Annotated in this window: 54 protein-coding genes (2 of these 54 running past the window's edge); 34 read left to right on the forward strand and 20 right to left on the reverse strand. The window is 64.4% G+C overall.

Translation table 11 applies throughout. The annotated features are described in order from the left end of the window. The 4 genes from htpX to purH all read left to right on the forward strand — a co-directional run. Positions 1–224, forward strand: partial view of a zinc metalloprotease HtpX gene (gene htpX / locus N5A92_RS15635; protein WP_260904422.1) — the final stretch only. 742 nt of this gene lie to the left of the window's left edge; 224 of the gene's 966 nt are visible here — the last part of the coding sequence; its start codon lies off the left edge, out of view; it ends in the stop codon at positions 222–224. Further along, complete coding sequence (locus N5A92_RS15640) at positions 215–1,600, forward strand: RsmB/NOP family class I SAM-dependent RNA methyltransferase (protein WP_260904711.1); 1,386 nt, start codon at positions 215–217, stop codon at positions 1,598–1,600. The genes htpX and N5A92_RS15640 overlap by 10 nt, the downstream gene beginning before the upstream one ends. Before the next feature lie 128 nt (positions 1,601–1,728). Next, a complete protein-coding gene (locus tag N5A92_RS15645; RefSeq protein ID WP_260904713.1) occupies positions 1,729–3,396 on the forward strand; it encodes a heparinase II/III family protein in 1,668 nt (555 codons plus the stop codon). Positions 3,397–3,474: 78 nt separating this feature from the next. Then, complete coding sequence (gene purH / locus N5A92_RS15650) at positions 3,475–5,088, forward strand: bifunctional phosphoribosylaminoimidazolecarboxamide formyltransferase/IMP cyclohydrolase (RefSeq protein ID WP_260904424.1); 1,614 nt, start codon at positions 3,475–3,477, stop codon at positions 5,086–5,088. Between the two features lie 5 nt (positions 5,089–5,093). Here the strand turns inward: purH and N5A92_RS15655 are convergent, their stop codons facing one another. The 3 genes from N5A92_RS15655 to N5A92_RS15665 form a co-directional block, all read right to left on the reverse strand. Further along, on the reverse strand, positions 5,094–6,470 hold the full coding sequence (locus tag N5A92_RS15655; protein WP_425248596.1) for an MFS transporter: 1,377 nt from the start codon (positions 6,468–6,470) through the stop codon (positions 5,094–5,096). Positions 6,471–6,487: 17 nt separating this feature from the next. Beyond that, the gene (locus N5A92_RS15660) at positions 6,488–11,275 is read right to left on the reverse strand and encodes an NAD-glutamate dehydrogenase (RefSeq protein WP_260904427.1); all 4,788 of its coding nucleotides are present in this window, start codon (positions 11,273–11,275) and stop codon (positions 6,488–6,490) included. Positions 11,276–11,454: 179 nt separating this feature from the next. Next, positions 11,455–12,087 (reverse strand): L,D-transpeptidase family protein, encoded by a 633-nt coding sequence (locus N5A92_RS15665; protein ID WP_260904430.1) that lies wholly within the window; start codon positions 12,085–12,087, stop codon positions 11,455–11,457. A 68-nt stretch (positions 12,088–12,155) separates the two neighbouring features. On the opposite strand from N5A92_RS15665, the gene N5A92_RS15670 reads away from it, so the two are divergent. Both N5A92_RS15670 and N5A92_RS15675 read left to right on the forward strand, forming a co-directional pair. Further along, entirely contained in the window at positions 12,156–12,839 is a 684-nt protein-coding gene (locus N5A92_RS15670) for a response regulator transcription factor (RefSeq protein WP_260904432.1), read from the forward strand. A 55-nt stretch (positions 12,840–12,894) separates the two neighbouring features. Further along, entirely contained in the window at positions 12,895–13,350 is a 456-nt protein-coding gene (locus N5A92_RS15675; protein ID WP_260904435.1) for a cyclic nucleotide-binding domain-containing protein, read from the forward strand. A gap of 4 nt (positions 13,351–13,354) precedes the next feature. On the opposite strand, the gene N5A92_RS15680 is transcribed toward N5A92_RS15675, so the two are convergent. From N5A92_RS15680 to N5A92_RS15690, 3 genes are all read right to left on the reverse strand, one after another. After that, entirely contained in the window at positions 13,355–13,660 is a 306-nt protein-coding gene (locus N5A92_RS15680) for a hypothetical protein (protein ID WP_260904437.1), read from the reverse strand. 67 nt (positions 13,661–13,727) lie between these two features. Continuing rightward, positions 13,728–14,552, reverse strand: a complete 825-nt coding sequence (locus N5A92_RS15685) for a COG3904 family protein (protein ID WP_260904440.1) — start codon at positions 14,550–14,552, stop codon at positions 13,728–13,730. Between the two features lie 6 nt (positions 14,553–14,558). Further along, complete coding sequence (locus tag N5A92_RS15690) at positions 14,559–14,918, reverse strand: hypothetical protein (RefSeq protein ID WP_260904442.1); 360 nt, start codon at positions 14,916–14,918, stop codon at positions 14,559–14,561. 154 nt (positions 14,919–15,072) lie between these two features. On the opposite strand from N5A92_RS15690, the gene N5A92_RS15695 reads away from it, so the two are divergent. From N5A92_RS15695 to msrA, 7 genes are all read left to right on the forward strand, one after another. Next, positions 15,073–15,534, forward strand: a complete 462-nt coding sequence (locus tag N5A92_RS15695; protein WP_260904444.1) for a GNAT family N-acetyltransferase — start codon at positions 15,073–15,075, stop codon at positions 15,532–15,534. A 143-nt stretch (positions 15,535–15,677) separates the two neighbouring features. Beyond that, complete coding sequence (locus N5A92_RS15700; RefSeq protein ID WP_260904446.1) at positions 15,678–16,115, forward strand: DoxX family protein; 438 nt, start codon at positions 15,678–15,680, stop codon at positions 16,113–16,115. Positions 16,116–16,278: 163 nt separating this feature from the next. Then, positions 16,279–16,686, forward strand: coding sequence for a succinate dehydrogenase, cytochrome b556 subunit (sdhC, locus tag N5A92_RS15705; protein ID WP_260904449.1), 408 nt, complete (start codon positions 16,279–16,281; stop codon positions 16,684–16,686). Position 16,687: 1 nt separating this feature from the next. Further along, entirely contained in the window at positions 16,688–17,071 is a 384-nt protein-coding gene (gene sdhD / locus N5A92_RS15710) for a succinate dehydrogenase, hydrophobic membrane anchor protein (protein ID WP_260904454.1), read from the forward strand. Positions 17,072–17,073: 2 nt separating this feature from the next. After that, on the forward strand, positions 17,074–18,906 hold the full coding sequence (gene sdhA, locus N5A92_RS15715) for a succinate dehydrogenase flavoprotein subunit (RefSeq protein ID WP_260904456.1): 1,833 nt from the start codon (positions 17,074–17,076) through the stop codon (positions 18,904–18,906). 12 nt (positions 18,907–18,918) lie between these two features. After that, positions 18,919–19,698, forward strand: a complete 780-nt coding sequence (locus N5A92_RS15720; protein ID WP_260904458.1) for a succinate dehydrogenase iron-sulfur subunit — start codon at positions 18,919–18,921, stop codon at positions 19,696–19,698. 88 nt (positions 19,699–19,786) lie between these two features. Continuing rightward, a complete protein-coding gene (gene msrA / locus N5A92_RS15725) occupies positions 19,787–20,422 on the forward strand; it encodes a peptide-methionine (S)-S-oxide reductase MsrA (RefSeq protein ID WP_260904460.1) in 636 nt (211 codons plus the stop codon). 187 nt (positions 20,423–20,609) lie between these two features. Here msrA and N5A92_RS15730 read toward each other — a convergent pair whose 3' ends face one another. Further along, on the reverse strand, positions 20,610–21,206 hold the full coding sequence (locus N5A92_RS15730; RefSeq protein ID WP_260904462.1) for a class I SAM-dependent methyltransferase: 597 nt from the start codon (positions 21,204–21,206) through the stop codon (positions 20,610–20,612). Between the two features lie 148 nt (positions 21,207–21,354). Between N5A92_RS15730 and N5A92_RS15735 the strand changes: the two genes are divergently transcribed. Further along, positions 21,355–21,987, forward strand: a complete 633-nt coding sequence (locus tag N5A92_RS15735; RefSeq protein ID WP_260904464.1) for a TetR/AcrR family transcriptional regulator — start codon at positions 21,355–21,357, stop codon at positions 21,985–21,987. A 116-nt stretch (positions 21,988–22,103) separates the two neighbouring features. On the opposite strand, the gene rpsP is transcribed toward N5A92_RS15735, so the two are convergent. The 5 genes from rpsP to N5A92_RS15760 form a co-directional block, all read right to left on the reverse strand. Continuing rightward, positions 22,104–22,580 (reverse strand): 30S ribosomal protein S16, encoded by a 477-nt coding sequence (gene rpsP / locus N5A92_RS15740; protein WP_260904465.1) that lies wholly within the window; start codon positions 22,578–22,580, stop codon positions 22,104–22,106. 24 nt (positions 22,581–22,604) lie between these two features. After that, the gene (locus N5A92_RS15745; RefSeq protein ID WP_260904467.1) at positions 22,605–23,108 is read right to left on the reverse strand and encodes a GNAT family N-acetyltransferase; all 504 of its coding nucleotides are present in this window, start codon (positions 23,106–23,108) and stop codon (positions 22,605–22,607) included. Then, on the reverse strand, positions 23,105–23,443 hold the full coding sequence (locus N5A92_RS15750; RefSeq protein WP_260904468.1) for a chorismate mutase: 339 nt from the start codon (positions 23,441–23,443) through the stop codon (positions 23,105–23,107). The genes N5A92_RS15745 and N5A92_RS15750 overlap by 4 nt, the downstream gene beginning before the upstream one ends. Before the next feature lie 8 nt (positions 23,444–23,451). Next, positions 23,452–25,002: a signal recognition particle protein gene (gene ffh / locus N5A92_RS15755; RefSeq protein ID WP_260904474.1), complete on the reverse strand. Its 1,551-nt coding sequence runs from the start codon at positions 25,000–25,002 to the stop codon at positions 23,452–23,454. A gap of 301 nt (positions 25,003–25,303) precedes the next feature. After that, positions 25,304–25,870, reverse strand: coding sequence for a DUF1236 domain-containing protein (locus N5A92_RS15760; protein WP_260904476.1), 567 nt, complete (start codon positions 25,868–25,870; stop codon positions 25,304–25,306). 153 nt (positions 25,871–26,023) lie between these two features. Here N5A92_RS15760 and N5A92_RS15765 point away from each other — a divergent pair, with 153 nt between their 5' ends. Then, positions 26,024–26,848, forward strand: coding sequence for a lytic murein transglycosylase (locus tag N5A92_RS15765; protein WP_425248590.1), 825 nt, complete (start codon positions 26,024–26,026; stop codon positions 26,846–26,848). 699 nt (positions 26,849–27,547) lie between these two features. Here the strand turns inward: N5A92_RS15765 and acs are convergent. Then, complete coding sequence (gene acs / locus N5A92_RS15770; RefSeq protein WP_260904478.1) at positions 27,548–29,503, reverse strand: acetate--CoA ligase; 1,956 nt, start codon at positions 29,501–29,503, stop codon at positions 27,548–27,550. A gap of 270 nt (positions 29,504–29,773) precedes the next feature. Here acs and N5A92_RS15775 point away from each other — a divergent pair, with 270 nt between their 5' ends. Then, positions 29,774–30,046 carry an usg protein gene (locus tag N5A92_RS15775; protein ID WP_260904479.1) on the forward strand — a complete coding sequence of 91 codons (273 nt, stop codon included), beginning with the start codon at positions 29,774–29,776 and terminating at the stop codon, positions 30,044–30,046. A gap of 197 nt (positions 30,047–30,243) precedes the next feature. Continuing rightward, positions 30,244–30,627, forward strand: coding sequence for a hypothetical protein (locus N5A92_RS15780; RefSeq protein ID WP_260904480.1), 384 nt, complete (start codon positions 30,244–30,246; stop codon positions 30,625–30,627). A gap of 33 nt (positions 30,628–30,660) precedes the next feature. On the opposite strand, the gene N5A92_RS15785 is transcribed toward N5A92_RS15780, so the two are convergent. Next, positions 30,661–31,326, reverse strand: a complete 666-nt coding sequence (locus N5A92_RS15785; RefSeq protein ID WP_260904484.1) for a YggS family pyridoxal phosphate-dependent enzyme — start codon at positions 31,324–31,326, stop codon at positions 30,661–30,663. Positions 31,327–31,454: 128 nt separating this feature from the next. Here N5A92_RS15785 and leuS point away from each other — a divergent pair, with 128 nt between their 5' ends. From leuS to N5A92_RS15800, 3 genes are all read left to right on the forward strand, one after another. Next, positions 31,455–34,070, forward strand: coding sequence for a leucine--tRNA ligase (leuS, locus tag N5A92_RS15790; protein ID WP_260904485.1), 2,616 nt, complete (start codon positions 31,455–31,457; stop codon positions 34,068–34,070). An 11-nt stretch (positions 34,071–34,081) separates the two neighbouring features. Continuing rightward, entirely contained in the window at positions 34,082–34,624 is a 543-nt protein-coding gene (locus N5A92_RS15795) for an LPS assembly lipoprotein LptE (protein WP_260904486.1), read from the forward strand. 123 nt (positions 34,625–34,747) lie between these two features. Continuing rightward, complete coding sequence (locus N5A92_RS15800) at positions 34,748–35,680, forward strand: 1-acyl-sn-glycerol-3-phosphate acyltransferase (protein ID WP_260904487.1); 933 nt, start codon at positions 34,748–34,750, stop codon at positions 35,678–35,680. 84 nt (positions 35,681–35,764) lie between these two features. Here the strand turns inward: N5A92_RS15800 and fsa are convergent, their stop codons facing one another. Next, positions 35,765–36,418 (reverse strand): fructose-6-phosphate aldolase, encoded by a 654-nt coding sequence (gene fsa / locus N5A92_RS15805; RefSeq protein ID WP_260904488.1) that lies wholly within the window; start codon positions 36,416–36,418, stop codon positions 35,765–35,767. Between the two features lie 103 nt (positions 36,419–36,521). Here fsa and N5A92_RS15810 point away from each other — a divergent pair, with 103 nt between their 5' ends. From N5A92_RS15810 to N5A92_RS15845, 8 genes are all read left to right on the forward strand, one after another. Beyond that, the gene (locus N5A92_RS15810) at positions 36,522–38,705 is read left to right on the forward strand and encodes a primosomal protein N' (RefSeq protein ID WP_260904489.1); all 2,184 of its coding nucleotides are present in this window, start codon (positions 36,522–36,524) and stop codon (positions 38,703–38,705) included. Between the two features lie 75 nt (positions 38,706–38,780). Continuing rightward, complete coding sequence (locus tag N5A92_RS15815; protein ID WP_260904490.1) at positions 38,781–39,176, forward strand: AGROH133_08824 family phage infection protein; 396 nt, start codon at positions 38,781–38,783, stop codon at positions 39,174–39,176. A 235-nt stretch (positions 39,177–39,411) separates the two neighbouring features. Further along, entirely contained in the window at positions 39,412–39,972 is a 561-nt protein-coding gene (locus tag N5A92_RS15820) for a F0F1 ATP synthase subunit delta (protein ID WP_260904491.1), read from the forward strand. Then, positions 39,972–41,501 carry a F0F1 ATP synthase subunit alpha gene (gene atpA, locus N5A92_RS15825; protein ID WP_260904493.1) on the forward strand — a complete coding sequence of 510 codons (1,530 nt, stop codon included), beginning with the start codon at positions 39,972–39,974 and terminating at the stop codon, positions 41,499–41,501. Before N5A92_RS15820 ends, atpA begins: the two co-directional genes overlap by 1 nt. 13 nt (positions 41,502–41,514) lie before the next feature. After that, on the forward strand, positions 41,515–42,399 hold the full coding sequence (locus N5A92_RS15830; protein WP_260904494.1) for a F0F1 ATP synthase subunit gamma: 885 nt from the start codon (positions 41,515–41,517) through the stop codon (positions 42,397–42,399). A gap of 22 nt (positions 42,400–42,421) precedes the next feature. Continuing rightward, entirely contained in the window at positions 42,422–44,014 is a 1,593-nt protein-coding gene (atpD, locus tag N5A92_RS15835; RefSeq protein WP_260904496.1) for a F0F1 ATP synthase subunit beta, read from the forward strand. 72 nt (positions 44,015–44,086) lie between these two features. Next, positions 44,087–44,491, forward strand: coding sequence for a F0F1 ATP synthase subunit epsilon (locus N5A92_RS15840; RefSeq protein ID WP_260904498.1), 405 nt, complete (start codon positions 44,087–44,089; stop codon positions 44,489–44,491). A 163-nt stretch (positions 44,492–44,654) separates the two neighbouring features. After that, the gene (locus N5A92_RS15845; RefSeq protein WP_260904500.1) at positions 44,655–45,176 is read left to right on the forward strand and encodes a superoxide dismutase family protein; all 522 of its coding nucleotides are present in this window, start codon (positions 44,655–44,657) and stop codon (positions 45,174–45,176) included. Positions 45,177–45,256: 80 nt separating this feature from the next. On the opposite strand, the gene acnA is transcribed toward N5A92_RS15845, so the two are convergent. Then, complete coding sequence (acnA, locus tag N5A92_RS15850; RefSeq protein ID WP_260904503.1) at positions 45,257–47,950, reverse strand: aconitate hydratase AcnA; 2,694 nt, start codon at positions 47,948–47,950, stop codon at positions 45,257–45,259. Between the two features lie 277 nt (positions 47,951–48,227). Here acnA and ccmA point away from each other — a divergent pair, with 277 nt between their 5' ends. The 6 genes from ccmA (at position 48,228) to N5A92_RS15880 (ending at position 52,236) form a co-directional block, all read left to right on the forward strand. Continuing rightward, on the forward strand, positions 48,228–48,839 hold the full coding sequence (gene ccmA / locus N5A92_RS15855) for a heme ABC exporter ATP-binding protein CcmA (protein ID WP_260904714.1): 612 nt from the start codon (positions 48,228–48,230) through the stop codon (positions 48,837–48,839). Positions 48,840–48,873: 34 nt separating this feature from the next. After that, on the forward strand, positions 48,874–49,536 hold the full coding sequence (gene ccmB, locus N5A92_RS15860; protein WP_260904505.1) for a heme exporter protein CcmB: 663 nt from the start codon (positions 48,874–48,876) through the stop codon (positions 49,534–49,536). Between the two features lie 86 nt (positions 49,537–49,622). Continuing rightward, entirely contained in the window at positions 49,623–50,402 is a 780-nt protein-coding gene (locus tag N5A92_RS15865; RefSeq protein ID WP_260904506.1) for a heme ABC transporter permease, read from the forward strand. After that, positions 50,399–50,566 (forward strand): heme exporter protein CcmD, encoded by a 168-nt coding sequence (gene ccmD / locus N5A92_RS15870; RefSeq protein WP_260904507.1) that lies wholly within the window; start codon positions 50,399–50,401, stop codon positions 50,564–50,566. The genes N5A92_RS15865 and ccmD overlap by 4 nt, the downstream gene beginning before the upstream one ends. Beyond that, positions 50,563–51,153 (forward strand): DsbE family thiol:disulfide interchange protein, encoded by a 591-nt coding sequence (locus tag N5A92_RS15875; RefSeq protein WP_260904508.1) that lies wholly within the window; start codon positions 50,563–50,565, stop codon positions 51,151–51,153. The genes ccmD and N5A92_RS15875 overlap by 4 nt, the downstream gene beginning before the upstream one ends. Positions 51,154–51,189: 36 nt before the next feature. Further along, a complete protein-coding gene (locus N5A92_RS15880; RefSeq protein ID WP_260904509.1) occupies positions 51,190–52,236 on the forward strand; it encodes a DUF2332 domain-containing protein in 1,047 nt (348 codons plus the stop codon). A gap of 3 nt (positions 52,237–52,239) precedes the next feature. Here N5A92_RS15880 and typA read toward each other — a convergent pair whose 3' ends face one another. From typA to N5A92_RS15900, 4 genes are all read right to left on the reverse strand, one after another. After that, positions 52,240–54,066, reverse strand: coding sequence for a translational GTPase TypA (gene typA, locus N5A92_RS15885; protein WP_260904510.1), 1,827 nt, complete (start codon positions 54,064–54,066; stop codon positions 52,240–52,242). Positions 54,067–54,096: 30 nt separating this feature from the next. Beyond that, on the reverse strand, positions 54,097–54,699 hold the full coding sequence (locus N5A92_RS15890) for a hypothetical protein (RefSeq protein WP_260904511.1): 603 nt from the start codon (positions 54,697–54,699) through the stop codon (positions 54,097–54,099). Further along, positions 54,686–55,597 (reverse strand): MBL fold metallo-hydrolase, encoded by a 912-nt coding sequence (locus N5A92_RS15895; protein WP_260904522.1) that lies wholly within the window; start codon positions 55,595–55,597, stop codon positions 54,686–54,688. Before N5A92_RS15895 ends, N5A92_RS15890 begins: the two co-directional genes overlap by 14 nt. A gap of 164 nt (positions 55,598–55,761) precedes the next feature. Then, positions 55,762–56,754 carry the final stretch of a M3 family metallopeptidase gene (locus N5A92_RS15900; RefSeq protein ID WP_260904524.1) on the reverse strand. It continues 1,065 nt past the right edge of the window, so the window shows 993 of its 2,058 coding nt (coding positions 1,066–2,058); the start codon falls outside the window, past its right edge — the gene reads right to left on this strand; it ends in the stop codon at positions 55,762–55,764.

Raw genomic sequence — 56,754 nt, forward strand, 5'->3', positions numbered from 1 at the left:
TCATCAACCCGCTATCCGGGCAGAACATGGACAACCTGTTCTCCACCCACCCCGCCACGGAAAACCGCATCGCTGCCCTGCAGGCGATGGAACGGAAAGCGGGTGTGGGACTTGGGGGTGGAATGCCGCCTGAGGGGCCGAGCGCCGGCGGACCGTGGGGCGGCGGCTCCGCGGCTGGTCCCTGGAGCCGCAACGGCGGTGGGCGCAAAGGCCCCTGGTCGTGACGCATGCGAAGGGGCGCTTTTCGCGCAAGCCACCGCAAAGGAAGCGTCCGGCGGCACAGGGACACGAAGATAAGCCTGGCCTCCAGGTCCGCCGCACTGCCGCCAAATTGCTGGGTGCGGTGATCGATGCCCGCACGCCGCTCGACGCACTGACCGACGGCGAGCACGGCCATCCGCACTTCCTTGCACTCGAGTCGCGCGATCGCTCCCTGGTCCGCGCCATTCTAGCAAGTGCGCTGCGCCATCGCTGCACCATAAAGAAACTGGTGAGCGAGCGGCTGCAACGCCCCTTGCCGGCGGGCGCCCACGCTCTGTCGCACATCCTGCACGTCGGAGCAGCGCAAATCCTGTTCCTCGACGTGCCGGACAGCGCCGCCGTTGACCTTGCCGTCACCCATGCCGGCGCCGATCCACGCACGGCACGCTTTTCGGGACTGGTGAACGGGATCTTGCGTAACATCGCCCGTCATAAGGAGGAAGCGCTGCCGAGGGCGCTGGTCGAGACCAGCGATGCACCCGCATGGTTTGGTGAGCGGCTGGCGGCCGCCTATGGTACCGAGCAGGCGGACGCGATCATCAAGGCGCATCGGCTGGAGCCGCCGGTGGATTTCACTGTCAAATCCGACCCCGACCTTTGGGCCGAGCGGCTGGGCGGGCGGGTGCTGCCCAACAGTTCGATACGCGTTGAGCGGTTGGCAGCGCCGGTGCCGGAACTGCCGGGATATGGGAAAGGCGAGTGGTGGGTGCAGGACGCCGCCGCCAGTCTGCCGGCTCGGCTCCTTGGCAATGTCGCGGGAAATACTGTTGCCGACCTCTGCGCCGCCCCCGGTGGCAAGACCGCTCAACTCGCCCTTACCGGTGCCCGTGTGACGGCGGTCGACCAGTCCGCAAATCGCCTGAAACGGCTGAGGGACAATCTGCAGCGGCTCGGCCTTGAGGCAGACATCGTCGAAGCCGATATTCTGGCGTGGCAGCCGGAACGGCTTTTCGATGCAGTGCTGCTTGACGCGCCCTGCTCCTCCACCGGCACGGTGCGCCGCCACCCTGACGTCGTCTGGACCAAGACGCCCGAGGACATCGCCAAGCTGGCGGATTTGCAGAAACGACTTCTTGAGCGCGCACTTACCTTCGTACGGCCGGGCGGTACCGTCGTCTTCTCCAACTGCTCCCTCGATCCCGCCGAAGGCGAGGCGCTTGTGGCGGGCCTTCTTGAGCAAAGAGACGATGTAATGCTCGACCGGATCGGGCCCGAAGAATTGCCGGGCGCCAAGCATTTCATCACGCCGGAGGGCTGGCTGCGCACGACGCCTGCCGGGAGGGATCGCCTCGACAACGTCGATGGTTTTTTCGCCGCGCGCCTACGGCGTTTGAGGTAGCAACATTTCTCCTTCGCACAAACTGTTGAATCACTTAGACTCTTAGTATGGGCGGGAGGCGCTTCGAGGAATAGGTGCGTTCGTTGACGATAGCTGGCGGCTATAGCCCGCTACTGTGGAACCTGGCGATGCGTGAGGGCTGGCGGCGGCTTCGCCGGCGGTTGCGCACGGGGCCGGCCTATCGTTGGCGTTATACCGGGCGCACACCCGAACGTGTGTTGATCGCACCGCCGGACCTACGGCTGGCAGACCCGGAGATTGCGCGCGAAATCTACCACGGGCGCTTTCTGCTTTCCGGCCAACTGGTGGAAACGGGCGGCCAGTCGCCCTTTCATCTGCAGGTCCGCAACCAGGCTTGGCTGGAGAGCCTGCACGACTTCCGCTGGCTACGTCATCTTAATGCCGCCCAATCCGAGCTTGCTGCCGCCAACGCGCGGGCGCTGGTTGCCGACTGGATCGGGCTCCATGGCCGGCGCATCACCGGTTTCGCCTGGAGCCCCGCGGTCACAGCGCGGCGCATCATTGCCTGGCTGCAGCATTCGGCTGTCGTACTGCAAGGGGCGGATCTGACCTTCTATCGCCAGTTCCTGAAGGTGCTCGCTATCCAGGTGCGCTATCTGCGCTCCATGGCGCCGGAGATGCCGGACGGCGAGGAAAAGCTGCGCGCTCGCGTGGCACTCGCCTTCGCAGCCCTGTCGCTGCCCACGCCGGTTTCCGCTTTGCGCTCCGCCACGCGCAATCTGGGCATCGAGCTCGATCGCCAGATCCTGCCGGACGGTGGCCACATCTCGCGCAATCCGCGTGCCGTCATGGAGCTTCTGGCCGACCTCCTGCCGCTGCGCCAGACATACGCGAACCAGGCCGAATCGCCCCCCGACGCGTTGGTCGGTGCGGTGGAGCGCATGCTCCCGGCCCTGCGCTTCTTCCGCCATCGGGACGGCAGCCTCGCCCGCTTCAATGGCATGGGCGTGACCATCCACGACCGCGTGGCAGCTATCCTGCGCCATGACGACACAGGCGGTGCGCCACTCTCCCAGGCGCCCTATTCGGGGTATGAGCGGTTGGCGATGGGGATGACGACGGTGCTCGCCGACACCGCGGCACCGCCACCGCCGGAGCTTTCCAACCACGCCCATGCAGGCTGCCTTTCCTTTGAGATGTCATCGGGGCGGCATCAATTCATCGTCAATTGCGGCGTTGACAGCTTCGGTGCCGAGGCCTTCCGACCGCTAGCCCGCGCCACCGCAGCGCACTCCACCGTGACGCTGGACGACACCTCCCAGGCGCGCTTCGCGCTGTCGAGCGGTTGGGACGAGTGGATCGGCACGCCCCTCATCGGCGGTCCGCGCAAGGTGGAGCGCCGGCGCATGGACACGCCCGATACACAGGCATTCGCCGCCAGCCACGACGGCTATGTGCAGCGCTTCGGTCTCTTGCACGAGCGCGAGCTCGCGCTCTCGCAGGATGGTGCCCTTCTCCAGGGGCTCGATCGGTTCCAGGCGGGCAACAGCCATTCGGCCGGCCGGCCCTGCGCCGTCGCCGTGCGTTTCCACATCCACCCGGACATCGAGCTCTACCGCGACGACCAGGGGTTGCTTATCCTTGCCGGTGAAGGCACCGATACGTGGGTATTCTCGTGTAGTGGCGTGGAGCCCGTGGTGGAGGAGTCGATTTTCTTCGCCGCCATCGCCGGCCCCTGTCGCAGCCGGCAGATCGTGCTGCATTTCTCCGCACCGGAACTACCCGAAGTGCGCTGGCAGTTCCTGCGCACCCACAGCATTGCAGAGCGGATTTGACGCCGCGGCCTTGCGGCAGCTTGATTTGAGCGCGCCCTGTGCTAGGCCAACGGCCTGCTCACGGAAGAAAGCACGACGATGACCGTTTCCGCCAAAAACATTCCCGCGCCCGACCTCGTACCCATCCGCCGGGCCCTGATCTCCGTTTCCGACAAAACGGGTATCGCCGCCTTCGCCCGCGCGCTTGCGGACAGGAATGTCGAGCTTGTCTCGACGGGCGGCACGGCGGCGACCTTGGCCAAGGAAGGTCTTTCGGTGCGCGACGTCTCCGAGTTGACGGGCTTTCCGGAGATCATGGACGGGCGGGTAAAGACGCTGCATCCGTCCGTCCACGGCGGCCTTCTCGGCATTCGCGACGATGCGGAGCACAAGGCGGCGATGGACGAGCACGCGATCCAGCCGATCGACCTCGTCATCATCAATCTCTACCCCTTCGAGGAAGTGCGTTTCGGCGGTGGAGATTACGCGGCCACGGTCGAGAACATCGACATCGGCGGCCCGGCGATGCTGCGCGCGGCGGCGAAGAACCACGCCTATGTCGCCGTCGTCACCGACCCGGCTGATTATGAAAAGGTGCTGGCGGCGCTCGGTGAGAATGACGGCGCGCTGCCCTACCGCCTACGCCAGGAGCTTGCGGCCAAGGCCTATGCCCGCACCGCCGCCTATGATGCGGCAATTTCGCAATGGTTTGCCGAAACGCTTTCCGTCCCCACGCCCGAGTGGCGTGCCTTCGGTGGGCGCCTCAAGCAGGTGATGCGCTATGGCGAGAATCCCCACCAGGAGGCGGGCTTCTACGTTACCGGAGAGCAGCGGCCGGGTGTGGCCACGGCGCACCAGGTGCAGGGCAAGCAGCTGTCCTACAACAACATCAATGACACCGACGCCGCTTTCGAACTGGTCTCGGAGTTCGACCCGGAAAAGAGCGCCGCCGTCGCGATCATCAAGCACGCCAACCCCTGCGGCGTGGCCGAAGGGACATCTCTAGCCGAGGCTTATCGGAAAGCGCTCGCTTGCGACCCCGTCTCCGCCTTCGGTGGTATCGTGGCGCTGAACCGGATGCTGGACGCCGAAGCAGCGGAGGAGATTGCCAAAATCTTCACCGAAGTCATCATCGCGCCGGATGCGAGCGAGGAGGCGCGGGCGCTGATTGCTGCGAAAAAGAACCTGCGCCTGCTCCTGACCGGCGGCGTTGCTGACTCCCGCCAGCCGGGGCTTACGGCCAAGACGGTGGCCGGCGGCCTGCTCGTGCAAACCCGCGACAACGGCACCGTCGACGACCTCGAACTGAGGGTGGTGACGAAGCGTGCGCCCAGCGAGAAGGAGATGGCGGACTTGAGGTTTGCTTTCCGCATCGCAAAGCACGTGAAGTCGAATGCCATCGTCTATGCAAAGGATCTCGCCACGGTGGGCATCGGCGCCGGCCAGATGAGCCGCGTCGATTCAGCCCGCATCGCCGCGCGCAAAGCCGAGGATGCCGCCGAGGCCGCTGGTGGTGCGCCGTTGACCAAAGGGTCGGTGGTGGCTTCGGACGCTTTCTTCCCCTTCGCCGACGGACTTTTGTCGGCGGTGGAGGCGGGCGCGACCGCCGTCATCCAACCTGGCGGCTCCATGCGCGACGAGGAAGTGATCGCGGCTGCCGATGAGCACGGGATTGCCATGGTTTTCACCGGGATGCGGCATTTCCGGCATTGAGAAGGTTAGGCAGCCACTACCTTTTGATTGCTTCTCACGAAGGGCAGGAGCACCAGTCCCAGAATGAAAAGCACCAGGATCGGCGTCACCCCCAGCCGCTGCGCGTCTTCCGGGGAAAAGGCGCCGCTGGAGAAATAGGCCGTCGCCGCGGCCACCGATAGCGGGCCGATGAAGGTGGTCGCCTTGCCGGAAAGCGCATAAAGCCCGAATGCCTCTGCCACCTGCGCCCGCGGCGCCTGATCGACCAGGAGCGTGCGCGAGGCGGCCTGGATGGCGCCGCCGGCAGCGCCGATAAAGGCGCCAGCGATGAAGAAGAGAGTGACGGGAAGCTGCGAATCGGCCGTGTCGAGCGGCACGAACAGGACTTCGCCCCTGGTGGTGGAGATCACCAGCAGACAGCAGAGGCTCAAGGTCAGGATCGAGATGCTGACCACGAGCTTCGGCCCGTAGGTTTGATCCATTCGCCCGCCTACCCAGGCCCCAAGAGCACCGGTGAGGTTCGCCAGGATGCCGAACAGGCCAATCTGCACGATGGATAGGCCAAGCACGCCGGCGGCATAGATCCCCCCGAAAGCGTAAAGCGCATTGAGGGCGTCGCGATAGAGCATCGACGAGGCGAGGAAGCTGAAATAGCTGCGCTCCGAAGGCAGGCGGCGGAGTGTCGTGCCGAGCTGCTGCAACCCCTTCCGCACGGAACCTGCCATGCTGCGGCGCGGCTGGTCGGGCGTGAACAGGAACATCGGCAACACGAAGACGATATACCACAGCGCCGTGAAGGGCCCCGCCGCCCGGTCGCCTTCCCGTGTTTCCGCGTCGAGGCCGAAGACGGGCTCGAAGCCCAGCAGCGTGCGGCCGCTGTCGGGCGAGGCGGCCATGAAGCCGAGCACCAGCACCAGCGAGGCGAGCCCGCCAAGATAGCCCAATCCCCATGCCGAGCCGGAAAGCCGCCCGAGCTCGGCGCGCGGCACGAGGGCGGGCATCATCGCGTTGTTGAAGACCGCGGCGAACTCCATGCCGAAGACGGCGAGCGCCACCAGCACGAGGATTGGCCACAGGGTTTCCATTCCAGGCACGGCGAACCATAGGCCCGTGCAGGCCGCTACGCCGATGACGGAAAAGCAGAAAACCCAGGGTTTGCGCGGTCCCGATGCGTCGGCAATGGCGCCGAGCACCGGCGAGGAAAAGGCGATCATCAGCCCGCCTATGCCGGTCGCCAACCCCCACAGTTCCTGACCGCGCGCCGCGTCGGGCGCTACCGCCGCGGCGAAATAAGGTGCGAAAACGAAGGTGACGACAAGCGTATGGAAGGGCTGTTGCGCCCAGTCGAAGAACATCCAGCCCCAGATGCCGCCGCGGCTGGCCCGTGTGACCACCCCCTCCATGGCCGCCCCGGTCCCGCTCAAGCGGCCAAATCCGCCAGAAGACCCGCGGCGACAGTAAGCCGCGAAACGGTGATCTCGCCGGCATCCGTCAGCGCCTGCAGGCTCTCGCGCACGCGCCCCACCCGTTCACCGCCGTCGGTTGCCCACTGTGCGGCCGAATCGTCGGCATCGCGGTGGGTGCGGAGTGCGGCGATCGTGATGCTGCGCCGCGCAGCATCGATCGTGTCGATAGCACGGGCGAGCGCCAGCCCGTCGTAGTAGTCGGTCGGCGTAATGGAATGCGCCGCCGCCTCGATGCGACCGATGCGGAAAGCTTCAGTGACGGTGAAGAAGGCGCTCGCCGCCTTGGCAAGCTCCGCGTCCGCCGTGTCCGCTGCAAGTGCGATATCCGGCACCAGTTCGGATACGTCGAGGAAGGCGAGCCGTTCGGCCAGCGATGAGGGCACCCCTTCCGCCTTGAGCCGCTCCGTCTCAGAGGCGACCCTCTCGCTGAGAAAGGTTGGCAGCACGCGTCCCAGCTTCGGCTCCAGCGTCTTGCGCGCAGCGGAAAGCCGCTCAATGCGGCTGCCGACCTCCGCCCCCACTCCGCCGTTCTTCAACTGCCAGGCCGTGGCGGCAACGATCAGCCGCCACACCCGCTGGTAAAGTTGAAGCTGGACCTGACCGTCTATCTTTGTGTCCAGCGCATCTATGGCCGCGTGCAGCGCGCGCAGGCCGAAGCCGTCGCGCACCACAGCATAGGCCGCGACGATCTCGTGTGCCGGCCGGCCGGTCATGTCCTGCAGGCGTGTGATGAAGGTCGGCCCGCCGCGGTCGATAACGTCATTGGCAAGCTCGGTGGCGATGATCTCTCGGCGCAGCCGGTGACCGCGTATCTCGGTGGCGTATTTCTGCCGCATCCTGTCGGGGAAATAGGCGAACAGATCGGTTTCGAAATGCTGCTCGTCCGGAACGCCGCTCGCTACAAGCTCGTCGAACAGCACGATCTTGGCATAGGCAAGCAGCACTCCGATCTCCGCCCTCGTCAGCGGTTCACCGCGGCTCTCGCGCTCAGAAATCGCCTGCGGGCCGGGCAGGAACTCCACCCCACGATCGAGATGCCCCTCGTTCTCGAACACCGTCATCATGCGCGCCTGGTGCGGCAGGTCGGAGAGGCCACGCTGCTCGACCAGCGAGATCGCCAGCGTCTGCCGGTAGTTGTTCTCCAGCACCAGGCCGGCCACTTCCTCCGTCATCGCCGAAAGCAGATTGTTGCGGGCCGGCCGCGTCAGCGAGCCGGAGCGCATGGCGCCGGCCAGCGCGATCTTGATGTTGACCTCAAGATCGGAGGAGTTGACACCGCCGGAATTGTCGATGGCATCCGAATTGCAGCGCCCGCCGGCAAGGTTGAATTCAATCCGCCCGCGCTGAGTGACGCCCAGATTGGCGCCCTCGCCGATGACCTTGGCGCCCACTTCCCGCGCCGTGATGCGGATAAGGTCGTTGGCACGGTCGCCGGCGTCGGCGTTGGATTCGCCTGATGCGCGTATATAGGTGCCGATGCCACCGAACCACAGAAGGTCGACCGGCGCTTTCAGGATGGCGCGCATGATCTCCGCCGGTGAACCGGTCGTGCCCTCCAGTCCGATGGCGTCCGCCGCCTCGCGGCTGAGCTCGATCTGCTTCTGCGCACGCGAGACGATGATGCCGCCTTTGGAAAGCTTGGACTTGTCGTAATCCTGCCAGCTCGACCGTCCCATTTCGAACAGCCGCTTGCGCTCGGCAAAGGAAGCCGCCGTGTCGGGATCGGGATCGATGAAGATGTCGCGATGATCGAAAGCGGCAATGAGCCGGGTGGCGGGCGACAGAAGCATGCCGTTGCCGAACACATCGCCGGACATGTCGCCGACACCGACCACCGTGAACGGCTCCGCCTGGATATCGCAGTTCATCTCGCGGAAGTGTCGTTTCACCGCCTCCCAGGCGCCGCGCGCGGTAATCCCCATCTTCTTGTGGTCGTAACCGGCCGAGCCGCCCGAGGCGAATGCATCGTCAAGCCAGAAGTCATGCGCCTGACTGATCTCATTGGCCGTGTCGGAGAAGGTGGCCGTGCCCTTGTCCGCGGCGACCACGAAATAGGGGTCGTCGCGGTCGTGGCGCACCACGGCCTCGGGCGGCACCACTTGGTCGCCCTCCAGGTTGTCTGTGATCGAAAGCAGGCTTGAGACAAAGTTGATATAAGCCTGCCGCCCGGCCTCGAAAATCTCGTGGCGGCTGCCGCCGGCCGGCAACCGCCGCGGATAGAAGCCGCCCTTGGCACCCACCGGCACGATGACGCCGTTTTTCACCTGCTGTGCCTTGACTAGGCCCAGCACCTCAGTGCGGTAGTCCTGCGCCCGGTCGGACCAGCGCAGGCCGCCGCGCGCCACCGGACCGAAGCGCAAATGCACGCCCTCGACCTCCGGCCCATAGACGAAGATCTCGCGCCAGGGGCGCGGCTGCGGCAGTCCCTCGACCGCGTGCGAATCGAACTTGAGCGCCAGCGAGCGCTTGCCCGGCAGCGAACGCTCGGCGAAGAAATTGGTACGCAGGGTCGATTTGACGAGATTGAGCATGCGGCGGATGATGGTGTCGTCGTCGAGGCTCGGTACGCCATCGAGCGCACTCTCGATCTCCGCTATTATCTCCCTCTCTCGCGCTTCTGCGGCATCGTCCGTCCCGCGCCGCGGGCTGAAACGTGCGACGAACAGGCGGAAGAGCTTGTCGGCGATCTGCGGATAGCGGTTCAGCGTGCCGGCGATGAAGCCCTGGCTCTGCGGGATGTTCGCCTGGTGAAGGTAGCGGCTGTAAGCACGCAGCACGGCGATCTCGGAAGCCCTCAACCGCGCTGTGTGGGCCAGCGCGTTGAAATTGTCGTTGTCGTATTCCTGGTGCCAGACGGCCAGGAACAGTTCCTCGAAGAGGGCACCGCTGTCGGTCAGGTCGATGGCGCCGTCGAAGGCGCTCTCCAGCTCCATGTCATGCAGGAAGACGAGGTCTTCTCCCACTCCGCCGATCTCGAAAGTGCGTTCGCTGATGACCCGGAAACCCATGTTCTCAAGGAGCGGTACCCGCCGGCTGAGCGCTACAGGCATGCCGAAGTGGTAGATCTTCAGCGCCGCCTGGTTCGGCTTCTGGTCGCTATGGCGGTGGAAGTCGATGGCGATGGGATGGACGGAGGAGAGGCCCACGATACGCCCGGCGTCGCCAAGGGCGGTCGCCGGCTCAAAGCTGTTTCGGTAGCTCTCTGGAAAGCGGGCGGCTGTCGCTGCAATAGCATCGTCGACACCGGTATCCTCCACTGCCTCGCGCAGCGTGTCATCCCAGGTGCGCACGATATCGCGGACGCCGGCTTCCAGCTTCTCCGCCTCTATCCGCGGCGTCCTGCCGCCCGAGCGTCCGATGATGAAGTGAACGCGTGCCAGCGAGCCTTCCGGGAATGCCGGATAGAAGGCTGACACCCGCCCGTCGAAGGACGTCTTCAGATGTTCGCCGATTTCCCTGCGGACACGGGAATCGTAGCGGTCGCGCGGCACGAAGACGATGACAGAGACGAAGCGGTCGAACTGGTCGATGCGGTAGAGCACGCGTACACGCGGCCGGTCGCCGAGGCCTAGAATAGCCTCTGCATGCTTGCGCAGGCGCGGCACGCCGATCTGGAAAAGCTCGTCGCGCGGGTAAGATTCAAGGACATTGATGAGTGCCTTGCCGGAATGGTCCGTCGGCGCGAAGCCGGAGCGGGCGATCACGGCCTCGGCCTTGGAGCGCAGATAGGGGATCTTCATCACCGAGCGCGTATAGGCGGTCGAGGTGAAGAGGCCGACAATCCGCAACTCGCCCGTCAGCTCGCCGTCATCGTTGAACGTCTTCACCCCAACATAATCGAGATAGGCACGGCGATGCACCATCGACTTGGCATTCGCCTTGGTGACGATCAGCGGCTCCGGCCCGTGTAGGAAGGCGCGGATTTCCGGGGTGGTGGAGACGGCCTCCGAGCCGCGCCTGAGCACCAGCACGTCGGGATCAGCCAGGATGCCAAGGCCCTTCTTGTGGGCGCGCTCCAGCGTGCCGTTCTTCTCGCCGCCCGTGTAGCGGAACTCCCGCATGCCGAGAAAGGTGAAATTGTCGTCACGCAGCCACTCGAGAAAGGCGATCGCCTCGGTCACCGCCTCGGGGTCGAGCGGCACCGGCGCGTAACGCAGCTGCGTGATCTCCTGGTCGAGGCGGGCCAGCATCGGCTTCCAGTCGCCGACGGCGACACGCACCTGCGCGAGAATGTGGGCAAGTCGCGCCTTCAGCGCTGTGCACTGGTCGGATGACAGCCTGGGCAGGTGGACGTGGATTACGCTAACCTGGTCCGCGTTGCGCGCTGCCTTGGCCACTGCATCACCGAGAATCTCGCTGATTCCGTCTTCGCCGTAACGCACCAGAAGCACCGGGTGCAACAGAAGCGACGGCTCCCCCGCCGACTCCGTGATCTCGCCGAGCACCGAATCGAACAGAAAGGGCATGTTGTCATTGATGAGGGTGACCGTAGTGACATTGCGGCCCGCGCGCTCGATCCCTGGCGATGCCTCGACCTCGACCACGCTTTTGCCCGGTCGGTGCTTCTTCAGCGCCGTCAGCACGAGTTCGACGGAACGATCGAGCGCGGCACGGTCGTAGCTTTCCAGGTCTTCCGCGGGGGCACGGGAGATCAGGAGTTCGCGCAAACGCTCCGCATCGGGTGCCTTCACGTCGGCCAAACTGGGTTTCGAGGATTTCACGAGCTTTGCCTTGGCCGTCATGCAGTTCTCCCACTCCCACGGTAGTTACCGCTATTATATGCCCCATGATGCCGGGCTGACGATCCCATGATTGCGGCGGACGGTAAAGGGCCGCTCTTCCCGCGCGCAATGTAGTACCGATGTGGCGTAATATTGATGACGCGCCCGCCGCGGCACCTAGCGTGTGAGCGGCGGGACACCTAGCGCAGCACCACGATCCGCGCCCGCCGCGACAGCCGCGGCAGGAGCATAGCCATTGTGCCCGGCGCAACGGCGATGCAGCCCTCTGTCGGCTTCATGCCCGGCCGGGCCATGTGAAGGAAGATGGCGCTGCCGCGCCCGCGGCGGCGCGGCCGGATATTCCAGTCCAGCACGACGCACACGTCGTAGAGCCTGTCGCCGCGCAGCATCTCCTCGTGGGAAGCCTTGTAAGGCAGACGCACCGGGCGGTTGTAGTTCGGATCACCTGGCGCATCGCACCAGCCGATACCGGCACGGATCGATGTGGTCTTCAGCGGCGTGCCGGCGATGGCGGGAAGCCGGCGGTCGGGCCGGTGGAAGACACCCAGTGGACGCAGCACGGCCAACGGCGTTGCGCCGTCCCCCTCGCGCTTCAAAGCGCTGACGCCGCCGCGCCCGAGCGCACATAGAAAGACACGGCCGTCGATGGAAAGGAGCCCCTGCGCGGAGTTCCCCGGCCGCGCACGCACGGTAATGACCGGGGCTTTTCGGCGCCCCTTGCGCAACGCGCTGTCCCGGCCGCATTTCTGCAGTATAATTGCCTTATCGAACAAATAGCCGTTATGGTCTTTCGTGTCGGCCTTGTTACGCATAAACGGGACGTTCGGCGAAAAACGGGGCGGGGTCAACGGCATCGGCTTACGAATCAACGGATTGACATATGACGCCACGAACCATCCTGATTGTTGACGACGACGAGGATCTGCGGGCCACGCTCGTCGAGCAGCTGGCGCTTTACGAGGAGTTCGATCTCCTGCAGGAAGCGACAGCCGCCAACGGTATCCGCGCCGCGCGCCACTCGATGGTCGACCTCACCATCATGGATGTCGGTCTGCCGGATATGGACGGCCGCGAGGCAGTCAAGCTGCTCCGCAAGGGCGGCTATCGCGCACCGATCATCATGCTGACGGCGCAGGATACCGATTCCGATACGATCCTCGGGCTGGAAGCCGGCGCCAACGATTATGTCACGAAGCCCTTCCGCTTTGCTGTGCTTTTGGCGCGCATCCGCGCGCAGATGCGCCAGCATGAGCAGAGCGAGGATGCCAAGTTCACCGTCGGACCCTACACCTTCAAGCCGGGCCAGAAGCTCTTGCTCGACGATCGGGGTGGCAAGATTCGCCTGACGGAGAAGGAAGCGGCTATTATAAAATATCTGTACCGCGCCGAGCAGAAGGTAGTGACGCGGGACATTCTTCTGGAGGAAGTCTGGGGCTATAATTCAGGCGTTACCACACATACGCTGGAGACCCATGTCTACCGGCTGCGGCAAAAGATCGAACGCGATCCTTCCAAAGCTGAAATTCTTGTGACAGAAAGCGGCGGATACAAACTCGTTCCTTGAGGTTCGGTGTTGGGGGCGCCAGTAGCAGCCGGGAACGAGCGGGGACGACGACCGCATGGCGCTGGACGATGATATTCGCGTTCTGTCCGGCGTGGGACTCTTCGAGGGCTTCACGCACGAACAGCTGCGCCTCATGGCTTTCGGCGCCGAGACCATCTCGCTCGGCGCCGGCCATAAACTCTATGCAGAAGGTGCACCCGCCGACTGCGCCTTCGTGGTCGCCACGGGAACAGTGGCGCTTTACCATCAGCAGGGCGACCGGCGCGAGATCATCTCCGTCCACGGCCCTGGCGCTATGCTTGGGGAGCTGGCACTGATCGCCGAGAGTGAACGCCTGACAGGCGCGGTCGCGCAGACGGATGTGAAAGTGATTCGCCTGAGTCGTTCGATGTTCCGCCGCATCCTGGAAGAATTTCCGGAAACCGCGGTCAAGCTGCACCGCCGCATCGCGGCCGAACTGCAAGCCATGCTGACGCGCATCGGCACCGTTGCCTCACGGCTGGCCAAGTAGGGGATTACGGACGGCGCACCAATTCGTGGAACTCATCGCGCTGGCCGGGCACATCCCGGCTCACCACGAGCGCCAGCCGCCGCTCCTCGAAGATGCGGAACCATTCGTCCCACTCGATAGGCTGCACGCCGCCAAGGCGGTCGGCGCCTTCGTCGGTATCCTGGTAGGCGTGCTGCCCAAAGGCGAAGGAAAGGACCGGCTCGCTCTCCGGCATACCCGGCGTCGGGTCGTTCAAGGCCGGCTGGCCGGCGCGCGCGGCGGCCCAATCGCGGATATGGTTGTGGTCGGTCAGCAGTTTCGTGTCGGCCATGGGAATGTTCCTCGAAGGTCCCTTACCAACGCTTGCGGTAAAGCGCGGTTCCGCGCGCTGCCCCTATCTACCCCTGCACCAAGCTCTCTGGCGAGGCGACGAGCCGGTAGCGCCGCATATCCTCGACGCTCAGATAGTAGAGCTCGCCGGGTGGCGTATCGAGCGCATGGAGCCAGAGGGCCGGATCGATTCCCATCTTGTTCAAGTGGCGGGATATACGCGCCGTCGTCATCTGCGCATCGGCCATGGCCCGCGCCGGATCGCTGATCGCATCACCGGCGATATAGAACTGATGCAAGCCGAGGAGGGCGCGCCGCCCGACCGTGCGCGTTACCCCGCCGGCCATTACCAGCGGACAGGAGGAAGCGCAGATGGCGCCGTCCTCCACTACCGTGGCGATGCCGCGCTCGCGCAACATGCGCGCCATGACGATGGCATCGTCGAGCGCGCCGCCGGGTGAATTGAGGCTGATGCGCCGAACATCCGCGCCGTGCATCTTAAGCTCCGCTTCAAGCCTTCCTGCCGCGCCCGGCTCTATGCTGCCGATCGCTCTCAGCGTGCCGTCGGCGGCGAGCACAAAGGACATCGGCTGGCGCAAGATCTCCCTGTCGATGACGCCAGACTGGCGCGGGCCGACGGACGGCAGGCCGCCCGGACCTTTATCCACCGCCCGCGGTGGAACCGGCGAAAGACGTTCCGGCGACGAGCCGTTGTGCAGTCCGAAGCCCCCGTTCCTGTCGACAACCTCGCGCAGGCCAATGCCGAAAAAGAGGGCGATGCCTAGAACGAGAATGACGAGGAGCCAGCTTATCGGCGCCTGCTCATCAATACGCCCTCGCGCCGGCGCATCGTACCGCGCAGCGTCCATGGCTCGGGCGAGAGGACCGCTCATGCTTGTCTAGCGACAGGAAACTGTCGGCACCGGCACGACATTGTCCGGCAGGCCGTACATGTAACTGCGCCCGTGCAGAAGGGTCCCATAGCGGCAGCTTTTGCGCTTACGCAGGTATAGTGCGCCGCGATCCTCTTCGAGATAGACCACCTTGGACTCTCCATGGCGGCCGTAGGCTAGGTCCTCGGCCAGATAGCCCTTGCCAACGACGATGCGCTTGTAGCCGGCCGGACTGCGGACGATGAGGTTCCCGAAACTGTCGGCATAGACTTTCTCGCCACCGGCGAAGGCGGGCATGGCCGCCGCCAGCAGGACCGCAAGCGCGGCCAGGCTTTTGCCGGACGCCAGGCGTCTGTGTGAAGACATGGGGCAACGCTCCTTTGTTGTCGCGGCCTCCTTACCTGTAAGATTAACGCTTAATTAACTGTTGTCACGCCGGCTGGTGCCCAAATCCCCGGTCGTTGACAGATGTGGTTAATTTCGTCGAATGATTGTGGATCGGGAGAAGGGTCTGAATGGCATGAGCGAGGATCAAAGGATCGACATCGCACCGCTGCGGCTGAAAGATGCGCATGCGCTGGCACCGCTTCTTGCCGCCTACACCCAGTCGCTGAAGCGCGGCGCACCGCGCCGGCCGGACGAGTTCTACGCCGAAACGCTGTTGCAGGACCGCGTGGCGGAGATCGTCGGGGCGCGCATGGACGGGGCACTGGTGGCTTTCGCCGTCTTCTACGACCTGCCCGACCCCATCTCCGGCATGCGCTACGGGCTCTTGGAGCACGTCTATGTGCATCACGAACATCGCGGAAAGGGCATCGCCAAGGCGCTGATCGACGTGGTGGGCGACCAGGCGGAAGAGCGTGGATGGGCAAGGCTGGTGCTGAACGCGCCGCGCGAACCATCCGAAGGCCGCAGGCTCTACGGCCAGGTCGCCGCGCCTGCCGACTGGACCAGCCACGTGATTCGCTTCGACGAAAAGTGAGCGGGTGCGGGAGGCACTTTGCACGATTTCATCGACCGCGCGCTAAGCATACCGATGGCGGGACGTGGGCTGCACGGTGTCGGAATGAGCGCCTCTCATACGTCCTGTGCTCGCCCCATGATATGTGAGGAGGAGGGAATCACATGAGCAAGACCATTGCAATTCTCATCGCAAGGCTGATTTTCGCGGGCGCCTTTGCCATGGCGGCGGGCTTCAAGTTCGCCGGGATGGAGGAGACAGCGGCCCAAATAGCGTCGATAGGCTTCCCCGTTCCGCTGCTGCTTGCATGGATCGCCGCCTTTTTTGAGGTTGCCCTTGTTGCCGCCTTTCTGACCGGTGCGTTCTTCTCCGAAGCCGCGCTCATTGCGGCCGCCTACGTGCTGTTCCTGGGCTTTGCCTTCTACGGCCCGTCGCAATGGAGCGATGATCCGATGAAATTCGGCTTCTTTGTCAATCACTTTATCTTCGTCGCTGGCCTCCTGTTCGCGGCGGTGCATGGGCCCGGCGACAGGCTGGCTCTCCGGAGGGGCCTCATCTGGCAGCCCCAGCTGCCCGGAGAAAGTCGACATGCTTCAAACTAAGGCGCGGCCAGAAGCTTCAATCGATTCAAGCACCCTCCGGCATCTCTGCGGCTTTGACGCACTGCGAAAAGCGCATTAGAAAGCCTCGTGCCGGAGGCTTGGGGCGGCCTGGCAGTTGCTGCCTGATGCGCCATGGTTCCTTCGGCGACGAAACGGGGAAGCCATGAGCAAATCCACAGCCACCCGGGCGAGGCCGGTCTCGCCGCACCTGCAAATCTACCGCTTCACGCCCACCATGCTGATGTCGATCCTGCACCGAATCACTGGTGCAGCGCTCTATTTCGGCACAGTGCTCTTCGCCGTCTGGCTGGTGGCTGCGGCCGGCTCCAGGGAACTGTTCGACTTCGTCAACGGCCTGTTCGGCTCCTTCCTCGGCCGGCTCGTGCTCTTCGGCTACACTTGGACGCTGCTGCACCACATGCTGGGCGGCATTCGCCATCTTATCTGGGACACCGGTCACGGGCTGGGCAAGCAGACGTCGACGCGCATTGCGACCGCCAATCTGATCGGCTCGGTCGTGCTGACGCTCCTCGTCTGGATCGTCGGTTACGCCGTCAGGGGAGGGTTCTGAGATGGCCGATATGCGCACCCCTTTGAACCGCGTACGCGGCCTCGGCTCGGCCAAGGAAGGCACGGATCATTTCTGGCGCCAACGGCTGACCGCGATCGCCAACCTGCCGCTCGTCCTGTTCTTCATCGGCTTCGTCATTGCCTATAGCGGCGCACCGTACGAGGAAGTGCGCGCCGCACTCGCCCACCCGACGGTGGCGATCATCATCGCCTTCGCGCTGCTTTCGGTGCTCTATCATATGCGGCTCGGCATGCAGGTCATCATCGAGGATTACGTACACGGCGAAGGTTCGAAGATCATCCTTATCGTGCTCAACACCTTCTTCCCCCTCGTCGTTGGCGCTACGGCGCTCTACGCCCTCTTCAAAATCGCTTTCGGAGCCTGAATATGGCTGACGCAACTGAGAAGAAGGCCGGCGCGGCCTACGAGTTTGTCGACCACGCCTTCGATGTGGTGGTGGTGGGTGCCGGCGGCGCCGGCTTGCGCGCCACCCTGGGCATGGCCGAACAGGGCCTGAAGACAGCCTGCGTCACCAAGGTCTTCCCCACGCGCTCGCACACGGTAGCCGCCCAGGGCGGCATCGCCGCCTCGCTCAAGAACATGGGGCCGGACCACTGGCAGTGGCACCTCTACGACACGGTCAAGGGCTCCGACTGGCTGGGCGACGTCGACGCCATGGAATATCTCGCCCGCGAGGCTCCGGCCGCCGTCTACGAGCTTGAGCACTACGGCGTCCCCTTCTCGCGCACCGAAGAAGGCAAGATCTACCAGCGCCCCTTCGGCGGCCACATGCAGAATTTCGGCGAGGGCCCGCCCGTTCAGCGCACCTGTGCCGCCGCCGACCGCACCGGCCATGCCATCCTTCACACCCTCTACGGTCAGTCGGTGAAGAACCACGCCCAGTTCTTCGTCGAATATTTCGCCCTCGACCTCATCATGACGGATGGCGCCTGCACCGGCGTTGTCGCCTGGAACCTTGAGGACGGCACCATCCACCGCTTTGCCGCCAAGATGGTGGTACTAGCGACTGGCGGCTACGGCCGTACCTACTTCTCCTGCACCTCCGCGCACACCTGCACGGGCGACGGCAACGCCATGATCGCCCGCGCCGGTCTGCCGCTGCAGGACATGGAATTCGTGCAGTTCCATCCGACGGGCATCTACGGCGCCGGCTGCCTCATCACCGAAGGCGTGCGCGGCGAGGGCGGCTATCTCGTCAATTCCGAGGGCGAGCGCTTCATGGAGCGCTATGCCCCGTCCGCCAAGGACCTTGCCTCGCGCGACGTCGTCTCACGCTGCATGACGGTGGAAATCCGCGAGGGCCGCGGCGTGGGCAAGGAGAAGGACCACATCTTCCTGCACCTCGACCACCTCGATCCCGCGGTGATCCACGAGCGCCTGCCCGGCATCGCCGAATCGGCACGTATTTTCGCAGGCGTCGACGTCACCCGTGAGCCCATCCCCGTGCTGCCGACCGTGCATTACAACATGGGAGGCATCCCGACGAACTATTGGGGCGAGGTGCTGAACCCGACCAAGGACGATCCGGACGCCGTCGCCCCCGGCCTGATGGCCGTCGGCGAGGCGGCCTGCGCCTCCGTGCACGGCGCCAACCGGCTCGGCTCCAACTCCCTCATCGACCTTGTCGTCTTCGGTCGCGCAGCGGCCATCCGCGCCGGCAAGGTGGTCGATCGTGATTCGAAAGTCCCGTCGGTCAACGAAGTCGCCTGCGAAAAGATCATGGACCGCTTCGACAGGCTGCGCCATGCCAGCGGCGGCACGCCGACGGCCGCCGTGCGCGAGAAAATGCAGCGCGCCATGCAGGAAGACGCCGCCGTCTTCCGCACACAAGAAACGCTAGAGCAGGGATGTAAGCGCATCTCTGCTGTGTGGGAGGAGCTTTCGGATATCAAGGTCCACGACCGCTCGATGATCTGGAATTCGGACCTGATGGAAACGCTTGAGCTCGAAAACCTGATGGCGAATGCCGTCACTACGGTCTATTCGGCTGAGGCGCGCAAGGAAAGCCGCGGCGCCCACGCCCGCGAGGACTTTTCCGGGCGCGACGACGAGAACTGGCGCAAGCACACGCTTTCCTGGGTGGACGAGGCCGGCAAGGTCAGCCTCGACTACCGCCCGGTCCACACCGAGCCGATGCTGGGCCACAATGAGGGCGGCATCGACCCGGCAAAGATCGCGCCGAAGGCGCGGGTTTACTGACCCGAGGATATCATGGTCCAACTCACCCTTCCCAAGAACTCCAAAGTCCAGCAGGGCAAGGTCTGGACGAAGCCCGGAGGCGCCACCAATCTGCGCGAGTATCGGGTCTACCGCTGGTCGCCGGACGACACGGAGAACCCTCGCGTCGACACCTATTTCGTCGATATGGACGATTGCGGCCCAATGGTCCTCGACGCCCTCATCTGGATCAAGAACAAGATCGATCCAACACTCACCTTCCGCCGCTCCTGCCGCGAAGGCATCTGCGGGTCGTGCGCGATGAATATCGATGGCGCCAACACGCTCGCCTGCACGAAGGGCATGGACGAGATCGGCGACGCCGTGAAGGTATACCCGCTGCCGCACATGCCGGTGGTGAAGGACCTCGTGCCGGATCTTTCCGTGCCCTACGCGCAGCTTTCCTCCATCGAGCCTTGGCTGCAGACGGTCACGCCCGAGCCCGCCAAGGAGTGGCAGCAGAGCCACGAGGATAGGGCGAAGCTCGACGGCCTCTACGAGTGCATCCTGTGCTTCTGCTGCCAGACGTCGTGCCCCAGCTACTGGTGGAACGGCGAGCGCTACCTGGGCCCGGCGGTGCTGCTGCAGGCCTATCGCTGGCTCATCGATTCACGCGACGAGGCCACAGGCGAGCGACTCGACAACCTGGAAGACCCCTTCCGGCTCTACCGTTGCCACACCATCATGAACTGCACGCAGGCGTGCCCAAAGGGGCTGAATCCGGCCAAGGCAATCGCCGAGATCAAGCAGATGATGGTGGAGCGGCGGGTCTGAACCGCCGCTCACGCAAGCGTGTAGCGGATTGAATTTGCAATCGATGCCCTGCGGAGTAGGTCTTGCCGTGAAAAGGGAGAGACCTGCCATGATCCGCCTCGCCGCTGCAGCCGCGCTTTTCTTTGCGGTATCCTTTGCCAATTCCGCCACGGCGGAAACGAAGACCGCCATCTTCGCCGGCGGCTGCTTCTGGTGCGTCGAAGCGGACTTCGACAAGGTTCAGGGGGTGCTTTCCACCGTCTCCGGCTATACGGGCGGCGAGACGGAAAATCCCAGCTACCGCAATTACGAATCAGGTGGCCATCTTGAAGCGGTGGAGATCAAGTATGACGACAGCCAGGTGAGCTACGAGCATCTCCTGGACGTGTTCTTCCACTCCGTCGATCCCACCGACGCTGGCGGCCAATTCTGCGACCGCGGTCACGGCTATACCACGGCAATCTATGCGCTCGACGATGCGCAGAAAAAGGCGGCGGAGGAAGCCAAACAGGCGGCGGAAGCCGAGCTGGGCCAGCCCGTCGTGACGCCGATCGAGCCCGCATCGGCTTTCTGGCCGGCCGAGGACTATCACCAAAACTACTACCGAAGCGACGAGCGCATCCTCACGCGCTTCGGCTTCATCACCAAGGCGGATGCCTACAACAGCTACCGCGAAGGCTGTGGACGCGACCGGCGCCTGAATGAGGTTTGGGGGGAGACAGCGCTGCGCGGCATCGCGAAATAGCGCACGGGCAAGGGCACGTAATGTCCGGGGGGTATCGTATGCGAACCTTCCTTGCCGCCACGCCAGCGCCGCCGCCCAGTCCACCTCAGCAGCAGACTGGGCAAGGCGCACGTTGAAGGAAGACCATCGCGGCGGCCTTGCCAATCGCCAGTGTTGCAGAAGAAGTGCCGTAGCAAGCGGCGCGACTTCAGGGCTTCTCCTGATAGGTCCAGACGACGGCGGGCGGTAGATTGCGCCAGATACGGCGCGATGGCTGTGCCGTCACTTCCGGCTCGCGCGGTACAGGCGATATAGGACCGTAGGTGAATTGCACCAGCCGCCCGTGCGGTGGCAAAAGGCGCATGGCATCGAGCGCGAGCTTGCGGCGTAGGGCCTTCGGAAAGACGAAGAGCGGCAGGCTGGATACGACGGCGCAGAATTCCGTGCCCGCGTCGGCCAGGCGGCTAACGGCGGCAAAGGCATCCCCCTCCAGCACCGTCGCGGCGGGATAACGCTGTCGCAGAAGGCCGGCAAAGGCGGCATCGGCCTCCACGAGGATCAGGTCCTCCTCGTGCACACCCGCAGTGAGCAGCGCCTTTGTGACGACACCGGTACCGGGACCGAGCTCAAGCACGCGTGAACCCGGACGAATGGCGGCCGCAAAGGCCATCGTGCGGGCGAGAGCGGCGGAGCTTGGCGCCACGGCGCCAGTGCGCAACGGCGCCCGAAGCCATGTGGCGAGGAAGCGCAACGTATCGCCATGGCACCGGCGGCGGCGGGGCGGATCGTAGAGGACAAGCGACATGTTTTCTCCCGTCTGAAGGATGGCCTGCAAGTGCGGGCGGCGATAGGCGGTTGAGCGGCAGGCCGGCGATGCGATGCCGCCGGCTTGCCAGGCGCTCTTGTGAGGCGTATTATCCGAGCAATTGCTCGTATTTGGAAACTCGCATTTCATGGGCAGCGTCGAACCGACCATCGAACCGAGGAAAAAGCCGCGCCAGGCACGCTCTACGGCGACGGTGGATGCCATTCTGGAGGCCTCTGCTCGCATTCTGACGGCGGAAGGGCTGGCCGGATTCAACACCAATGCGGTGGCGCTGCGGGCAGGTATAAGCGTCGGCTCCTTGTACCAGTATTTCCCGAGCAAGGAGGCGATCCTGACAGAGATGCTGCGGCGCAAGCGCAAGAAGCTTCTGGCCGGCATGATCGCAGCGCTTGAGGGAATGGAGCGCCAGGACGAGGAGGTGATCATCAAGCGGCTGGTGAAGGCGGCCATGGGCAACCAGGCGCGGGCGCCCAAACTTGCGCAAGCGCTCGACTACGCCAATTCGGCTCTGCCGCTGCACGAAGAAATGATGCGGACCAACCGCGCCGTTGTCGAGGCGGTGGCCCGGTTCTTGGCGCTGCGGGCGGTGCCCGACTCGAAGCAGGCGGCGCAGGATGTGGTCGGGCTGGCACGCGGCATGATGCTGCAGGCGTTCCGCGAGGACGCGGCGGACGAGGAAGCGCTGGCGCGCCGCATCTGCCTGGCGATTCGCGGCTACCTGACCGAGCTGCGAGGCGAGACGGCGGCGGAGCGGACATGAAAATGGCGGGCCGAAGCCCGCCATTGCAGCACGTATAAACCGGCGGGCGATCCCGCGCTCGGGAGGTTCGTCGTGTAAACGGACTGTCGGTTTTCGTCCGCTACGCGAACCGTTCCTCAGCCTTCGGTCTTCTCGCTCTCGGCAGCCTCTTCGGCAGGCGCTTCCGTGGTGGCCTCGGCGGGGGCTTCGGCAGCGGCAGGCTCTTCAGCCGGGGCCTCGGCGGCAGCGGCTTCGGCTTCCGCGGCGGCGGCCTTCGCCTCTTCCTCGGCCTGCTTCGCGGCGGCTAGACGCTCCTGCGCCTTCTTGCCGGGTTCGGCCTTATTCGGGTTATTGCGCTCGGGACGCTTGGCGAGTCCGGCCTGATCGAGGAAGCGGAGCACGCGGTCGGTCGGCAGGGCGCCGTTGTCGAGCCAATGCTTGATGCGCTCCTCGTTAAGCTTCACGCGCTCGGCGTCTTTGGGCAGCGTCGGGTTCCAGGAGCCGAGCTGCTCGATGAAGCGGCCGTCGCGCGGGGCGCGCACGTCGGCCACAACGACGTGGTAGTAGGGGCGTTTCTTGGAGCCCGCGCGGGCCAGTCGGATTTTCAGTGCCATTGTTCTTCCTTTCGATGATGGCGATCAGGCCGGCACGGCGTGCCGGAAACGCAAGCGCGGCTCGCCGCGCAGGGTGGTGGGTGGCAGGGGCGTCGCCCCCAGCCTTTTGACTACCGCCTGGGACGGCAGGTTCTCGGGATGGACGAAGCTCATGAGCGGCGGCAGGCCGAGGTCACGTGCTGCCCAGAGCTGGATGCGGTTGGCGGCCTCCGTGGCGTAGCCCTTGCCCTCGAAGCCGGCATAGAGGCTCCAGGCCAGTTCCGGCTCCTCGACATAGGGCGGCTGCCACAGCCCGACATAGCCGACGACGGCGCCGTCCTCCTTGCGGTCGACCGCGAAGAAGCCGAAGCCGTTGAGCGCCCATTCGCCGACATGGGCGGCGAAGACCGTCCAGGCCTGCCACTCGTTCTTCGGCCCGCCTATATAGCGCGTGCGCTCCTCGTCCGCGTAGAACGCCGCGAAGGCGGGGAAATCGGCCTTCCGCCAGCCGCGCAGAACCAGGCGCTCGCTCTCAAGCACGGGGGTCATACCTGCGCCTCGCCCTTTTCAGGTGCGCCGTTGCCGTGCTCCTCGGCGATCGCCTCGTGATGGCGGATCACCTCGCGGATGATGAAGTTCAGGAACTTTTCCGCGAAATCCGGGTCGAGCTGCGCCTCATCCGCCAGCCGGCGCAGCCGGGCGATCTGCGCCTGCTCGCGCGCCGGGTCGGCTGGCGGCAGGCCGTGGGTCGCCTTGAGGACGCCGACCGCCTTGGTGCAGCGGAAACGCTCGGCAAGCATGTGGAGGAGGGCGGCGTCGATGTTGTCGATCGACGCGCGCAGCTCCAGAAGCTGCGCCTTGGCGAAATCTTTGTCCGCGCTCATCCCCGCCCCTATTTCTTCTTCGGCAGGCCGGGCAGACCGCCGCCCGGCAAGCCCGGTAAGCCGCCACCGCCACCCGGCAGGCCGGGGAGGCCCTTGGGCAGGCCGCCTTGCGGCAGACCGGCACCGCCCACTTGCTTTTGCAGCGCTTCGAGCTCCTTGGGGTCCATCTTCGACAGATCGGGCATGCCGCCCATGCCGCCGAGACCCATCTTCTGCGCCATGCCGCCCATCATCCCCCGCATCATGCCGCCCTTCTTGCCCTTGCCGCCCATGGCCTTCATCATGTCAGCCATCTGGCGGTGCATCTTCAGCAGCTTGTTGATCTGCACGGCATCAGTGCCGGAGCCGGCGGCGATACGCTTCTTGCGGCTGTGCTTGAGGAGGTCGGGGTTCGATCGCTCCTTCGGCGTCATCGACTGAATGATGGCGATCTGGCGGCCGAACATCTTATCGTCGAGACCGGCTGCGGAGAGTTGGTCCTTCATCTTCCCCATACCGGGCATCATGCCCATGATGCCGCCCATGCCGCCCATTTTCTGCATCTGCGCAAGCTGATCGGCGAGGTCGTTCAGGTCGAACTTGCCGGCCTGCATCTTCTTTGCCATCGCCGCGGCTTTTTCCTGGTCGATGGTCTCGGCAGCCTTTTCGACCAGACTGACGATGTCGCCCATGCCGAGGATGCGGTCGGCGATGCGCTTGGGATGGAACTCCTCCAGCGCGTCCATCTTCTCGCCGACGCCGATGAGTTTGATGGGCTTGCCGGTGACGGCGCGCATGGAAAGGGCGGCGCCGCCGCGGCCATCGCCATCCATCCGGGTCAAGACGAGGCCGGTGATGCCGACGCGCTCGTCGAAGCTTTTCGCCAGATTCACCGCGTCCTGGCCGGTGAGCGAATCGGCGACCAGCAGGATCTCGTGCGGGTTCGACGTGCGCTTGATATCGGCCATCTCGGCCATCAGCGGCTCGTCGATATGGGTGCGGCCGGCGGTGTCGAGAATAACGAGGTCGTGGCCGCCGAGCTTCGCCGCCTGCACAGCGCGCTTTGCGATGTCGACGGGGCCCTGGTTGGCGACGATCGGAAGGGTGGCCACCGAGACCTGCTCGCCGATCTGGCGTAGCTGCTCCTGGGCAGCGGGGCGGCGGGTGTCGAGCGAGGCCATCAGGACCTTCTTGCCCTGGCGCTCGGAAAGCCGCTTGGCGACCTTGCCGGTGGTGGTGGTCTTGCCTGAACCCTGCAGGCCCACCATCATGACGACCACGGGGGCCGGCGCGTTGAGGTCGATGGTCTCGCCCTCCGCGCCGAGCATCTCGACAAGTTCGTCATGGACGATCTTGACGACCATCTGGCCGGGCTTGACGGATTTCAGCACTTCCGCGCCGACGGCCTTCTCGCGCACGCGGTCGGTGAAGGAACGCACCACGTCGAGCGCCACGTCAGCCTCGATCAGCGCCCGGCGCACTTCGCGCAGCGCGGCCGAGACGTCCGCCTCCGACAGGGCGCCGCGCCCAGTCAGGCCGTTCAGGATTGCGCCAAGGCGTTCCTGCAGGTTCTCAAACATACGCGTTCCTCTTGTCTCGCATCATAGATACGAGAGGTAATGCATCCGCGCCCTCGGTTAAACCTCGCGCAAAGCCGAAAAGCACCCGGGGGCGCATCGCGCTGCCGGGTGTTGACCTCCGGGGTCGGTCTCCTTCGCTTGAAGGCGCCCCGGTCGGCTGCTCGGAGTTTGCACTCGTCGCGGAAAGTGCGCGCGGTAGACCTGAAAAACGGCCGAGAGTCAAGTTCCGGCGCAACGGCCGGAGAACTGCTCTGCTCGCGAAAGCGGCGCCGCGCGAAGCCGCGGCGCCGGTTCGGGTCGGTTACGGCATCACATAGACGACGCGGCGGCTCTGCGGCTCAACGAGAACCGGCCGGCCGTTCACGTAGACATAGCGGTAGTCGTAGTCCGGTATATCATAGACTTCGACCGTTTCGGGCAGGCCTATGCCGACACTCACCTCGCCTTCGAGATAGATCGGCTCGACGCGATTCCGCTCGACATAGGTGATGACCTCGCGCGGCGGAGGGGCGACCTCGGTGATGACCTCGCGCGGCGGGGGGACAACCTCCACCTCGACAGCACCCGTTGTCTCATAGGTGGTGCGCGGCATCACCTCCATTGCCTGTTCGGTCGCCAGATAGCCCGAATAGGCCCAGCCTTCGACGCCGGCATGGTTGACGGAGCACCAGCTACCACCCTCGTCGCAGCCGTTGATTATGACCTGTTCCGATGAGCGGATGACGTCAACCACCGGGTATCCCGTTCCCGGGCCGGTGCGAAGGTTGAGGTCTGCCGTAGCAGTCGCCTCGACCTGGGCAGCCGCGACGCTCGTGAGCGCAAACAGCCCCGCTGCCGCTACCGTGCCTTTCAAGATGAGTGACTTCATTTCCAGTCTCCTCACTAATCTACTGACCGATATGAACTGGCGCCGGCGCGTTTTGGTTCCCGGCGCGCGGCGACGACGCCGTGGCCCGGGCAGCATCAAAGGTGACAACATCATGAATCGCTGGCACAATTCGACGATTCTTATTTTTACGAGGTGCATAGGATGATTCGGGGGAGCAGGGGGAACTGGCTCGCCGCAGCCCTGGTTGCGGCTTTTTTCGTCAGCGGGCCCGCTTTCGGCAGCACATGCGGCAACGGTGCGAACGGGTTCGAGGTCTGGAAAGCGCAGTTCATGCAGGAAGCATCGGCGCGCGGCGTCGGTCCGCGGGCGCTCGACGCGCTTGCGCAGACGCGCTATGCCTCGAAGACGATCGCCGCCGATCGCGGGCAGAAAAGCTTCAAGCTATCGCTCGACAGCTTCATGCAGAAGCGCGGTGCCAACGCCATCATCTCACGCGGCAGGAGCATGAAGCAGAAGTACGGTGGTCTGCTTTCTATGATCGAGAGCCGGTATGGCGTCCCACCGGGACCTCTTCTCGCCATCTGGGGCATGGAGACGGGCTTCGGTGGGTTTCTCGGCAACCAGAACATTCTTTCGGCCGTCGCCACGCTTGCTTATGATTGCCGCCGCTCCGAGTTCTTCACCGGTCATCTCTATGCGGCACTGGCGCTGGTGGAGCGCGGCGTGCTGAGCCCCTCGGACGTGGGCGCCGCCCATGGCGAAATCGGGCAGACGCAGTTCCTGCCCGGCAACGCACTGACGTACGGCGTCGACGGCGACGGCAATGGCCGCGTCGACATGATCGGCTCGGTGGCCGACGCGCTTGCCTCCACGGCGAACTTCCTGCGTGCCCACGGCTGGCAGCCGGGCGCTGGGTATCAGCCCGGCGAGATCAATTTCCGCGCCCTGCAAGGCTGGAACGCGGCCAGCGTCTACCAGCAGGCCATAGCCATCATCGGCAAGGAGATCGACGGCTGAGCCGGCGGAATTCCGGGCGGATTCCTGACTTGCTCTAAAAGAAAAGGGCCGCCCCATCGGGACGGCCCTCCGTGTCTTCGTTCCCGGCGCGGCCAGCGACACGACACCGTGGCGCCTTTTGCCGCGCGTCATGCGCTTTAGCCGAGAGGCTGCTCCCGGAAAAGGCAATCCGCCGAGGCCACGCTGGAACTGAATTCACTCGACATTGGATCACCTCCTTTCGTTTCGTTGCACATGGCCCCAATGTGGACGGTGCGGCAGCATCGCGCAAGGGGAGCGTCAGCTTTCCTTGCTCCGGCATGGAATGGTTTGCGTGGGATGCAGTCGTGTACTCATATGTCGATGGGGTGGAGGTATCTTGCGATCTGTGGGCTTGCCGGCCTGTTGGCGATGCAATCGACATCGGGCAGGGGGCAGAGCCCGCGCCGCACCAGAATTTCTCTCCGGCGACTGTTCAGATGGTCCAGGGGAGGCGGAGCTGCAAGAGTGTCAGTTCCTGCCGCGAGGCAGTCATCATGTGGTGCAACGGCTACAGCCGCGCGGACGGAGACAGTGACGGCATCCCTTGCGAGAATGTGTGCCCGAGCAAGAGGGTCGTCGATCAGATACGCGAGGAAATCGGCTGCTGAGGAGTGACGCCGCCCGCGGTGATCCAACAGCGGGCGGCGTTCCATCGATGCCGGTTTTCGGGCTGATGCCTCAGTCCCTCTTGTTCTGCCGGTTCTCCACCAGGTCTTCCACGACTGCCGGATCGGCGAGCGTCGAGGTGTCGCCGAGTGCGCGATAGTCGTCCTCGGCGATCTTGCGCAGGATGCGGCGCATGATCTTGCCGGATCGCGTCTTGGGCAGGCTCGGGGCGAACTGGATCTTGTCAGGTGTGGCGATGGGGCCGATCTCGCTGCGCACGTGGGCGACGAGGTCCTTCTTCAGCGCGTCGGAGCCCTTCTCGCCTGCCATCAGCGTGACGTAGCAGTAGATGCCCTGGCCCTTGATGTCGTGCGGATAGCCGACGACGGCGGCTTCGGAGACCTTGTCGTGGGAGACCAGGGCCGATTCCACCTCGGCCGTGCCCATGCGGTGGCCGGAGACGTTGAGGACGTCGTCGACGCGGCCGGTGATCCAGTAGTAGCCGTCCTTGTCGCGGCGGCAGCCGTCGCCGGTGAAGTACTTGCCCTTGTAGGTGGAGAAATAGGTCTGCACGAAGCGGTCGTGGTCGCCATAGACGGTGCGCATCTGACCGGGCCAGGAATCGAGGATGCACAGATTTCCGCTGGCCGACCCCTCGAGCTCCTTCCCATCGCCGTCGACGAGCTGCGGCTGAACGCCAAAGAAGGGTTTCGTGGCCGACCCCGCCTTGAGATCGACGGCGCCGGGAAGCGGTGTGATGAGGATGCCGCCGGTCTCGGTCTGCCACCAGGTGTCGACGATTGGCACCTTCTTGTCGCCGACCACATTGTAGTACCACTCCCAGGCTTCCGGGTTGATCGGCTCACCCACCGTACCGAGCAGCTTGAGCGACTTGCGCGACGTCTTCGTCACATGGTCGTCGCCGGCGCCCATCAGGGCCCGGATGGCGGTGGGGGCGGTGTAGAAGATGTTGACCTGATGCTTGTCGATGACCTCCCAGAAGCGCGAGGCGTCGGGATAGTTCGGTACTCCCTCGAACATCAACGTGACGGCGCCGTTGGCGAGCGGGCCGTAGACGATGTAGCTGTGGCCGGTGACCCAGCCGACATCTGCTGTGCACCAGTAGATATCGCCATCGTGATAGTCGAACACGTACTGGTGCGTCATCGAGGTATAGACGAGATAGCCGCCGGTGGTGTGAAGCACGCCCTTCGGCTTGCCTGTGGAGCCGGAGGTATACAGAATGAAGAGCGGATCCTCCGCTTTCATCTTCTCCGGCTTGCAGTCCGGCTTCGCGCCACTCACCTCCTCGTGGTACCAGAGGTCGCGGCCGTCCGCCCAGTCGATCTTGCTGCCGGTGCGGCGCACCACCAGGACGTTGCGCACCTTGGCGCCGGCTTTCTCGGCGATCTGGATAGCCTTGTCGGTGTTTTCCTTCAGCGGGATCTTCTTGCCGCCGCGAATGCCCTCGTCCGCCGTGATCACGAAATCCGATTTGCAGTCCTCGATACGGCCGGCGAGCGAGTCGGGCGAGAAGCCGCCGAAGACGACCGAATGAATGGCGCCGATGCGCGCGCAAGCGAGCATCGCGTAGGCGGCCTCGGGGATCATCGGCATGTAGATGGTCACCCTGTCGCCCTTCTTCACGCCGTTCGACTTCAGGACGTTGGCGAGCCGGCAGACGTGCTCGTAGAGCTCGTTATAGGTGATCTTCTTGTCGTCGTAGGGGTTGTCACCCTCCCAGATGATGGCGGTCTGGTCGCCGCGCTTCTTCAGGTGGCGGTCGATGCAGTTATAGGAGGCGTTGGTGACCCCGTCCTCGAACCATTTGATCGAGACCTTGCCTTTGAACGAGGTGTTCTTGACCTTGGTGTAGGGCTTGAACCAATCGATTCGCTTGCCGTGCTTGCCCCAGAACTTGTCCGGATTCTTGATGCTGTCCTTGTGCCACTTTTCGTAAGTGTCGCTGTCGATCAGCGCGCGCTTTTTCCAGGCCGGCTTGACGCGATGAACATGCACTTCGGACATTTTTCCTCCTCCGGATGAAACTTTGCCGGAACGGCGCTCCGGCCCCACGGGGCGGCAGCCCCTTGACCCGCATGCATTACTACCATTCGGCGGCTGCTCACAACATTAGACGATGGCAGCCCATGCCGAAGGCTGGCAGCAGCCTAACAGATGCGCTGCTAACATTTTGTATTTACAGGAACTTCATCGGTCGTGAAGCATTTTTACTCTGGACGGTCAACGCTCGAGGAGACAGAATCGTCGGGCGCGACACGATTGGAAAGGGCAGTCATGCGCAAGACCACAGAAACCGAACTGATCCTTGAGGGCTATGGCATCACCACGGCGCAATTCCTCTACCATCTTCCCGACCATCCACATCTGCTGCAGACTTTTGTCTGGCAGCACTACGACATTGCGCCGAAATTCCCGGCGCTCCTCCGCTTCATCGATTTTTGGCAGAAAACGCTCGACGGGCCGTTGCACTCGGTTACCTATACGCACCGCCGGCTCATCTCCCCCAGCGAATGGCGTAACGTGACCGGCGAACTGGTGCTGCAGTAGCAGGCGAGACAGTTCTATTCCCGCCGCCACGGATGAATGGATGAAGGTGTAGAGCTCCCCAAACCATCTTCCGTGCTGACGCGCGCACTGCTATATTTTTGCGCGTCATGAAAGCGTCGCCATATGGCGGCGCACGTGACGGGGTCCCGGTAGTGCCGGGCCGGTGTCGAGGCGCCGGAGCGGCGCCAAGGGGGACAATGAACGGACTTGCACGCATCTGCTGGATCACAGCGCCTATCTATGCGCTGTTGGGCATGGCTTTCGGTATCTGGATGTCGGCCAGCGGCGACCATACTCTGTCGCCGGTCCACGGTCATATGAATCTGCTCGGGTGGGTATCCATCGCTCTTTACGGAACGTTCTACACAGTTATGCCGGCGGCGGCGGAAAGCCGGCTGGCACAGATCCAGGTGCTGCTGGCACAAGCAGGCGTAATCCTGATCGTGCCGGGTATCGCGATGGCGATCCAGGGCGCCGGCGAAGGTCTTGCCAAGGCAGGCTCGGTAATCGTGCTTCTCTCGATGCTGCTCTTCGTCTGGGTCGTGGCGAGCCGCATAGGGCGCACCGCCTCGGCGGTTTGACATGCGGCGCCGGCGCGGCTTGCCGCGCCGGCCTTATCCCCTGCTGCCGAAGATGGCCGAGCCGACGCGCACGGCCGTGGCACCGAAGGCGATGGCCGTCTCGAAATCTGCCGACATGCCCATGGAGCGTTTCTCCACGCCGGCCTCGCTTGCGAGCTTTTCAAGAAGCGCGAAGTGGGGGCCGGGGTTCTCGTCGATGGGCGGGATGCACATCAGGCCCTCGATCTCCAGGCCGTGCGCTTCGCGGCAGCGGGCGACGAAGCTCGCCGTCTCGCGCGGGTCTATGCCGGTCTTCTGCTCTTCCAGCCCGGTGTTGACCTGGACGTAGAGGCGCGGGCGCCGGCCCTGCTTTTCCATCTCGGCGGCAAGCGCAGCAGCGATCTTTTCGCGGTCCACGGTCTCGATCACGTCGAACAGGGCGACAGCCTCCTTGGCCTTGTTGGATTGCAGGGGACCGATGAGGTGCAGTTCGATCTCGGGGAATGCTTCCTTGAGCGCCGGCCATTTGCCTACAGCCTCCTGCACGCGATTCTCGCCGAAGACGCGCTGGCCGGCCTCGATCACCGGGCCAATCCGTTCGGCGGGGAAGGTTTTGGATACCGCGACAAGCTCCACGTCTTCGGGTGGGCGGGAGGCGGCGCGGGCGGCCTCGGCTATTTTTTCGCGGACGGTGCGGAGGTTCTGAGCGGCGTCGGTCATGGTGGATCCGGGAAGGTCTTCGGGTTTCGTCTCGGGCAGGAATGACTAGCCGGAGTTGACGGTTGTCGCAAACCGTGGTGAAGGTCCGCCGGAAAAATTCTCGTTTCTACTTACGTGAAATATCTGGCATGGCAACCGAACGTTACAATCCGCGCGCATCCGAACCCCGCTGGCAGAAGGCGTGGGAGGAGGCGCGCCTGTTCGAAACTCCGAACGACGACGGACGGCCGACCTACTACGTGCTCGAGATGTTTCCCTACCCATCGGGGCGCATCCATATCGGACACACGCGCAACTACACGATGGGCGACGTGGTGGCGCGCTACAAGCGGGCAAAGGGTTTCAACGTGCTGCATCCGATGGGCTGGGATGCTTTCGGCATGCCGGCGGAGAACGCGGCCATGCAGAACAAGGTCCACCCCAAGGAATGGACCTACCAGAACATCGCTGCCATGCGCGCGGGGCTCAAGATGATGGGCCTGTCGCTCGACTGGAGCCGCGAGTTCGCCACTTGCGACGTGGATTACTACCACCGCCAGCAGATGCTGTTCCTCGACTTCCACGAGAAGGGGCTGGTGACGCGGAAGACATCCAAGGTGAACTGGGACCCGGTGGACCAGACGGTGCTCGCCAACGAGCAGGTGATCGACGGGCGCGGCTGGCGCTCCGGCGCCGAGGTGGAGAGCCGGGAGCTGGCGCAGTGGTTCTTCAAGATCACCGATTATTCGGAAGACCTGCTCAAGGCGCTCGACGGGCTCGACGAGTGGCCTGAAAAGGTGCGACTCATGCAGCGCAACTGGATTGGCCGGTCCGAGGGGCTGTCGATCCGCTGGGCGCTGGTCGAGGAGACGGCGCCCGAGAGCGTGCGGGAACTGGAGACCTATACGACGCGGCCGGATACCATTTTCGGTGCCTCCTTCATGGCGATCGCCGCCGACCACCCGCTGGCCAAGAAGGCGGCCGAGGGCAATCCTGAGCTGGCGGCCTTCATCGAGGAGTGCCGGCGCATCGGCACCTCGGCCGCCGCCCTGGAGACGGCGGAGAAGAAAGGTTTCGATACGGACATCAAGGTGCGCCATCCCTTCGACCCGGAATGGACGCTGTCTGTCTATGTGGCCAATTTCGTGCTGATGGAGTACGGCACGGGCGCCATCTTCGGCTGTCCGTCGGGCGATCAGCGCGACCTTGACTTCGCCAACAAGTACGGCCTGCCGGTGATCCCGGTGGTGATGCCGGAAGGCGCGGACGCGGCGACGTTCCAGATTACGGAAGAGTCCTATTCCGACGATGGCGTGATGCTCAACTCGCGCTTCCTCGACGGCATGACGAACGATGCCGCTTTCAAGGAGGTGGCGAAGCGGCTGGAGAAGGAGACGCTGGACGGGCGGCCGGTGGCAGAGCGTAAGGTGAATTTCCGCCTGCGCGACTGGGGTGTGTCGCGGCAGCGCTATTGGGGCTGCCCGATCCCGATGATCCACTGCGAGGCATGCGGCGTGGTGCCGGTGCCGAAGGAGGATCTGCCGGTCCAGCTGCCGGACGATATCGATTTCGACCGGCCGGGAAATCCGCTCGACCGGCATCCCTCCTGGCGGCACGTGAAGTGTCCGGAATGCGGGGCCGATGCGCGGCGCGAGACGGACACGATGGACACCTTCGTCGATTCGTCCTGGTATTTCGCACGGTTCACGTCTCCCCACGCAGACGCGCCGACCGATCGCGAGGCGGCCAATCGTTGGCTGCCGGTCGACCAGTATATCGGCGGCATTGAGCACGCGATCCTGCACCTGCTCTATTCGCGCTTCTTCGTCCGCGCCATGCGGGCGGCCGGCCACCTCGACCTGGACGAGCCTTTCAAGGGCCTGTTCACGCAGGGGATGGTGGTGCACGAGACCTATCGCGCGGCGGACGGGCGCTGGCTGGCGCCAGTCGAGGTGCGGCTCGAAGGGACAGGCGAGGAACGCAGGGCCATCGAGATCGCCACTGGTGAGGAGGTGACGATCGGCTCGCTGGAAAAGATGTCGAAGTCAAAGAAGAACACGGTGAGCCCGGAAGAGATCACCGAGTCCTTCGGCGCCGATACGGCGCGCTGGTTCATGCTGTCCGATTCGCCGCCCGACCGCGATGTGGAATGGACGGATGAAGGGGCGGCCGGTGCGCACCGCTTCGTCCAGCGCGTCTGGCGGCTGGTGGCCGAAGCCGCGCCCGCCGTTACGGATGCGTCGCCGCGTGCGGCGAAATCGGGAGAGGCTGTCGCCATCTCCAAGCCGGCGCACAAGGCGCTGAAGGTGGTGGGCGAAGATATCGAGCGGCTGGCTTTCAACCGCGCCATCGCCCGCGTCCACGAACTGGTCAACGAGCTGCAGGCGCCGTTCTCCGGCTTGGATAAGGCCGACGGCAGTGCCCGCGCGGCGGCTCGTGAGGCAGTAGAGATCCTCATCCACCTGGTCGCGCCTTTCATGCCGCATCTGGCAGAGGAGTGCTGGGCGAGGATCGGCGGACACAGTCTCGTCGCCGCCGGGGCCTGGCCCGACTATGACGCCGATCTGATTGTGGACAACGACATCGTGCTGCCGGTGCAGATCAACGGCAAGAAGCGCGGGGATTTGACAATCGCCCGCGACGCGGATCAAGCTGCCGTCGAAAAAGCGGTCCTCGGGCTCGATTTCGTGCAGAAGGCGCTCAACGGCGCGCCGCCGCGCAAGGTGATCGTGGTTCCGCAGCGAATCGTCAACGTCGTCGCCTGAGGGGTACGCCCGTGAATGCCACTATCCGTGCTCTGGCCCTGACCGGATCCTTCCTCCTGCTGATGATCGCCGCCGGCTGCACGGTGCGGCCGATGCTGGCCGAGAACACGCCAGGCGCGGCAGGGCAGGAGACGGCGGCAGAACTCAACTCCGTTTCCGTGGCGCCCGTCTCCACGCGCTTTGCGCAACAGGTGCGCAATCACCTCGTTTTTCTGCTCCATGGCGGCGCTAGCGAGCCGGCGAACCCCGAATACAGGCTCAATCTCACTGTGGCGCGCAGCGTCAGCTCGTCCGTGCAGATCCAGCGCGGTAGCGAGAACGAGCCGACCGCCGGCACCGTTACCCTGACGGGCCGATATAGCCTCACCGATAGCGCGACCGGCAAGGAGATGGGCAATGGAACGCAGCGTGTAAGCGCCTTCTTCGACCGTCCTCCCCAGGAGTTCGCCGTGCTGCGCGCCCAGCGCGACGCGGAGGACCGGGCGGCGCGTGAGTTGGCGGAATTTATCCACCTTGCCGTCGCCCAGGATCTAGCAAGGCTGGACGCGCGCTAGGTCGGCTGTGCTATGATGCCATCATGGCTTTTGAAACAACATCTTGTCCGCTTATAATCGGTAGCGCCGTCATTGCGTCGTCATAGTTTTCGGTGAAACAGCCGCTAACGGAGTGCTTCGCTTATGGATTTTCATACGACGCTTATGTCGGTCGCCGGAGTGCTGGGAAATCGTGTGCTCAAGCGTGATACGCTCGCCGCAAAAGAGCCTCCGCACATCGTCGACCAGCTCATCGCGGAGCGCACCACCCATCTTTCACGGCATCCGCTGTGGCCGGTGGCGCGGCCGCTGCTCTACCGCTATTTCCATTACCGGCAGGCGCTGGCGATGGCCGATGAGATCGCGGAGCTTTCCGGCTGGGATGCGTTCACCTTTATCAGTGCCCTGCTCTCGCTGAACGTCTCCGCCCATGGCACGGAGAACATTCCGGCGACGGGTGGCTTCATCCTGGCACCGACGCACCCTACGGGTATTGCCGACGGCATTGCTGTCTTCGACCTGATGAAAGAGCGGCGGCCGGATCTGGCCATCTTCGCCAATCGGGATGCTTTGCGCGTCAATCCGCGCTTCCGCGATCTCATTATCCCGGTGGAGTGGCGCCCTGGCGAGAAGTCGCATGCCAAGAGCCGCGATACGCTGGAGACGACGGCGAAGGCCTTTGCCGAGAACAAGGCCGTCGTGCTGTTTCCAGCCGGCCGTATCGCCTATTGGAACGAAGACAAGCTGACCGAGCGGCCCTGGCAGCCGTCGGTGGTGGCGCTGGCGCGGCGCTACGAGGTGCCGGTCATCCCGGTCAACATCACGGCACGCAATTCGGGCCTGTTCTATCTCCTGTCCAAATACTCGGCGGAGTTGCGCGACATGACGCTGTTCCACGAACTCCTGAACAAGAAGGGCCGCGATTTTCACATGACCATCGGCAGGCCGATCGCACCGGATCTGCTGGATGGCGAGCCGGCCGACGTCGCCGCGGCGCTCCAGGCGCATGCGCTTGCACGGCTGGCGGAAGACCCGGCGGTGGAGTTCGCGGGGGACCGTCAGCCGAGCGCAGCCTGATCCTGTTGCGGGTCAGAGAAGTCGCGGAATGGGTCCGGGACAAGCCTTCGGCTTGCCCCTGACGACGATCTGCGAGAGATGCCTTTACCCGATCTTCTGCCCGGTCTTGGCCCAGTCGGCCAGGAAGGCTTCCAGGCCCTTGTCCGTCAGCGGGTGCTTGACCAGTGCCTTCAGCACCGACGGCGGGACCGTCGCCACGTCGGCGCCGATGAGGGCTGCCTGCTTGACGTGGTTCATGGTGCGGATGGAGGCGGCGAGGATCTCCGTGTCGAAATCGTAATTGTCGTAGATGGTGCGGATCTCGGAGATCAGCTCCATGCCGTCGATGCCTGTATCGTCCAGACGGCCGATGAAGGGCGAGATGAAGGTTGCGCCGGCTTTGGCGGCGAGCAGCGCCTGGTTGGCCGAGAAGCACAGCGTGACGTTGACCTTGCGGCCGCTGCCGGTCAGCGCCTTGCAGGCCTTCAGCCCGTCCATCGTCAGCGGCACCTTGATGCAGATGTTGTCGGCGATCTCCGACAGGATGTCGGCCTCGCGCATCATCTCCTTGAATTCCACCGCCGTCACCTCGGCGGAGACAGGGCCGTCAACGATGTCGCAGATCTCTTTGGTGACCTCGAGAATGGGGCGGCCAGATTTCATAATCAGTGAAGGGTTCGTGGTTACCCCGTCGAGAAGTCCGGTTTCGCTGAGCTCGCGGATTTCGTTGACGTCGGCTGTGTCGACGAAGAACTTCATGTCTGTCTCCTTAGCTTGCTTGGCCGGGCCGCGACGGCAGGCCGCCGCATCTCATCTATGCTCGGCCTTGCTCTAATCCAAGAATCCGGCAAGGTCACGCCTGATGAAACGAGATTCGTACCAAACGCGCGTGATTCCCGTCATGGTGCCCATGCCGGCGGAGCGGCCCTACTCCTACGCCGTGCCCGACGGCGCCAGGGTGGAGCCGGGGGCGATCCTGCGCGTGCCGCTGGGTCCGCGCGAGGTGGCGGGCGTTGCATGGGACGGCGACGGCGAGCCCATCGAGGCGAAGAAGCTGCGGGCGATTTCCGAGGTTTTCGATTGTCCGGCGGTGCCAGCGGATATGCGCCGCTTCATCGAGTGGGTAGCCGACTACACGCTGTCGCCGCCGGGTATGGTGGCGCGCATGGTGCTGCGCGCGCCGGGGGCATTCGATCCGGAGCCGCCGATCGAGGGGCTGCGCCTGACGGCAAACCGGCCCGACCGCGCGACGGCGGCGCGCGAACGCGTGCTCGCCTGCGCCGCTGACGGCCAGGCATGGACGCGCTCGGGCCTGGCGCATGCGGCCGGCGCGTCAATGAGCGTGGTCGACGGGCTTACCGCACAGGGCGTTTTCGAGAAGGTGGAGATCCCGCCGCGGCCGGTGGTGGCCGCGCCGGATCCAGGGTTCGGACGCGCGGCGCTGACGGCGGACCAGAGCGCGGCCGCGAGCCGGGTGCGCGAGAAGGCGGCGGCCGGGCAATTCAGTGTGACGCTGATAGACGGCGTGACCGGCTCCGGTAAAACGGAAGTTTATTTCGAGGCCGTGGCGGCAGCACTGGAGAAGAGCAGGCAGGTGCTGATCCTTTTGCCCGAAATCGCGCTGACGCAGGCCTTTCTCGAGCGCTTTCACGACCGCTTCGGCGCCAAGCCGGCGGAATGGCATTCCGACATCGCCCCGAGGAAGCGGGAGCGGGTGTGGCGACAGGTGGCCGAGGGGCAGGTGCGGGTGGTGGCGGGCGCGCGCTCGGCGCTCTTCCTGCCGTTCCGGGAGCTCGGGCTGATCGTCGTCGACGAGGAACACGACCCGGCCTACAAGCAGGAGGACCGGGTCTTCTATAACGCCCGCGACATGAGCGTGGTGCGCGGGCACCTGGGCAATTTTCCGGTGGTGCTGGCTTCGGCCACGCCATCTCTGGAGAGCCGGGTGAACGCCGACCAAGGGCGCTATGAGCGTATCCTTCTGCCGGCGCGCTTCGCAGATGCGGCGCTGCCGGAGCTGCGTGCCGTGGACATGCGCAAGGCACCGCCGGCGCGCGGCGGGTTCTTGTCGCCGGTGCTCATCGAGGCGATGGCGCGGACCGTCGAGCGCAAGGAGCAGGCCCTGCTCTTTCTTAACCGCCGCGGCTATGCCCCGCTTACGTTGTGCCGCGTGTGCGGGCACCGCTTCCAGTGTCCCAACTGTTCGAGCTGGCTGGTGGAGCATCGATTCCGCCGCCAGCTCGTCTGCCACCATTGCGGCTATCATGAACAGCAGCCGGAGGCCTGTCCTGAATGCGGGGCGCTCGACCATCTGGCGGCCTGCGGGCCGGGCGTGGAGCGCATTGCCGAGGAGGTGGACCGGCACTTTCCCGAGGCACGCACGATCGTGCTGTCGTCGGACCTGATGGGTGGCGTGAAGCGGCTCCGGCTGGAGCTGGAGGCGATCGCCGAGGGCGAGGCGGACATCGTCGTGGGCACGCAGCTGGTCGCCAAGGGGCACAATTTTCCGTTGATGACGCTGGTCGGCGTGGTGGATGCCGATCTGGGGCTTGCCAATGGGGACCCGCGGGCGGCCGAGCGCACATTCCAGCTCCTGAGCCAGGTAACGGGCCGGGCCGGGCGTTTCGGCAAGAAGAGCACAGGCCTTCTGCAGACCTACCAGCCGGAGCATCCGGTGATGCAGGCGCTGGTCTCCGGCGACGCCGAGACCTTCTACGAACGCGAGATCGCCGAGCGCGAACGCTCCGGCCTGCCGCCCTTCGGTCGGCTGGCAGCGCTGATCGTCAGTGCCGCCACGCGCGCAGAGGCCGAGAGCCACGCCCGCGCCCTGCGTGGGTCAGCACCCGCGACGGGCGAGATCGAGGTTCTAGGCCCGGCAGAGGCGCCGCTGGCGCTGGTCGCCGGGCGGCACCGCTTCCGGCTTCTGGTGCAGGGGACGCGGCGCGCCGACCTGCAGGCCTATCTGCGCCGGCTCATCGCGGCGGCTCCGCGACCGCGCGGCTCGGTGCGTGTGCAGGTGGATATCGATCCGCAGAGTTTTCTATAACCGCAGCTTCGGGCATGTTGGCCGCGGCGCGTGAACCGGCTATGGCGTCAACGGCGCAGATGGAGGGCACATCCGATGGATTTCGCATTTCCCTGGCCCTACAGCCAGGGCGAATGGCTGGCTTGGGGGGCTGCTGTTTTCACTGCTCTTTTCGGCCTTGTCGCTATGTTCGCTCCGCGGCTCAGCCTGCGGGTGCTGAGACTGCGCGCCGTCGAACATCACCCCGAGGCGCTGTCGGAATCGCGTTCGCTGCTGGGTGGCTTTTATGTCGGCATCGGCCTATCCGCGATCTTGTTCGCGCAGCCGCTGATCTACATGACGCTGGGGATCGCCTGGGCTCTCGCCGCTTTCGGGCGGATCGTCTCCATGATGTCGGACCGGGGCGGCACGCTTTTCAACTGGATCGTGCTTCTTGTCATGCTGGCGCTGGCAGCGCTGCCGATGGCTTTCGCGCTCGGTTTCGTTCGCTGATCAGGCCTTCCTGTGGGCGCCCGTGCACATGCGACAAAGGTGCTGCCACTCCTTGGGCGCGCGCGTGTTGCGAGTCCCGTAAGCCTGTGCTAGACGGCAAGCGGCTTTCGACCGGGGGACGGCGGCGCCCGTTCCCTCGGGTTGAGAAACTATCAACAAGGTCAGAGATTTAGCCCGAGTCTCGCACTCCAGCGTCAAATCTTGTGACCCCCAAGCTGCGGGAAGAGGCCATTTGGTGGCACAGTCTGGCTCGATGATCTCTGGGGTGGCGGGACGCTATGCGCTTTCGCTGTTCGAACTGGCGCAGGAATCGAAAGCGATCCCGCAGGTCGAAGAAGACCTCGGCCGTTTCGAGGTATTGCTCGAGGGAAGTGAAGACCTTCAGCGGCTGATTAAAAGCCCCGCCTTTTCCGCCGACGAACAGTTCAAGGCCCTCGACGCCGTTCTCACCAGGACGAAGATCGGCGGGCTAGTCGGGAATTTCCTGCGTGTCGTGGCCAAGAACCGGCGGCTGTTCGCCGTGCCGCAGATGATCCGCGGCTTCCGCAAGATTGCGGCCGAGGCGCGCGGCGAAGTGGCTGCCGAGGTGGCCTCGGCGCATGCGCTGAGCGCGGCGCAGGAGCGGGAGCTGAAGGCTGCGCTCAAGCAGGTGGCCGGCAAGGAAGTTACCGTAAAGGTTACAGTCGATCCCTCGCTGCTCGGCGGCCTCGTCGTGAAGCTCGGCTCGCGCCAGATCGATACATCGCTCAAAACGAAACTCAATTCGCTTAAGCTTGCACTGAAAGAGGTCGGCTGATGGATATCCGCGCGGCGGAAATTTCCGCAATTCTCAAGGACCAGATCAAGAATTTCGGCAAGGAGGCCGAGGTTTCCGAGGTCGGCCAGGTGCTCTCCGTCGGTGACGGCATCGCCCGCGTCTACGGTCTGGACAACTGCCAGGCCGGTGAGATGGTGGAGTTCCCCGGCGGCATCCGCGGCATGGCGCTGAACCTCGAGGTCGACAATGTCGGCGTCGTTATCTTCGGCTCCGATCGCGATATCAAAGAAGGCGACACGGTGAAGCGCACCGGCGCCATCGTGGACGTGCCGGTGGGCCCGGGCCTTCTCGGCCGCGTGGTCGACCCGCTCGGCAACCCGATCGACGGCAAGGGCCCGATCAAAGCCGCCGAACGCCGCCGCGTCGACGTGAAGGCGCCCGGCATCATCCCGCGCAAGTCCGTGCACGAGCCGATGTCGACGGGCCTGAAGGCAATCGACGCGCTGATCCCGGTCGGCCGCGGCCAGCGCGAGCTCATCATCGGTGACCGCCAGACCGGCAAGACCGCCATCATCCTCGACACCTTCCTCAACCAGAAGCCGCTCAACGAGGGCGACGACGAGAGCCAGAAGCTCTACTGCGTCTATGTCGCCGTCGGCCAGAAGCGCTCCACCGTCGCGCAGTTCGTGAAGGTGCTCGAAGAGCGCGGTGCGCTGGAATACTCCATCATCGTTGCCGCCACGGCTTCCGACCCGGCGCCGATGCAGTTCCTGGCGCCGTTCGCCGGCTGCGCCATGGGTGAATATTTCCGCGACAACGGCAAGCATGCCGTGATCGGCTATGACGACCTGTCGAAGCAGGCCGTCGCCTACCGCCAGATGTCGCTGCTTCTGCGCCGCCCGCCGGGCCGCGAGGCTTATCCGGGCGACGTGTTCTATCTGCACTCGCGGCTTCTCGAGCGCGCGGCGAAGATGAATGAGGACAACGGTGCGGGCTCGCTGACCGCGCTTCCGATCATCGAGACGCAGGCCAACGACGTGTCGGCCTATATCCCGACCAACGTGATCTCGATCACCGACGGCCAGATCTTCCTGGAGACGAACCTGTTCTTCCAGGGCATTCGCCCGGCCGTGAACGTCGGCCTGTCGGTGTCCCGCGTGGGTTCGGCCGCCCAGATCAAGGCGATGAAGCAGGTGGCGGGTTCCATCAAAGGCGAGTTGGCGCAGTACCGCGAGATGGCGGCCTTCGCCCAGTTCGGCTCCGACCTCGACGCGGCCACGCAGCGCATGCTCAACCGCGGCGCGCGCCTGACGGAGCTCTTGAAGCAGCCGCAGTTCTCGCCGCTCAAGACCGAAGAGCAGGTGGTGGTGATCTTCTCCGGCGTGCAGGGCTATCTCGATAAGCTGGCGCTCGGCGACGTGACGCGCTTCGAGCAGGCCCTGCTTGCGCATATGCGTTCCGAGGGCAAGGACATCCTCGACGCGATCCGCACGGAGAAGGCGCTTTCGGACGAGCTGCGCGACAAGCTCAAGGCCGAGATCGACACCTTCGCCAAGAACTTCGCCTGAGGCTCAAGCGCCAATGCCCTCCCTTAAGGACCTTCGCAACCGGATCGCCTCCGTCAAGGCGACGCAGAAGATCACCAAGGCGATGCAGATGGTCGCCGCGGCAAAGCTGCGTCGTGCCCAGGAGGCGGCCGAGGCCGCACGCCCCTATGCCGAGCGCATGGGCACAGTGCTGGCCAACGTGACGAGTACCGTCTCGGGCACGGATGCACCGCCGCTGATGGCCGGCACCGGCAAGGACGACACGCATCTGCTGGTGGTGGCGACCGCAGAGCGCGGCCTTTGCGGCGGGTTCAACAGCCAGATCGCCAAGCTGGCGCGCGAGCATGCACGCGAGCTGATCGCCAACGGCAAGCAGGTGAAGATCCTCACCGTCGGCAAGAAGGGCTTCGATATCCTGCGCCGTGACTTCAGCGATCTCATCATAGACCGCGTGGAGCTTCGCGAGGTCAAGCAGATCGGCTTCGCGAACGCGGATGCCATCGCCAAGAAGGTGATCGGGCTGTTCGACGAGGGCCAGTTCGACGTCTGCACGCTGTTTTATTCCGAGTTCAAGTCAGTCATCAGCCAGGTGCCGACGGCGCAGCAGATTATCCCCGCCGCCGTTTCGGAGGCCGAGGAAGAGGCGGAGGACGTTGCCGGCGGCGCGGCCTACGACTATGAGCCGGAAGCGGCGGCGATCCTGGCCGACCTCATCCCGCGCAACATTGCCGTGCAGGTGTTCCGGGCGCTGCTCGAGAATGCAGCCGGCGAGATGGGCGCCAAGATGACGGCGATGGACAATGCGACGCGCAACGCGGGCGAGATGATCGACAAGCTGTCGATTACCTACAACCGCCAGCGCCAGGCGCAGATCACCAAGGAACTGATCGAAATCATTTCGGGCGCCGAAGCGCTCTAGCGGATCGAAGAGGTAGAACCCAATGGCGAAAGCAGCGACCCCGAAGCGGGCATCGGCAGGTACGGCCATGACCACAGACGAGGCCAAGCCGGCGGCTAAGACCGCCAGGAAGGCCCCCGCCAAGACTGCCACGGCGAAGGCAAAGGCACCGGCGAAGACCGCCGCGACAAAGACGCCTGCCGCTCGCGCCAAGGCTTCCGGCCCGGCCGGCATCGTCCGCCAGGTTATCGGCGCCGTGGTCGACGTGCAGTTCGAGGGTCACCTGCCGGCGATCCTGAACGCGCTGGAGACCGACAACCATGGTAACCGCCTGGTGCTGGAAGTGGCCCAGCACCTGGGCGAGAGCACCGTGCGGTGCATCGCCATGGACGGCACGGAAGGGCTCGTGCGCGGCCAGAAGGTGTTCGATACCGGCGATGCGATCTCGGTTCCCGTCGGGCCGCAGATGCTCGGCCGCATCATCAACGTGATCGGCGAGCCGACCGACGAGGCCGGCCCAATCGAGGCGACGGAGATGCGCGGCATCCACCGGCCGGCGCCGACCTATGTCGAGCAGTCGACGGAAGCAGAGATCTTGGTCACCGGCATCAAGGTGCTTGACCTTCTGGCGCCGTACGCCAAGGGCGGCAAGATCGGCCTGTTCGGTGGCGCGGGCGTCGGCAAGACGGTGCTCATCCAGGAGCTGATCAACAACGTCGCGAAGGCTCACGGCGGCTACTCGGTGTTTGCCGGCGTCGGCGAGCGCACGCGCGAGGGCAATGACCTCTATCACGAGTTCATCGATTCGGGCGTCAACAAGGCCGGCGGCGGCGAAGGCTCCAAGGCCGCGCTCGTCTACGGTCAGATGAACGAGCCGCCCGGTGCCCGCGCTCGCGTCGGCCTGACGGGCCTGACGGTGGCGGAGTACTTCCGCGACCAGGGCCAGGATGTGCTTTTCTTCGTCGACAACATCTTCCGCTTCACCCAGGCGGGCTCCGAGGTGTCGGCGCTTCTCGGCCGCATTCCCTCGGCCGTGGGCTATCAGCCGACGCTGGCGACCGACATGGGCACCCTGCAGGAGCGCATCACGACGACGACCACCGGCTCGATCACCTCGGTGCAGGCGATCTACGTGCCCGCCGACGACCTGACCGACCCGGCGCCCGCCACCTCCTTCGCCCACCTGGACGCCACGACGGTGCTTAACCGCGCGATTTCCGAGAAGGGCATCTACCCGGCGGTGGATCCGCTCGACTCCACGTCGCGCATGCTCGACCCGATGATCGTCGGCGAGGAGCATTACGAGGTGGCCCGTGACGTGCAGCAGACGCTGCAGCGTTACAAGTCGCTCCAGGACATTATCGCTATCCTGGGCATGGACGAGCTTTCCGAAGAGGACAAGCTGACGGTGGCCCGCGCCCGTAAGATCGAGCGCTTCCTGTCGCAGCCCTTCTTCGTGGCCGAGGTCTTCACCGGCACGCCGGGCAAGCTCGTGGACCTCGCCGACACCATCAAGGGCTTCAAGGGCCTAGTCGCCGGCGAGTACGACCATCTGCCGGAGGCGGCGTTCTACATGGTCGGCACGATCGAGGACGCGATCGAGAAGGCCGAGCGGCTGGCTGCCGAGGCGGCCTAATCCTCAGGCTGAACATTGAATAACGGCCGTAGGCGGAACTCGCCTCGGCCGAATCCCATTCGGTAGGACGTCATGGCCCAAGCTTTCAAGTTCGAACTGGTCTCGCCCGAGCGGCTGCTTGTTTCCGAGGAGGTCGACCATGTCGTCATTCCCGGTACGGAAGGCGAGATGACCGTAATGGCCAACCACGCCCCGATCATGACCAACATCAAGCCGGGCGTGATCACCGTTGCGCGCGAGGGCAAGGAAGATCGCTACGTCGTCTTCGGCGGCTTTGCGGACATTCTGCCCGAAGGCTGCACACTGCTGGCGGAGTCGGCGGTGCATGTCGACGACATCGACCGCGAGGATCTCGCGCGCCGCATCCAGGAAGCGCGAGAGGACCTCGAGGACGCCAAGGACGACGAGGCGCGGACCAAGGCAGAGGAGTTCCTCGACCAGCTCACCACGCTGGAAGGTGCCATATTGCCGGCGTGAGGCCGATTGCAAGGGAATTGAAGAGGCCGGCCCCTGCGCCGGCCCTTTTCTTTTTCGGCTGTTTCTCCCGACGACGAAACAAAATGCCCTAGATGCCGGTTGTGCAGAGAGCTGCACTGCACCTGGATCTAGAGGGCAGCGACATCAAGCAAGGAGAGACGATATGCGAGTGACGGCCACGGCCATACTGGCAGCGCTACTGCCGCTTTCTCATGCTGTTGCACAGGAGGGTGGGGCGAGCCTTTCAGCCAACATGATCAATGCGGATGAACAAGAGGTCGGCACGGTGACATTCAACGAAACAGCCTCGGGAATGGTGCACATCGTTGTGGAGATGACGGACCTGCCTCCTGGCCCGCATGGCTTCCACGTCCATGAAACAGGCGCGTGCGATGCCGGGGGTGGCTTCGAATCAGCGGGCGGCCACTACGCCGGCGATATGGAGCACGGCGTCCTCAGCGAAGGAGGTCCGCATCCGGGTGACCTGCCCAATGTGCATGCCGGACAGGACGGCGTCTTGAGGGTGGAGTTCTTCACCGACCGGGTGTCGGTAAGCGAAGACGGCGAAAATCCGCTACAGGATGATGACGGTTCGGCAGTCGTGGTGCACGCTAATCCTGACGATTATAGCAGCCAGCCTTCCGGCGAGGCGGGGGAACGGATTGCTTGTGGGGTGATCGAGTAGTCTCAGCACCCCTCTGAGGTAGTCGACGCCAAAAAAGCCGCCGGTGTCCCGGCGGCTTTTTGGCTCAATATGACCGGTGATCAGGCGGCGAGATCACGCAGCACGTAGTGCAGGATACCGCCGTTCTTGAAGTACTCCAGCTCGTCCACCGTATCGATGCGGCACAGCACCGGGATGTCTTTCACCGTGCCGTCGGCATAGGTGATCTTGGCGGTGAGCGTGACGCGGGGCTTGATGTTGTCCAGGCCCTCGATGGTGACGGTCTCGTCGCCCTTCAGCCCCAGTTCCTGCCAACTCGTCTCCTCAGCGAAGACGAACGGGATGACGCCCATGCCGACGAGGTTCGAGCGGTGGATGCGCTCAAAGGACTGGGCGATGACGGCGCGCACGCCGAGCAGGTTGGTGCCCTTGGCCGCCCAGTCGCGCGAGGAGCCGTTGCCGTATTCCACGCCGGCGAAGATGACAAGCGGCACGCCTTCCTGCTTGTAGCGCATGGCCGCGTCGTAGATCGACATCTCCTCCTTGGAGGGGTAGTGGATCGTGTAGCCGCCTTCGGTGCCGTTCTCGCCCAGCATGTGGTTGCGGATGCGGATGTTGGCGAAGGTGCCGCGCATCATCACCTCATGATTGCCGCGGCGCGTGCCGTACTGGTTGAAGTCGGCAACACCGACGCCGTGGTCCATCAGGTACTTGCCGGCGGGCGACTGCGCCTTGATGGCGCCGGCGGGCGAGATGTGGTCCGTGGTGATCTTGTCGCCGAACAACCCCAGGACACGCGCGCCCTTGATGTCGCCGCCCGGCTTCGGCAGCGGCGCCATGCCTTCGAAATAGGGCGGGTTTTGGACGTAGGTCGACTCCGAGTCCCACGCATAGGTCTGGCCCGACGGCGCCTTCACCTCGCGCCACAGCTCATCGCCCTTGAAGACGTCGGCGTATTTGGAGGCGAAGAGCTCGCGGGTGACGTGCTTGGTGATGAAGTCGTTCACCTCCTGGCTGGTGGGCCAGACGTCCTTCAGATAGACCGGCTCGCCGTCCTTGTCCTCGCCGATGGGCTCCGTGGTCAGATCCTTGGTCACCGAGCCGGCAAGCGCGTAGGCGACGACCAGCGGCGGCGAGGCGAGGTAGTTCGCCTGCACATCGGGCGAGACGCGGCCCTCGAAGTTGCGGTTGCCGGAGAGCACCGAAGCGACAATCAGGCCCTTGTCGTTGATCACCTTGGAGATGGGCTCCAGAAGCGGCCCGGAGTTGCCGATGCAGGTGGTGCAGCCGAAGCCAACGAGGTTGAAACCGAGGTGGTCCAGTTCCTTCTGCAGGCCGGACTTCTCCAGATATTCAGCCACTACCTGGCTGCCCGGCGCCAGCGAGGTCTTCACCCACGGCTTCTGCTTGAGGCCCAGCCGGTTGGCGTTGCGCGCCAGGAGGCCGGCGGCGATCAGCACGCTCGGGTTCGAGGTGTTGGTGCACGAGGTGATGGCGGCGATCGCCACGTCACCGTGGCCGATTTCGTAGTCGGCACCTTCGACGGGATAGCGCTTCGTGGTGTCGACGGACTTCTTGTATTCCTTCGCCAGCGCCTCCTCGAAGCCGGAGGCGATGCTGCCCAGCGGGATGCGACCCTCGGGACGCTTCGGACCTGCCATGGAGGGGACGACGTCGCCGAGGTCGAGGTGCAGCGTATCGGTGAAGACGGGCTCCGGGGCGTCCGCGTCGCGCCACATGCCCTGCGCCTTGGAATAAGCTTCCACGAGGGCGATGCGGTCCTCATCTCGGCCGGAGGTTCTGAGATATTTGAGCGTCTCCTCGTCGGCAGGGAAAAAGCCGCAGGTGGCGCCATACTCCGGCGACATGTTGCCGATAGTGGCGCGGTCGGCCAGCGTCATGTTGTTGAGGCCGGGGCCGAAGAACTCGACGAATTTACCGACGACACCCTTCTGGCGCAGCATCTGCGTGACGGTGAGCACCAGATCAGTGGCCGTCACGCCCTCGGCGAGCTTTCCGGTGAGCTTGAAGCCGATGACCTCGGGAAGCAGCATTGAGACCGGTTGGCCGAGCATGGCCGCTTCCGCCTCAATGCCGCCGACGCCCCAGCCGAGCACGCCGAGACCATTGATCATGGTGGTGTGCGAATCGGTGCCCACACAGGTGTCGGGATAGGCGACCGTCTCGCCGTCCTCTTCCTTCGTCCACACCACCTGGCCGAGATATTCCAGGTTCACCTGATGGCAGATGCCGGTGCCGGGCGGCACGACGCGGAAATTCTTGAAGGCCTGCTGGCCCCATTTCAGGAAGCGATAGCGCTCGCCGTTGCGCTTGTATTCCAGTTCCACATTGCGCTTGAAAGCCTTTGGCGAGCCGAATTCGTCGACGATGACCGAATGGTCGATGACGAGGTCGACCGGCACCAGCGGGTTGATCTTCTCCGGATCGCCGCCGAGGGCGGCCATGGCGTCGCGCATGGCGGCAAGGTCGACCACCGCCGGGACGCCCGTGAAGTCCTGCATCAGGACACGGGCCGGGGAATAAGCGATCTCGACGCCGGCCGTTCCCTTGTCCTCGAGCCAGCCTGCCACGGCCTGGATGCTCTCCTTGGTGACCGAGCGTCCGTCCTCACGGCGCAACAGGTTCTCCAGAAGCACTTTCATTGAGAAGGGAAGCCGGGAGACGCCGGAAAGGCCATTCTTCTCCGCCTCCTTGAGGTCGAAATAAATATATTCCTTATCGCCAACCTTGAGGCTGCGGCGGCATTTGTAACTGTCGAGAGAAGAATTTGACACGAGCGATCCTATCCTAGTCTGTTCATCCGAAACGGGAACGGACTCCTGAGGCGACAGGCGCGTAGGTGCGGGTGCGATCATTTCCGCCGTCCGCTCCCCTGCGTCCCGGCCGGTAAAGGCGGCGCGCGCGCGGGTATCGGCACAAAGTGACACGCCGACCGCTGGCGTGGTTGTCCGGGATATAGAGAATTTCGTAGAAGAGTTCCATACCGAGTTTCGTGAAACTTCCTCATTGTCGATTTTCTAGGGAAACCTATTGCCGGACGGACAGAAAACCATGCGGCTTGCCGCCGAGGCGCTGAGCGGCGAGCGCGGCGGGGAAGTCATTTTCTCTGGCACCTCGTTTGCGGTTGCCTGCGGTGAGGCGCTGCTGGTGACAGGACCAAACGGAGCCGGCAAAACAACCCTGCTGCGCATCCTTGCGGGGCTTCTGCGGCCGGCGGCGGGACGGCTGGCGCTCGACGGGGGTGGGGAGGAGTGGCCGGATGTCGGGCCAGCCTGCCACTATCTTGGACACTTCAACGCGATGAAGACCGCGCTGACAGTGGAGGAAAACCTGGTTTTCTGGCAGCGTTTCCTCGGGCAGGCGCGGATGACGGTATCGGAGGCGCTGGAGGCGGTGGGGCTGGAGGATATCGAGCATCTGCCGTTCGGCTATCTCTCCACGGGGCAGCGGCGGCGGGCCGCGATCGCGCGGCTGCTGATCTCGTATCGGCCGGTGTGGCTGCTGGACGAGCCGACGGCGGGTCTCGACCGGGCGTCGGAGGGGCGGTTCGGCCAGTTGATGCGGGGGCATCTCCGGGAGGGAGGCATGATCGTGGCGGCGACGCACCTGCCGCTGGGGCTCGAAGGGGCGGGGGAGTTGAGGATGGGGGAAGAGGCGACATGAGGGAGCTCGACGCCCCTCTTGGAAGCGGCGCCTGATGTTCGCGCTTTATCTCCGCGAAGTCAGGCTCGGCGTGCGCGCCGGCGGCGGTGCGCTCACGGGGGTGCTCTTCTTCCTTGCCGTCGTCGCCGTCATTCCCTTCGGCGTCGGGCCCGACCTCGATCTGCTCGCCCGCATCGGCCCCGCTGTACTGTGGATCGGTGCGTTGCTGGCGAGCCTTCTGGGGTTGGAGCGGCTGTTTCAGGCCGACCGGGAGGATGGCTCGCTCGACATGCTCCTGATCGCCGACGGGCGGCACATGCTGGCGCTGAGCGTGTTCGTCAAATGCCTGGCGCACTGGACGGCGAACGTGCTGCCGCTGGTGGCGGTGGCGCCGCTGCTTGGCCTTTTCATGAACGTGCCGCCCGTGGGCCTCGCCGCGGCGACGCTGACGCTTCTTATCGGCACGCCGGCCATCACCTTTATCGGCGCCGTAGGGGCCGCGCTGGTGGTGGCGCTGCCGCGCGGCGGGCTGCTCGTTTCGGTGCTGATCCTGCCGCTTTCGATCCCGGTCCTCATCTTCGGCGTGGCGGCAAGCCGGGGGGCGGTGGCCGAGCCCGATCCGTTTCTGCCGCCCTTCCTCATCCTGACCGCGTTGACCCTGTTCTTCGCCGTCATCGGTCCCGCGGCGGCGGCTCTCGCGCTGCGCAACGCCGATTGAGGGGCACGAAAAAGTGAGCCGCTCCGATCCGCTGCGGCAATGTGGATGAATTGCTAGGAGAGGGTGGGCGGTCTATTTACGGGAGGATGAGTGAAACGGCCAATCTGACGGCGCGGCTGACCGCGCTTGCCAACCCGACGCGCTTTCTGGCGCTTGCGGGCAACCTTGTGCCTTGGATTGGGGGAGCGTCGGCGCTGGTGCTCGCCGTCGGCCTCGGCATGGCCTTTGCCGCACCCGAGGACTACCAGCAGGGCATCACGGTGCGCATCATGTATATCCACGTGCCCTTCGCGTGGCTCGCTATGTTCTGCTACGCCGTAATGGCGGCCTCGGCGCTCGGCACGCTGGTGTGGCGGCATCCGCTGGCCGACGTCTCGCTCAAGGCGGCCGCGCCTATCGGCGCCGTCTTCACGGCGCTGGCGCTCGTCACCGGCTCCATCTGGGGCAAGCCCATGTGGGGCACTTGGTGGGTGTGGGACGCGCGGCTGACGTCGGTGCTCGTGCTCTTCCTCATGTATCTCGGCGTCATCGCGCTGACACGGGCGCTGGACGACCAGAGCCGGGCGGCGCGCGCCGCGGCAATCCTCACGCTGGTCGGCTTCATCAACATCCCGATCATCAAGTTCTCCGTCGACTGGTGGAACACGCTGCACCAGCCGGCCTCCGTGTTCCGGCTCGACGGGCCGACGATCCACCCGAGCTTCTTGTGGCCGCTCCTGATCTCGGCGGCGGGCTTCACGCTTCTGTTCCTGACACTGCATCTCATGGCGATGCGCGCCGAAATCTGGCGGCGCAGGGTGAGCGCCATGCGGCGCATGTCGGCGCGGGCGGCGGAAGGAAAGCTCGCGGAGGGGCAGGCGTCATGACACATCTTGCCTATGTCGTGGCGGCTTACGCCATCTCGGCCCTTGCGATCGGTGGGCTGGCGGTGTGGATCCTGCTCGATCAGAGGGCGCAGAAGCAGGCGCTCAAAGAACTGGAAGAGCGCGGCGTTCGCCGGCGCTCGGCCAGGACGGAGGCAGCCCGATGACGACGGACCAGGAACGGGCGCAGAAGCCACGCCGGCTCATCCTTTTCTTGCTTCTCCTGCCGCTTGTGGTTTTTCTGGCGCTGTCAGCGGTATTCCTGATGCAACTCTTCTCCGGTCGCGACACGTCCGTCGTGCCTTCCGCGCTCATCGGCCAGCCGGCACCGCGGACGGAGCTGCCGCCACTCGAGGGCATGGACCTGCCGGGCCTTTCACCGGGCGATTTCCAAGGCAATGTCACGCTGGTGAACGTGTGGGGCTCCTGGTGTCTACCGTGCCGCGACGAACATCCGTTCCTGATGCAACTGGGCGAGGACGAGCGCATTCGGCTTGTCGGCCTCAACTACAAGGACAGGCCGGAGAACGCCCGCCGCTTCCTCGGCGAGCTCGGCAATCCATTCGATGCCATCGGCGTCGACCAGAGCGGCCGGGCGGCGATCGAGTGGGGTGTCTACGGCGTGCCGGAAACATTCCTTGTCGGCCCCGACGGGACGATACGCTACAAGCATGTGGGCCCGTTCACGCCGCGCAGCCTCAAGAACGATCTGATGCCCGAGGTCGAGAAGGCGCTGGCCGAGATGGCGGGGTGACGGCCGCGCAGAAGCTTTAGTGGGGCGGGAGGGATCGTGGCGCTCAGCGGAAAGATCGAGGAGCACTTCCTGTTCCAGGCGGACGGCAGCGAAACGCTTGGCTCCCCCTTTACCGCGCGGCTGTGCCGTCTGCTGCCGGGCCTTCTGGATGAAGATACGGAGACGGGCCGCCGCGTCGCCGCCTGGCCGGGAAAGCCGCGCAACGATGCGCTGGCGCTGCGGCTCGCCGGTGCGCTGCATGCGCTTGTGCTTTCAGGCACCGATCCGGCGCTTGCCGCCGCCTATCCGCCCAACCGGGTAACGGACGAGGCGCTGCGCGAGGCGTTGGCGGCGGCAATCGCCCGGCACGACGCGCGGCTTGCGCAGGGGCTCGATTCGCCGCCGCAGACCAACGAGATTGCCCGGGCGGCGATGCTTCTGCCTGGCTTCCTCGCAATCGGCCGAGAGACGGGCATGCCGCTTGCTATCCGCGAGATCGGGTCGAGCGCCGGGCTCAACCTTCTCTTCGACCGCTTCCACTATCGCTATGGCGAGGCCTGCTGGGGCGACGAGGCTTCGCCTGTGAAGCTGACGGTGGAGACGCGCGGCAAGGCACCGCCGCTGGGCGGCTTTCTCGATATTGCTTCGCGAAAGGGCAGCGACGTGGCGCCCATCGATGTTACGAATGTGGAGGAGAGACTACGGCTGAAATCCTATGTCTGGCCGGACCAGACGGCGCGGCTCGAGCGGCTGGAAGCAGCACTTGCGCTGGCGGGGGAGACGCCTTTCAGCCTCAAGAAGGCCGATGCCGCCGATTTCATCGCCGCGGAGCTTGCCGCAAAAGACGCCGCCGCCGTCTTCGTGCTGTTCCACTCAATCATGTGGCAATATCTGCCGTACGAGAAGCGCCGGCATATCGAGACGCTGCTCGACGAGGCGGGCAATGCGCCGGGCTCCGCCCCGCTCGCCTGGCTGAGGATGGAGCCGGTCTCCGGCGATACCGGCTTCGCCCGACTGCGGCTTACGCTATGGCCGGGAGGTGAGACGCGGGACCTCGCCCGCTGCGACTTTCACGGGCGCTGGATCGAGTGGCTGGGCGGGTAAGGCTTACGCCGCACCCGCCATCTTCTGCTTCTCGAAGCGCTTGCGCTCGTGGGGGTCGAGGTAGAGTTTGCGTAGGCGGATGGACTTCGGCGTCACTTCCACCAGCTCGTCTTCCTGAATCCAGGAAAGCGCGCGCTCCAGCGTCATGCGGATGGGCGGGGTGAGCTTCACGGCCTCGTCCTTGCCGGCGGCGCGGACGTTGGAGAGTTTCTTGCCCTTCAGGACATTCACTTCCAGATCGTTGTCTCTCGAGTGGATGCCGATGATCATGCCCTGATAGACCTTGACGCCCGGGTCGATGACCATCGGGCCACGGTCTTCCAGATTCCACAGCGCGAAAGCCACAGCCTCGCCCGAATCGTTCGAAATCAGCACGCCGTTGACGCGGCCGCCGATCTCGCCCTTGTAGGGCTGGTACTCGTGGAACAGGCGGTTCATGACCGCCGTGCCGCGGGTGTCGGTCAGAAGCTCCGACTGATAGCCGATGAGGCCGCGGGTGGGAGCGTGGAAGACGAGGCGCTGGCGGTTGCCGCCCGAGGGGCGAAGCTCCACCATCTCGGCCTTGCGCTCCGACATCTTCTGCACGACGATACCGGCATGCTCCTCGTCGACGTCGACGACGACTTCCTCGATGGGCTCCAGAAGCTGGCCGCTGTCGTCCTTCTGCATGACAACGCGCGGGCGCGAGACGGCAAGCTCGAAACCCTCGCGGCGCATGGTCTCGATGAGGACGGCAAGTTGCAACTCGCCGCGGCCGGAGACGAAGAAGGAGTCCTTGTCGGCCGACTCCTCGATTTTTAGCGCCACATTGCCTTCCGCCTCCTTCAGGAGACGGTCGCGGATGACGCGGCTCGTCACCTTGTCGCCCTCGGTGCCGGCGAGCGGCGAATCGTTGACGAGGAAGCTCATCGTCACCGTCGGCGGGTCGATGGGCTGGGCCTCCATGGCTTTGCTGACCGAGGGGTCGCAGAAGGTATCGGCCACCGTACCCTTCGACAGGCCGGCAATGGCAACGATGTCACCCGCCTGAGCCTCGTCGATGGGCTGGCGCTCGAGGCCGCGGAAAGCGAGGATTTTGGAGATGCGGCCCTGCTCGAGCACGCTGCCGTCGTGCGAGAGTACCTTGACCGCCTGGTTCGGCTTCACGGTGCCCGAAGCGATGCGACCGGTGATGATGCGGCCGAGGAAGGGATTGGCCTCGAGGATGGTGCCGATCATGCGGAACGGTCCTTCGGCGACGGAGGGTTCCGGCACGTGCTTCAGCACCAGGTCGAAGAGCGGCGCCAGGCCACCGTCCTGCGGACCGGCGGGGTCGTCGCTCATCCAGCCATCGCGGCCGGAACCGTAGAGGATCGGGAAATCGAGCTGCTCGTCGGTGGCGTCGAGGGCGGCGAAGAGATCGAAGACCTCGTTGATCACCTCGTCGGCACGCGCGTCCGGCCGGTCGATCTTGTTGACGGCGACGATGGGTTTTAGGCCCACCTTCAGCGCCTTGCCGACGACGAACTTGGTCTGCGGCATCGGCCCTTCGGCCGCGTCCACCAGAAGCACCGCGCCATCCACCATGTTGAGGATACGCTCCACCTCGCCGCCGAAGTCCGCGTGGCCTGGCGTGTCGACGATGTTGATGCGCACGTCCTTCCAGACCACCGAGGTAGCCTTGGCGAGGATGGTGATGCCGCGCTCCTTCTCCAGGTCGGTGGAGTCCATGGCGCGCTCATCAACACGCTGGTTGTCGCGCACGGAGCCCGACTGCTTCAGGAGCGCGTCGACAAGGGTGGTTTTCCCATGATCGACATGGGCGATGATCGCAATATTGCGGAGTTTCATTGGTTCTCTTCGGGGTCGCCGGGCGACATTTCACGCACGCCCACATCTTCGTTGGCCGCGCTCATACAGGTTTTTTCGCAATTGCGAAAGGGCGGTGCCGACAGGGGCGCCGCCCGACGACCGCCGGCAGAGCAGTTTCTTCCAGCGCCGCTCCATCTCGCGGGTTTCCTCCTCCTGGCGCCGCTCGCGCGCGGCAACGTCCGCGGGCGTGATGCCAAATCGGGGATATCCCCCGTTGTCTTGGAGCATTCCAGTGTCGTAGGTGACGTCGTTGCCGTCCTCATACATGCCCGCGCCGCCGCCGCCGTGGCTGAAATCCTTCACGCGATCGCCCGTCTCGCTGTCGGAAGCGCATCCGGAAAGCACAAGGTATGCAAAAGATAACATAAAAGACAGTATACGTTTCATAACTGAACAATATTTCTTGAAATATTTAACTATCAGTAAGAAGGTGTACTTTACCGTGAAAATAGGAAAATTCAAGAGTTCGTCAGATGTAATTCCAGAGACCCCGGTATTCAAGCTGCTGCGGCATAATCGGAGCATCGACATGTCGCTAAAGGTCCAGCGCAGAGGCGTTATGGGATGGGAGGGCTCGAAAGGCAAAGCCTTATCGCAGTTAATGCCTTCCATTGTCTTCTATTCCATCATCAAGAGTTCTATCGAGCGCGTTCAGCGGAAATTTTAGATAGCGGCACCCGTTGGCTTCGGGCCTCGGCAGCCGGCCACCATTCATGTTCACCTGCAGGGCGTGAAGGATGAGTCTCGGCATAGGCAGCGTCTTGTCGCGCGCTTCGCGAATGCGCACGAATTCCTCTTTCCTGCAGCATGTCGAAATGTGGGTGTTCTGTGCCCTCTGCTCGGCCACGGTGCTTTCCCAGCGCGGCTCGCGCCCACCGGGCTGATAGTCGTGGCCGGTGAAGAGGCGCGTTTCGTCCGGAAGCGAAAGGATTTCCTGGATCGAGAGCCAAAGCCCCTCGGCGCTGCCACCGGGAAAGTCGGCGCGCGCGGTGCCGCTGTCGGGCATGAAGAGCGTATCGTGCACGAAGGCGGCATCACCGATGACATAGGTGATGGAGGCGAGCGTGTGACCGGGGGAGAAGAGCACCCTCGCCGGGATTTCTCCCACAAGGAAGCTCTCTCCCTCGGCGAAAAGCTTGTCCCATTGCGAACCGTCGGTAGGGAAATCCGGCCAGTTGTAAATCTCTTTCCAGAGCTTCTGGACTTCGATCACCCTTGCGCCGATGGCTGTCGGTGCGCCGGTCTTTCGTCTCAGATAATCCGCCGCGGAGAAATGGTCGGCGTGGGGGTGAGTGTCGAGAATCCATTCGACGGTGAGGCCCCGCTTCTCGATGAAGGCCAGAATTTCATCGGCGCTGCGTGTGGCCGTGGCGCCGGATTTTTCGTCGAAGTTGAGCACCGGATCGATGATCGCGCACCTGCTCGTCGCGGGGTCGGCCGCGACATATTGCAGGGAAGAGGTGTACTTCTCGAAAAACGCTGTCACTTCGAGCTCCGAACACTCCTGCATCGCTATCTCCGTCACACCGCACCTTTTGGCAACGGCGTGTAGTTAGCGAGGAAATCGCCAAGATGCAATTTCCATAAATGCGGTAGGAATGAGACGATTTTTCTAAGCCGCAAGGATGTGGCGACCGGTTTCTTTCATTCTTTGCGGAGAACCCGCCTGGCGGCCTACATGAGCCCCTTCTTCTCCATCATCGCCTCCGGGCTTGGCAGCCGGCCGCGGAAGGCTTTGTAGAGTTCTTCCGGGTCGGCCGAGCCGCCGGCAGAATAGATGTAGCGGCGGAGTTTTTCGGCGGCCACTCGGTCGAACGGGTCGCCGGCCTCCTCGAAGGCGCGGAAGGCATCGGCGTCCAACACCTCCGACCACATGTATGAGTAGTAGCCGGCGGAATAGCCGTCACCGGAGAAGACATGCAGGAAATGCGGCGTGCGGTGGCGCATGGGGATGGCCGCGGGCTTTTCGAGCTTTTCGAGGGTCTCCGCCTCGAAACGCAGCGGGTCCTCCGGCGCCTCCTCCCGCGCATGGAATGCCATGTCGACCAATGCGGAGGCGGTGAACTCCACCGTGGCGAAGCCGGAATCGAAATTGCGTGCAGCGCGCATCTTCTCCAGAAGCTCTTGCGGCATGGGTTCACCGGTCTCCACATGGCGAGCGTGCTTTGAGAGCACCTCCGGCACGGTGAACCAGTGCTCGAAAAGCTGCGAGGGGAGTTCGACAAAATCGCGGGCGACGGCGGTGCCGGATATGGAGGGCCAGGTGACGTCGCTCAAAAGGCCGTGCAGGGCGTGGCCGAACTCGTGGAACAGCGTGCGCGCGTCGTCCACGGACAGGAGCGCCGGCTTGCCCTTGGGCGGCTTGGCGAAGTTCATCACGTTATAGACGATGGGCTTTTGACCGCGGCCGAGCTTGAAGCCGGACTGAAGTGAGCTCATCCAGGCACCGGAGCGTTTCGAGGGGCGGTTGAAATAGTCGGCGAGGAAGACGCCGCGCGTCGTCCCGTCGCCGTTCTTCACGGTAAAAGCCCGCACGTCCTCGTGCCAGGCAGCAATACCCTTTTGCTCCTCGAAGGTGAGGCCGAAGAGGCGGTGGGCGACGTCGAAGGCGGCGGTGATGACATTTTCGAGCGCCAGGTAGGGCTCCAGCGCGCCTTCGTCGAAGGC

The organism is Chelativorans salis, assembly GCF_025336525.1.
GTDB classification, from domain to species: Bacteria; Pseudomonadota; Alphaproteobacteria; order Rhizobiales; family Rhizobiaceae; genus Chelativorans; species Chelativorans salis.

Coding starts and splice junctions, on each gene's coding strand:
- N5A92_RS15645 (WP_260904713.1), top strand. CDS start 1,729: ATGCGTGAGGGCTGGCGGCGGCTTCGCCGGCGGTTGCGCACGGGGCCG.
- purH (WP_260904424.1), top strand. CDS start 3,475: ATGACCGTTTCCGCCAAAAACATTCCCGCGCCCGACCTCGTACCCATC.
- N5A92_RS15655 (WP_425248596.1), bottom strand. CDS start 6,470: ATGGAGGGGGTGGTCACACGGGCCAGCCGCGGCGGCATCTGGGGCTGG.
- N5A92_RS15660 (WP_260904427.1), bottom strand. CDS start 11,275: ATGACGGCCAAGGCAAAGCTCGTGAAATCCTCGAAACCCAGTTTGGCC.
- N5A92_RS15665 (WP_260904430.1), bottom strand. CDS start 12,087: ATGCGTAACAAGGCCGACACGAAAGACCATAACGGCTATTTGTTCGAT.
- N5A92_RS15670 (WP_260904432.1), top strand. CDS start 12,156: ATGACGCCACGAACCATCCTGATTGTTGACGACGACGAGGATCTGCGG.
- N5A92_RS15675 (WP_260904435.1), top strand. CDS start 12,895: ATGGCGCTGGACGATGATATTCGCGTTCTGTCCGGCGTGGGACTCTTC.
- N5A92_RS15680 (WP_260904437.1), bottom strand. CDS start 13,660: ATGGCCGACACGAAACTGCTGACCGACCACAACCATATCCGCGATTGG.
- N5A92_RS15685 (WP_260904440.1), bottom strand. CDS start 14,552: ATGAGCGGTCCTCTCGCCCGAGCCATGGACGCTGCGCGGTACGATGCG.
- N5A92_RS15690 (WP_260904442.1), bottom strand. CDS start 14,918: ATGTCTTCACACAGACGCCTGGCGTCCGGCAAAAGCCTGGCCGCGCTT.
- N5A92_RS15695 (WP_260904444.1), top strand. CDS start 15,073: ATGAGCGAGGATCAAAGGATCGACATCGCACCGCTGCGGCTGAAAGAT.
- N5A92_RS15700 (WP_260904446.1), top strand. CDS start 15,678: ATGAGCAAGACCATTGCAATTCTCATCGCAAGGCTGATTTTCGCGGGC.
- sdhC (WP_260904449.1), top strand. CDS start 16,279: ATGAGCAAATCCACAGCCACCCGGGCGAGGCCGGTCTCGCCGCACCTG.
- sdhD (WP_260904454.1), top strand. CDS start 16,688: ATGGCCGATATGCGCACCCCTTTGAACCGCGTACGCGGCCTCGGCTCG.
- sdhA (WP_260904456.1), top strand. CDS start 17,074: ATGGCTGACGCAACTGAGAAGAAGGCCGGCGCGGCCTACGAGTTTGTC.
- N5A92_RS15720 (WP_260904458.1), top strand. CDS start 18,919: ATGGTCCAACTCACCCTTCCCAAGAACTCCAAAGTCCAGCAGGGCAAG.
- msrA (WP_260904460.1), top strand. CDS start 19,787: ATGATCCGCCTCGCCGCTGCAGCCGCGCTTTTCTTTGCGGTATCCTTT.
- N5A92_RS15730 (WP_260904462.1), bottom strand. CDS start 21,206: ATGTCGCTTGTCCTCTACGATCCGCCCCGCCGCCGCCGGTGCCATGGC.
- N5A92_RS15735 (WP_260904464.1), top strand. CDS start 21,355: ATGGGCAGCGTCGAACCGACCATCGAACCGAGGAAAAAGCCGCGCCAG.
- rpsP (WP_260904465.1), bottom strand. CDS start 22,580: ATGGCACTGAAAATCCGACTGGCCCGCGCGGGCTCCAAGAAACGCCCC.
- N5A92_RS15745 (WP_260904467.1), bottom strand. CDS start 23,108: ATGACCCCCGTGCTTGAGAGCGAGCGCCTGGTTCTGCGCGGCTGGCGG.
- N5A92_RS15750 (WP_260904468.1), bottom strand. CDS start 23,443: ATGAGCGCGGACAAAGATTTCGCCAAGGCGCAGCTTCTGGAGCTGCGC.
- ffh (WP_260904474.1), bottom strand. CDS start 25,002: ATGTTTGAGAACCTGCAGGAACGCCTTGGCGCAATCCTGAACGGCCTG.
- N5A92_RS15760 (WP_260904476.1), bottom strand. CDS start 25,870: ATGAAGTCACTCATCTTGAAAGGCACGGTAGCGGCAGCGGGGCTGTTT.
- acs (WP_260904478.1), bottom strand. CDS start 29,503: ATGTCCGAAGTGCATGTTCATCGCGTCAAGCCGGCCTGGAAAAAGCGC.
- N5A92_RS15775 (WP_260904479.1), top strand. CDS start 29,774: ATGCGCAAGACCACAGAAACCGAACTGATCCTTGAGGGCTATGGCATC.
- N5A92_RS15780 (WP_260904480.1), top strand. CDS start 30,244: ATGAACGGACTTGCACGCATCTGCTGGATCACAGCGCCTATCTATGCG.
- N5A92_RS15785 (WP_260904484.1), bottom strand. CDS start 31,326: ATGACCGACGCCGCTCAGAACCTCCGCACCGTCCGCGAAAAAATAGCC.
- leuS (WP_260904485.1), top strand. CDS start 31,455: ATGGCAACCGAACGTTACAATCCGCGCGCATCCGAACCCCGCTGGCAG.
- N5A92_RS15800 (WP_260904487.1), top strand. CDS start 34,748: ATGGATTTTCATACGACGCTTATGTCGGTCGCCGGAGTGCTGGGAAAT.
- fsa (WP_260904488.1), bottom strand. CDS start 36,418: ATGAAGTTCTTCGTCGACACAGCCGACGTCAACGAAATCCGCGAGCTC.
- N5A92_RS15810 (WP_260904489.1), top strand. CDS start 36,522: ATGAAACGAGATTCGTACCAAACGCGCGTGATTCCCGTCATGGTGCCC.
- N5A92_RS15815 (WP_260904490.1), top strand. CDS start 38,781: ATGGATTTCGCATTTCCCTGGCCCTACAGCCAGGGCGAATGGCTGGCT.
- atpA (WP_260904493.1), top strand. CDS start 39,972: ATGGATATCCGCGCGGCGGAAATTTCCGCAATTCTCAAGGACCAGATC.
- N5A92_RS15830 (WP_260904494.1), top strand. CDS start 41,515: ATGCCCTCCCTTAAGGACCTTCGCAACCGGATCGCCTCCGTCAAGGCG.
- atpD (WP_260904496.1), top strand. CDS start 42,422: ATGGCGAAAGCAGCGACCCCGAAGCGGGCATCGGCAGGTACGGCCATG.
- N5A92_RS15840 (WP_260904498.1), top strand. CDS start 44,087: ATGGCCCAAGCTTTCAAGTTCGAACTGGTCTCGCCCGAGCGGCTGCTT.
- N5A92_RS15845 (WP_260904500.1), top strand. CDS start 44,655: ATGCGAGTGACGGCCACGGCCATACTGGCAGCGCTACTGCCGCTTTCT.
- ccmA (WP_260904714.1), top strand. CDS start 48,228: ATGCGGCTTGCCGCCGAGGCGCTGAGCGGCGAGCGCGGCGGGGAAGTC.
- ccmB (WP_260904505.1), top strand. CDS start 48,874: ATGTTCGCGCTTTATCTCCGCGAAGTCAGGCTCGGCGTGCGCGCCGGC.
- N5A92_RS15865 (WP_260904506.1), top strand. CDS start 49,623: ATGAGTGAAACGGCCAATCTGACGGCGCGGCTGACCGCGCTTGCCAAC.
- ccmD (WP_260904507.1), top strand. CDS start 50,399: ATGACACATCTTGCCTATGTCGTGGCGGCTTACGCCATCTCGGCCCTT.
- N5A92_RS15875 (WP_260904508.1), top strand. CDS start 50,563: ATGACGACGGACCAGGAACGGGCGCAGAAGCCACGCCGGCTCATCCTT.
- typA (WP_260904510.1), bottom strand. CDS start 54,066: ATGAAACTCCGCAATATTGCGATCATCGCCCATGTCGATCATGGGAAA.
- N5A92_RS15890 (WP_260904511.1), bottom strand. CDS start 54,699: ATGGAAGGCATTAACTGCGATAAGGCTTTGCCTTTCGAGCCCTCCCAT.
- N5A92_RS15895 (WP_260904522.1), bottom strand. CDS start 55,597: ATGCAGGAGTGTTCGGAGCTCGAAGTGACAGCGTTTTTCGAGAAGTAC.